At 28.6% G+C, this 47,273-nt stretch carries 42 protein-coding genes, 3 tRNA genes, 2 rRNA genes and 1 riboswitch; of the genes, 44 read left to right on the top strand and 3 right to left on the bottom strand.

Translation table 11 applies throughout. The annotated features are described in order from the left end of the window. The first annotated feature begins 8 nt into the window (after positions 1-8). The 30 genes from rrf (OW763_RS15770) (at position 9) to OW763_RS15625 (ending at position 30,157) form a co-directional block, all read left to right on the top strand. Positions 9-125 (top strand): 5S ribosomal RNA (gene rrf / locus OW763_RS15770). 5 nt (positions 126-130) lie between these two features. Beyond that, a tRNA-Phe gene (locus tag OW763_RS15765) sits at positions 131-206 on the top strand. Between the two features lie 542 nt (positions 207-748). After that, positions 749-1,594, top strand: coding sequence for a formate/nitrite transporter family protein (locus tag OW763_RS15760; protein WP_268042417.1), 846 nt, complete (start codon positions 749-751; stop codon positions 1,592-1,594). Then, positions 1,575-3,137, top strand: a complete 1,563-nt coding sequence (locus OW763_RS15755; RefSeq protein WP_268042415.1) for a sigma 54-interacting transcriptional regulator — start codon at positions 1,575-1,577, stop codon at positions 3,135-3,137. The genes OW763_RS15760 and OW763_RS15755 overlap by 20 nt, the downstream gene beginning before the upstream one ends. Position 3,138: 1 nt before the next feature. Further along, a complete protein-coding gene (locus OW763_RS15750) occupies positions 3,139-4,317 on the top strand; it encodes a trans-sulfuration enzyme family protein (RefSeq protein ID WP_268042413.1) in 1,179 nt (392 codons plus the stop codon). A 240-nt stretch (positions 4,318-4,557) separates the two neighbouring features. Continuing rightward, positions 4,558-5,916: a Na+/H+ antiporter NhaC family protein gene (locus OW763_RS15745; protein ID WP_268042411.1), complete on the top strand. Its 1,359-nt coding sequence runs from the start codon at positions 4,558-4,560 to the stop codon at positions 5,914-5,916. A 334-nt stretch (positions 5,917-6,250) separates the two neighbouring features. Further along, a complete protein-coding gene (locus tag OW763_RS15740; protein WP_268042409.1) occupies positions 6,251-6,814 on the top strand; it encodes a class I SAM-dependent methyltransferase in 564 nt (187 codons plus the stop codon). Between the two features lie 65 nt (positions 6,815-6,879). Next, positions 6,880-7,575 carry a response regulator transcription factor gene (locus OW763_RS15735; protein ID WP_268042407.1) on the top strand — a complete coding sequence of 232 codons (696 nt, stop codon included), beginning with the start codon at positions 6,880-6,882 and terminating at the stop codon, positions 7,573-7,575. Continuing rightward, on the top strand, positions 7,565-9,103 hold the full coding sequence (locus tag OW763_RS15730; protein WP_268042405.1) for a sensor histidine kinase: 1,539 nt from the start codon (positions 7,565-7,567) through the stop codon (positions 9,101-9,103). Before OW763_RS15735 ends, OW763_RS15730 begins: the two co-directional genes overlap by 11 nt. Positions 9,104-9,261: 158 nt before the next feature. After that, positions 9,262-9,337 (top strand) — tRNA-Phe (locus tag OW763_RS15725). Between the two features lie 331 nt (positions 9,338-9,668). Further along, positions 9,669-10,301: a hypothetical protein gene (locus OW763_RS15720; protein ID WP_268042403.1), complete on the top strand. Its 633-nt coding sequence runs from the start codon at positions 9,669-9,671 to the stop codon at positions 10,299-10,301. Positions 10,302-10,392: 91 nt separating this feature from the next. Further along, positions 10,393-10,509, top strand: a 5S ribosomal RNA gene (gene rrf, locus OW763_RS15715). Between the two features lie 5 nt (positions 10,510-10,514). Beyond that, positions 10,515-10,590, top strand: a tRNA-Lys gene (locus OW763_RS15710). Between the two features lie 261 nt (positions 10,591-10,851). Beyond that, the gene (locus OW763_RS15705) at positions 10,852-11,361 is read left to right on the top strand and encodes an RNA polymerase sigma factor (RefSeq protein WP_268042401.1); all 510 of its coding nucleotides are present in this window, start codon (positions 10,852-10,854) and stop codon (positions 11,359-11,361) included. Next, positions 11,351-12,400, top strand: coding sequence for an anti sigma factor C-terminal domain-containing protein (locus OW763_RS15700; protein WP_268042399.1), 1,050 nt, complete (start codon positions 11,351-11,353; stop codon positions 12,398-12,400). Before OW763_RS15705 ends, OW763_RS15700 begins: the two co-directional genes overlap by 11 nt. Before the next feature lie 77 nt (positions 12,401-12,477). Beyond that, positions 12,478-12,636 (top strand): DUF1540 domain-containing protein, encoded by a 159-nt coding sequence (locus OW763_RS15695; RefSeq protein ID WP_268042397.1) that lies wholly within the window; start codon positions 12,478-12,480, stop codon positions 12,634-12,636. A 173-nt stretch (positions 12,637-12,809) separates the two neighbouring features. Then, positions 12,810-13,829, top strand: a complete 1,020-nt coding sequence (locus OW763_RS15690; RefSeq protein ID WP_268042395.1) for a hypothetical protein — start codon at positions 12,810-12,812, stop codon at positions 13,827-13,829. Between the two features lie 17 nt (positions 13,830-13,846). Beyond that, complete coding sequence (locus OW763_RS15685) at positions 13,847-14,734, top strand: ABC transporter ATP-binding protein (protein WP_268042393.1); 888 nt, start codon at positions 13,847-13,849, stop codon at positions 14,732-14,734. 3 nt (positions 14,735-14,737) lie between these two features. Beyond that, positions 14,738-15,508, top strand: coding sequence for a hypothetical protein (locus OW763_RS15680; protein ID WP_268042391.1), 771 nt, complete (start codon positions 14,738-14,740; stop codon positions 15,506-15,508). Positions 15,509-15,727: 219 nt separating this feature from the next. Then, positions 15,728-16,435 (top strand): response regulator transcription factor, encoded by a 708-nt coding sequence (locus OW763_RS15675; RefSeq protein ID WP_268042389.1) that lies wholly within the window; start codon positions 15,728-15,730, stop codon positions 16,433-16,435. A 2-nt stretch (positions 16,436-16,437) separates the two neighbouring features. Beyond that, entirely contained in the window at positions 16,438-17,847 is a 1,410-nt protein-coding gene (locus OW763_RS15670) for a sensor histidine kinase (RefSeq protein WP_268042387.1), read from the top strand. A 441-nt stretch (positions 17,848-18,288) separates the two neighbouring features. Continuing rightward, positions 18,289-21,276, top strand: coding sequence for an ATP-binding protein (locus OW763_RS15665; protein WP_268042385.1), 2,988 nt, complete (start codon positions 18,289-18,291; stop codon positions 21,274-21,276). Continuing rightward, positions 21,269-22,030 (top strand): LytR/AlgR family response regulator transcription factor, encoded by a 762-nt coding sequence (locus OW763_RS15660; RefSeq protein WP_268042383.1) that lies wholly within the window; start codon positions 21,269-21,271, stop codon positions 22,028-22,030. The genes OW763_RS15665 and OW763_RS15660 overlap by 8 nt, the downstream gene beginning before the upstream one ends. 140 nt (positions 22,031-22,170) lie before the next feature. Continuing rightward, positions 22,171-23,397, top strand: coding sequence for a metal-dependent hydrolase family protein (locus tag OW763_RS15655; protein ID WP_268042381.1), 1,227 nt, complete (start codon positions 22,171-22,173; stop codon positions 23,395-23,397). Between the two features lie 45 nt (positions 23,398-23,442). Beyond that, the gene (locus tag OW763_RS15650; protein WP_268042379.1) at positions 23,443-24,723 is read left to right on the top strand and encodes an MFS transporter; all 1,281 of its coding nucleotides are present in this window, start codon (positions 23,443-23,445) and stop codon (positions 24,721-24,723) included. 180 nt (positions 24,724-24,903) lie between these two features. Further along, entirely contained in the window at positions 24,904-25,368 is a 465-nt protein-coding gene (locus OW763_RS15645; RefSeq protein ID WP_268042377.1) for a helix-turn-helix transcriptional regulator, read from the top strand. A 58-nt stretch (positions 25,369-25,426) separates the two neighbouring features. After that, complete coding sequence (locus OW763_RS15640) at positions 25,427-25,828, top strand: hypothetical protein (protein ID WP_268042375.1); 402 nt, start codon at positions 25,427-25,429, stop codon at positions 25,826-25,828. 186 nt (positions 25,829-26,014) lie between these two features. Next, positions 26,015-26,842 (top strand): CPBP family intramembrane glutamic endopeptidase, encoded by an 828-nt coding sequence (locus OW763_RS15635; protein WP_268042373.1) that lies wholly within the window; start codon positions 26,015-26,017, stop codon positions 26,840-26,842. A 130-nt stretch (positions 26,843-26,972) separates the two neighbouring features. Next, the gene (locus tag OW763_RS15630) at positions 26,973-27,896 is read left to right on the top strand and encodes a class I SAM-dependent methyltransferase (protein WP_268042371.1); all 924 of its coding nucleotides are present in this window, start codon (positions 26,973-26,975) and stop codon (positions 27,894-27,896) included. Positions 27,897-28,141: 245 nt separating this feature from the next. Then, entirely contained in the window at positions 28,142-30,157 is a 2,016-nt protein-coding gene (locus tag OW763_RS15625) for a sensor domain-containing diguanylate cyclase (RefSeq protein ID WP_268042369.1), read from the top strand. Positions 30,158-30,316: 159 nt separating this feature from the next. Here OW763_RS15625 and OW763_RS15620 read toward each other — a convergent pair whose 3' ends face one another. Beyond that, the gene (locus OW763_RS15620) at positions 30,317-30,976 is read right to left on the bottom strand and encodes a pentapeptide repeat-containing protein (protein WP_268042366.1); all 660 of its coding nucleotides are present in this window, start codon (positions 30,974-30,976) and stop codon (positions 30,317-30,319) included. A 339-nt stretch (positions 30,977-31,315) separates the two neighbouring features. Further along, positions 31,316-31,756, bottom strand: a complete 441-nt coding sequence (locus OW763_RS15615) for an enoyl-CoA hydratase/isomerase family protein (protein ID WP_268042364.1) — start codon at positions 31,754-31,756, stop codon at positions 31,316-31,318. Positions 31,757-32,236: 480 nt separating this feature from the next. Here OW763_RS15615 and OW763_RS15610 point away from each other — a divergent pair, with 480 nt between their 5' ends. From OW763_RS15610 to OW763_RS15595, 4 genes are all read left to right on the top strand, one after another. Beyond that, positions 32,237-32,563 carry a PTS sugar transporter subunit IIB gene (locus OW763_RS15610; protein WP_268042362.1) on the top strand — a complete coding sequence of 109 codons (327 nt, stop codon included), beginning with the start codon at positions 32,237-32,239 and terminating at the stop codon, positions 32,561-32,563. 61 nt (positions 32,564-32,624) lie between these two features. Beyond that, entirely contained in the window at positions 32,625-33,962 is a 1,338-nt protein-coding gene (locus OW763_RS15605) for a PTS sugar transporter subunit IIC (protein WP_268042360.1), read from the top strand. A gap of 27 nt (positions 33,963-33,989) precedes the next feature. Next, entirely contained in the window at positions 33,990-35,375 is a 1,386-nt protein-coding gene (pepV, locus tag OW763_RS15600) for a dipeptidase PepV (RefSeq protein WP_268042358.1), read from the top strand. Positions 35,376-35,408: 33 nt separating this feature from the next. After that, a complete protein-coding gene (locus tag OW763_RS15595; protein ID WP_268042356.1) occupies positions 35,409-36,797 on the top strand; it encodes an aspartate ammonia-lyase in 1,389 nt (462 codons plus the stop codon). Between the two features lie 39 nt (positions 36,798-36,836). Here OW763_RS15595 and OW763_RS15590 read toward each other — a convergent pair whose 3' ends face one another. Continuing rightward, positions 36,837-38,426 (bottom strand): sigma 54-interacting transcriptional regulator, encoded by a 1,590-nt coding sequence (locus OW763_RS15590; RefSeq protein ID WP_268042354.1) that lies wholly within the window; start codon positions 38,424-38,426, stop codon positions 36,837-36,839. A gap of 308 nt (positions 38,427-38,734) precedes the next feature. Here OW763_RS15590 and OW763_RS15585 point away from each other — a divergent pair, with 308 nt between their 5' ends. From OW763_RS15585 to OW763_RS15540, 10 genes are all read left to right on the top strand, one after another. Then, a complete protein-coding gene (locus tag OW763_RS15585) occupies positions 38,735-39,697 on the top strand; it encodes a glycosylasparaginase (RefSeq protein ID WP_268042352.1) in 963 nt (320 codons plus the stop codon). Between the two features lie 63 nt (positions 39,698-39,760). Continuing rightward, positions 39,761-40,369: a copper homeostasis protein CutC gene (locus tag OW763_RS15580; protein ID WP_268042350.1), complete on the top strand. Its 609-nt coding sequence runs from the start codon at positions 39,761-39,763 to the stop codon at positions 40,367-40,369. Positions 40,370-40,421: 52 nt separating this feature from the next. Continuing rightward, entirely contained in the window at positions 40,422-40,733 is a 312-nt protein-coding gene (locus OW763_RS15575) for a PTS sugar transporter subunit IIA (RefSeq protein ID WP_268042348.1), read from the top strand. 123 nt (positions 40,734-40,856) lie between these two features. Next, the gene (nagA, locus tag OW763_RS15570) at positions 40,857-42,005 is read left to right on the top strand and encodes an N-acetylglucosamine-6-phosphate deacetylase (RefSeq protein WP_268042346.1); all 1,149 of its coding nucleotides are present in this window, start codon (positions 40,857-40,859) and stop codon (positions 42,003-42,005) included. Between the two features lie 12 nt (positions 42,006-42,017). Beyond that, on the top strand, positions 42,018-42,758 hold the full coding sequence (gene nagB / locus OW763_RS15565) for a glucosamine-6-phosphate deaminase (protein WP_268042344.1): 741 nt from the start codon (positions 42,018-42,020) through the stop codon (positions 42,756-42,758). A gap of 97 nt (positions 42,759-42,855) precedes the next feature. Next, positions 42,856-43,368 (top strand): class I SAM-dependent methyltransferase, encoded by a 513-nt coding sequence (locus tag OW763_RS15560; protein ID WP_268042342.1) that lies wholly within the window; start codon positions 42,856-42,858, stop codon positions 43,366-43,368. Then, positions 43,365-43,775, top strand: coding sequence for a hypothetical protein (locus OW763_RS15555; RefSeq protein ID WP_268042340.1), 411 nt, complete (start codon positions 43,365-43,367; stop codon positions 43,773-43,775). Before OW763_RS15560 ends, OW763_RS15555 begins: the two co-directional genes overlap by 4 nt. A gap of 162 nt (positions 43,776-43,937) precedes the next feature. After that, positions 43,938-44,402, top strand: coding sequence for a transcriptional regulator (locus OW763_RS15550; protein WP_268042338.1), 465 nt, complete (start codon positions 43,938-43,940; stop codon positions 44,400-44,402). 188 nt (positions 44,403-44,590) lie between these two features. Further along, positions 44,591-45,334 carry a peptidylprolyl isomerase gene (locus OW763_RS15545; protein ID WP_268042336.1) on the top strand — a complete coding sequence of 248 codons (744 nt, stop codon included), beginning with the start codon at positions 44,591-44,593 and terminating at the stop codon, positions 45,332-45,334. A gap of 347 nt (positions 45,335-45,681) precedes the next feature. Next, a riboswitch (glycine riboswitch) is annotated at positions 45,682-45,790 on the top strand. 93 nt (positions 45,791-45,883) lie between these two features. Continuing rightward, the gene (locus OW763_RS15540; protein WP_268042334.1) at positions 45,884-46,813 is read left to right on the top strand and encodes a DMT family transporter; all 930 of its coding nucleotides are present in this window, start codon (positions 45,884-45,886) and stop codon (positions 46,811-46,813) included. Positions 46,814-47,273 lie beyond the last annotated feature (460 nt).

The raw sequence follows: 47,273 nt of genomic DNA, 5'->3' as shown, positions 1-47,273 counted from the left end.
ATATGTCATCTGGTGGTTATGGCTTGAAGGTAACACCCGTTCCCATTCCGAACACGCAGGTTAAGCTTCAAAGCGCCGATGGTACTGCATTGGAGACGATGTGGAAGAGTAGGTCGCTGCCAGGTAATTTGGCTTCATAGCTCAGTCGGTAGAGCAGAGGACTGAAAATCCTCGTGTCACTGGTTCGATTCCAGTTGAAGCCACCAAAGAACTCTAACTACTTATGTAGTTAGAGTTCTTTTGATTTTCAAATAATATATTAGATATTCTAAAAAACCTCATGTTTATATATGGGGTTTTTATATTACTTATTTTTATAATTTTATCTAATGGTTATTGTAAGTGGTTTGTGTATGTTATATAAAATCACTTTTTCTAAGTTATTTACTTAAAAATATAATTAAGTATATTAGATAAGGCATCTTTAAAAAATATCTGTCATATTTTTGATTTGGTATTTTTTTTAGATGCCTAAATTAATTATAGAGAATAAATTGGTATTTTTTTTAGATGCCTAAATTAATTATAGAGAATAAAATGGAATAAAATTAAACCACTGTGTTAAAATTAAACCACGTATACTTTGAGTAATTGGTTGTTTTACAATTATGGTTTAAAATTAAACCAAATATTTTAACACGATATTTGAAAGGGGTGATAAAATCAAGGATTTAGTTTGGCATAGAATTTGCTTTTAATATTAATTCAAGGTATAAGTATTAAAAAATTTAAAAGGACGTTGATGACAATGAAAACACCATACGAAATAACAAAAAGTTTATACAATAAAGCTATCTGTTTTTTAGAAAAACCAACTAAGGAAATTTTTATAGGAGGGATTTTAGCAGGAATTTTTGTTAGTCTTGCAGCAGTTACTTCAGTAACCGTATGCTGTGATATGAATTCTTATTTTGGAAATGGATTTACCAAATTAATATTTGGAATAGTTTTTAGTTTAGGCTTAATTCTTATAGTTTTATCGGGAAGTGAACTTTTTACTGGAAGTAATCTTTATATAGTACCAATTTACAAGAATAAAAAATATATTAAGAAATTATTTACTAATTGGATTTTGGTATATATATCTAATCTTATTGGAGCTTTAATAGTTATATATTTAATTTTGCATACAGGAATATTTGATGATAAGTCAATCAGCACATATATGATTAATATCACTAAATCAAAATTAAACTTAACAATTAGTCAGGCATTTATAAGAGGAATTTTGTGTAACTTTTTAGTTTGTTTAGCTGTAAGAGTTGGAGAGTCATCAGATGAAGTTTCAGGAAAAATCATTGGGTTTATTTATGTTATAGGTGCTTTTGTCATAAATAGTTTTGAACATAGTATTGCAAATATGTTTTTTATACCTATGGGTATAATACTTGGAGCTAATGAAGGAATATATTTTTCATGGCAAACATTTATATTAAAAAATTTATTACCAGTTACGTTAGGAAATATAGTAGGAGGAGCATTTTTGGTAGGTACAGTGTACTATATTATGCACCATAAATGTTTTTGTAATGAAAATAAGTGTACTGAATTGAAAAATAACAGGAGTGATAAATATGGAGATTTCACGGCTTGAAATAAAAACAATAGATAGACCTAATATGACATATGATATATCAGGAATTTTTGTTAAATATAAAGTAGATATAACATGGATGGAAGTTTATACTTTTGTTGTATATGTTAAATTCCAAAAATTAGAACCTAATATGCAGAAAAAGATTAAAAAAGAAATATTAGAAATAGATGGTGTTCAAAGTATCAAAGAAATTAATTTAATTTCTGTTGAAGAAAAGGAAATAGAAATTAAAAGTATTATGGATACTGTATGGCAAGGAATTATTGTACTAAATAAAGATGAAAAGATCAAATATATAAATAAATATGCTTTGAAAAATATTTTCTTTACTAGCGATATAGAAGTTATAAATAAAAAGATATCTGTATTATTAGATAATTATTATAATAAAGTCAAAAAAGCTTTGGAAAGCGTCAAGAAATCTAATGAAGTAATAGACTTGGAAATACAAATAAATAATAAAAATTATCTAATAAGTATTAATTCAATGATTAGTGAAAAGAATATATTACTCGGTTTTGTAATTACTCTTCAAGATGCAAAGAGAATGAATGAAATATTAAACCTTAAAAGGTATGATAATCAAATAACATTTAATGATATTATAGGTAAAAGCTCTAAGATAGTTGAATCCATAAAGCATGCAAAAGTTTTTTCACAATCGGATTCTCCAGTTTTAATTATGGGTGAGAGTGGAACAGGAAAAGAGATATTTGCAAGAGCTATACACAATCTAAGCAGTAGATCATATATGCCATTTGTAGCAGTTAACTGTGGAGCAATTCCAGATCAATTACTGGAAAGTGAACTTTTTGGATATGAGGGAGGAAGCTTCACTGGTGCTAAAAATAATGGGAAAATGGGTATTTTTGAAATAGCTAATGGAGGAACGATTTTTTTAGATGAAATTGGTGAAATGCCTCCTCACTTACAAGTTAAATTATTAAGAGTTTTACAAGAAAAAAAAATAAGAAAACTTGGAAGCAATAAAGAAAATGATATTAATGTAAGAATCATATCCGCAACTAATAAAAATTTAAATGAAATGGTAGAATCAAATCAGTTTAGACTAGATTTGTTTTATAGAATTAATATTTTTACCCTTACAATTCCACCGTTAAGAGAAAGGAGGGAAGATATAAAAGTTTTAGTAGAATATTATGTCAAACAATTTTCAAAAAAATATAATAAAAAAATAAATGAAATAACGCCTAATGCTTCAAAAAAGTTATTAAATTATGAGTGGAATGGTAATGTAAGAGAATTACAAAATGTAATAGAGCGAACTGTAGCGTTGAATTATACAGGAGAAATCACAGAACAAGATTTAACGTTAAATAAAATCTCAGATAAAAGATATACAAATAACTCAACTTCACTTAAAGAAACTTTGGGAAAAATTGAGAAAGAAATTATAATAGAATCATTAAAAAATAGCAAAAGTATAAGAAAATGCGCAAAAATGTTGGGCGTTAGTCACACATTATTAATCAACAGAATAAAAAAATATAATATTGACTGTTCTGAATGGAGGAATTAAAATGCAAAAAAATATTATGACAAGATTAGTTCGTTTAGGGGAAAAAAGTCCAAAATCTGCTTCAATACCTAAAACTGCACCAATTTATATGACTTCATCGTTTTCTTTTGATGATGTTGAAACATTAGAAGAAATATATAATGGAGAAAATACAGGATATATATATTCAAGAATTAGTAATCCTGGACATGACGTGTTAAAGGATGTAATGGTAGGTATAGAAGAAGGACAAGCTGCACAGGTTTATGGTTCAGGTATGGCAGCTATTACTATGTCTATTATATCTCATGTAAAATCAGGAGATCATATAATAGCTGGAAATGTTTTATACGGAGGAAGCTTTCAATTTTTAAGAGATGAATTGAAAAAATTTAATATAGAAGTTACTTTTATAGATTTACAAAAGAATAATATAGAAGAATGTTTTAAGAATAATACAAAACTTGTTTATGTAGAAACTATTTCAAATCCTTTAATGGAAACTACTGATATAAGAACTATTAGTGATATTTGTCATAAACATAATACAAAGTTAATAGTTGATAATACATTTGCTACACCTGTAGTATGCCAACCATTAAAGTTAGGTGCAGATATAGTAGTGTATAGTGCAACAAAATATTTATGTGGACATAGTGATGTAATGGCTGGAGTTGTTATATCAGATAAAGATACAATAGAAAAAGTTAGTCATACAGGATGTATATATGGACCTACAATGAGTCCTTTTGATAGTTGGATTTTAACAAGAAGTTTGAGAACACTAAATCTTAGAGTTAAACAACATTCTGATAATGCACTAAAGCTTGCACAATATTTACAAAAACATGATAAGGTTAAAAAAGTATATTATCCAGGACTTACTTCATCTGAATCATACAATTTATCAAAAGAAATATTTAATAATAATGCTTTTGGTGGAATGTTAAGTGTAGATTTGGTAGGTGGAGAGAAAGCTGTTTGTGATTTAATAAGAGTATTAGAATCAATCAAGTTTGTTCCAAGTCTTGCTGGAGTTGCAACATCACTTTCTTATCCAGTAAGAACTTCACATAGAGCAATGAATGATGATGAACTTGAAAAGGCAGGTATTTCAAAAGGATTATTAAGAATTTCTACTGGATTAGAAAATATTGATGACATAATTAATGAGTTTGATGAAGCTCTTAAAAAAATTTAAAAATATATTATGAATAATAAAATTTGTAATAATTCAAAAACACAATTGATAGAGACAGATGACCACTTTTGTAGTATTTAACATGCCGCCACAGCAAAATAATATTACGGAAGTGGGTCATATGTCCCACAAAAATAATATCAAAAAATATTAATGAATGCAAATTAAGTTTTTATTAAATGTAAACGACTTCACAAGGTATTACTGAATATATTTAATTATATAATTGGAGGTTAAATCATGGATAATAAATCAAATAAAGTAAAAGCAAATGGAAAAGCTTTAATACCTTTTTTAACATTTATAGTTATTTATCTAGGAAGCGGTATAATATTACAATCAAAAGGAGTAGAAATGGCCTTTTATCAATTTCCAGCACCAGTAGCTGTTTTTTGTGGTGTTATAGTTGCATTTATTATGTTTAAGGGAACGATAAATGAAAAATTTATGAGATTTATACATGGGTGTGGTAATGAAGATATAATTATTATGTGTGTTATTTATTTATTAGCTGGGGCGTTTGCAGGTGTATCTAAGGCAATGGGAGGAGTAGATTCTACTGTAAATTTAGGTTTGACTTTTATACCAGCACAATATATAGCAGCTGGATTATTTGTTATTTCTGCATTTATATCTATAGCTACTGGAACTTCTTGCGGAGCGTTAGCTGCGGTAGCTCCTATTGCTGTAGGACTTGCTACTAAGGCTGGACTTAATCTTCCTTTGACGATGGCAGCTGTAGTAGGTGGTGCTATGTTTGGCGATAATTTATCTGTAATATCTGATACTACTATTGCAGCAACAAGAACTCAGGGATGTGAAATGAGAGATAAGTTTAAGTTGAATTTATTTATAGCATTACCACCAGCTATAATAGCTATTATTTTACTTATAATTTTTGGTCATCCTACAAATGTTCCACAAATGCAAGTTTATGATTATAACATAATAAAAGTTTTACCGTATCTATTTGTATTAACTTTATCTATAGCAGGATTAAATGTTTTTGCTGTACTAACAGGTGGGATATTTGTTTCAGGTATAATAGGACTTTTATATGGACAATTAACTCCATTATCTTTTGCACAACATACATTTAGTGGTTTTACAAGTATGACTGATATTTTTTTAGTATCAATGATAACAGGTGGGTTAGCACATATGGTTACTCAAGAAGGGGGACTTCAATATATATTGGACCGTATTCAAAAGATGATAAAGGGTAAGAAATCAGCAGAAGCTGGAATTGCTACACTTGTTGCTTTAACTGATGCAGCAATAGCTAATAATACAGTTTCTATTATTATTAATGGACCTATTGCAAAAGAAATATCAGAAGAATACAAAGTAGATCCACGTAGAAGTGCTTCATTGTTAGACATTTTTGCATGTATAATGCAGGGAATAATACCTTATGGAGCTCAAATGCTAATGGTTGGAAGCTTTACTAAGGGAGCAGTATCACCTATACAGGTAATTCCATTACTATGGTATCAACAGTTACTTATAGTGTCAGCTATAGTATCAATGTATATACCGTTTGCTGACAATATTATTAGGAAACATCCTTGGAATTGGGAAAAAGGAAAAGCAATTTAAAAGATTAATTTAAAAAGAGGCTATTTTAAAATAAAGAAAAAATATATAATTTACTGTGTAAATTTTAGATTATTAATCAGTATATTGTATATAAAACTTATTTTAGAATGCCCTCTTTTATTATTGTTTTAAAATTTATAATTTTAAGAAAAACTTAAGAAATTATATTACAATTTTTTAAGGTAAAGGGTTTATAATTATTATCATGATAAAAGTTTTTTACTCTATAGTAAATTGTAAAATTTTAAAGATAATAGATAATTTTGATGTGAAGTTTACTAAGTAAACTTTGTTACGTATGTTTTAAATTATATATAAAATTGGGGGTTATAAAATGGAAGCGACTACTTTTATAAGAAATTTTATTAAATATCCGGATATGATTGGAGCTGTTTGGCCTAGTTCTAAGTTTCTTGCTAAAAAGATGATTACAGATGTTAATTTTGAAAATGCAAAATGTATTGTAGAATATGGACCTGGTACAGGAATATTTACAAATGAATTAATAAAAAACAAAAAAGAAAATACTATATTATTAGTATTAGAGCTTAACAAGGAATTATATAATACATTAGAAGAAAAATATAGTAATATAAAAAATGTACACATTATTAATGATACTGCTGAAAATGTGGGTATGTATGTGAATCAATATGGATTCGAGTGTGCAGATTATATAATATCAGGATTACCATTTACAGCTTTTCCTGAGGAATTATCAAAATCAATCTTAACAAATACTTTGGAGATTTTAAATAAAGAAGGTAAGTTTATTACTTTTCAATATACATTATTAAAAAAGAATTTTATGAAGAAATTTTTCCCTAGTATTAATATAAATTTTGAAATGATAAATATTCCTCCTGCATTTGTATTTTCCTGTAGTAAAGAAAAATAAAAACAGTAGATAAGTGAAATGAATTTTAAAATAGTAGATGAAAGATTAAAAGAGGGAGAAAATATATGGAAAGAGAGACTATTCTCGTGGTGGACGATGAAAAAGAGATTAGAGAATTAGTTGAAATATATTTAAAAAATGAAGGATATAAGGTTATATTAGCTAAAAATGGAGAAGAAGCTTTGAAAGTATTACAACAAAATGAAATACATTTGATTATATTAGATGTTATGATGCCTAAAATGGATGGTACCCAAGCATGCATAAAGATTAGAGAAGAAAAAAATATGCCTATAATTATGCTTAGTGCTAAGAGTGAAGATATTGATAAAATTATGGGACTAACAACAGGAGCAGATGATTATATAACCAAGCCTTTCAATCCATTAGAGTTAGTTGCAAGAGTAAAATCTCAGTTAAGAAGATATATTAAATTAAATATAAATAAGCCTGTAAATCAGTCTATTATTGAAATAGACGACCTTGTTATAAATATAGATACTCATGAAGTAAAAGTATATGGTAAAGATGTTAGGCTTACTCCTAGAGAATTTGATATACTAAAGCTTTTAGCTTCTAATAAAGGAATAGTATTTAGTATAGAAAAGATTTATGAAAGAGTATGGAAAGAAACATTTTTGGATTCTGATAATACGGTAATGGTTCATATTAGAAAAATAAGAGAGAAAATCGAAGAAAATTCAAGAAGACCACAGTATATTAAAACTGTATGGGGAGTAGGGTATAAGGTTGAAAATTAAAGAAAAATTTTTAAATTTAAAAAATGAAATTTTAAAAATTTCAGTACCTAAATGGACTTTAAATATAATAAAAAGGGCTATTTGTTTTGCAGGTAAACTTAGACATGATATTCGTTCAGCTATATTTTTAGTATTTGCTATCTGTGCTTTAGGAGCATTTATAACTTATTATATTAGTGGTGAATGTATAAAAAGTATTGGAAAAAGTGCAAGGATAGATTATACATATAGTATAGAAAAGATGTCAAGAAAAGCGGAAAATATAGCGAATGAAATAAATATAAATCAAAACAAAATTAAAGATAATAAAGAATTCAAAGAAATATTAGAAGACAACAATATAGATGATAATTATGAGAGCATGATAGTAGATTTAGATGGAAAGGTTATGTATAAATCTGATAATGTTGATACGGTAAAAATAGATATATATACTACAATAAAGAATATAATGAAATCTAGAGACTATAAATTAGATGAATATTATTATGAATCAAAAGAACATGTTAGTTTTTATCCAATTAATATTGATAGCAGCAAAGCCTATTTAATAGTAAAGGGTGTACCTACAGGAGAAATAATATATTATGAACATCTAAAAGATGAGGAATTTGTGTTAGCAGTGATTTTAGCAACAGCAGTATTTATTGGAATATTCTTATTACTAACTAAGAGGAAAACAGATTATATACATCAAATTACAGATGGAGTTATACGAATATCACAGGGTAATTTGGATTATAGAATAGATGAAAAAGGAAAAGATGAGCTTACACAGCTTTCTGCTAATATAAATTACATGGCAAAAGAATTAAAGCAAAAAATACAAAAAGAGAGACAAGCAGATAAGACTAAAAATGAACTTATTACAAATGTATCTCATGATTTAAGAACACCGCTTACTTCAGTAATTGGTTATTTGGGACTTATAAAAGAAAACAAATATAAAAATGAACAACAATTAAATGAATATGTAGAAATTGCTTTTAACAAATCAGAAAAATTAAAAATATTAATAGAGGATCTGTTTGAGTACACAAAGGTTGCTAATCATATATTAAAGTTACATAAACAAGAAGTAGTATTGAATGAATTATTATCCCAATTGATTGAAGAATTTGTTCCTATTTTTGAGGAAAGTGGTTTGCAAATAGAAAAAGAAATTTCAAAAGAAAAAATTGTTGTTAATTTAGATACAGATAAAACTGTAAGGGTATTTGAAAACTTAATTATGAACGCAATTAAATATAGTTTTAAACCTAGCAAAATTAAAGTATGTGTTTATAAGGACAATAACAATGCAGTAGTTTCTATTCACAATAAAGGTAGAAATATAACTAAGGAACACTTGCCATATCTATTTGAAAGATTTTATAAAGCTGATAAGTCTAGAACATCACAAAATGAGGGAAGTGGATTAGGTCTCGCTATTGCTAAAAATATTGTAGAAATGCATAATGGTGAAATTTGGGCTGAGTGTGAAGATGAGAATATATGGTTTTATGTTAGTTTTAAGCTAATTAACTAATAAGAAATATAAAAGCTTTAAATTATAAGGAAATGATAAAATATATTGAACTTATAATTTTGAATAAAAAATGTAAAAATTCGTTGACATATATCGAAAAAGCTATTATAATATTGAACTGTACTCGGTAACAATTAAACTAATTTTGTGAATAATTTGGCTTCATAGCTCAGTCGGTAGAGCAGAGGACTGAAAATCCTCGTGTCACTGGTTCGATTCCAGTTGAAGCCACCAAAAGCTCTAATTACTTAAGTAATTAGAGCTTTGTTTTTATTTACTAGGAATTTATCTTAGAGCTATAGATACTAGATAATGATTTATAAATAATTCTTGAAATATAATATTCTAAGAACTATATGTTAATAATTACCGCATTAAGGTAGCTAAAGTTTAATTTAATTGATTACGAAAATATAATATATAGCAGAAATGAAAACAAGTACGTTATTAATTAAAATGAAATTATTAATATAGAATATATAAATTATATGTAGTCTATATATAAAATAAGTAAACAAATCGGTTTACTGTAAGTTACATGAGATTTTTATGGAGGTAATATATTATGAAAAATAAAAAGACGATAAAAATTATATCAGCGGTACTAATGCTTGGAATGACTATTGTGTTTTCTTCTTGTGGCAAAACAAATACTGCTAGTAATACAGATACTTCAAAACAAACAAATAAAAGTGTACAAAAAGAAAAGGATGATTTAGAGATTAAACCGTTAGAAAAAAGTGATTTTTCAGTTGACTATGAGGGAGTAGTATTAAATTTAGGATCAAACATAAAAGAATTAGTTGATAAATTAGGAAATGGGACAGCTAATGAAAAAAATAATTTTGGGTTTATAGGATGGGATGAAGAAAATAAAAATAAATTTTTCCAACGTAGTTATCCAGAAAAAAAATCTAAATTACATATTATAAATAAAGTTAATGTAATTGAGGGAATAAGCAATATAGAACAAATAAATTTTGGTGAAGTTGGTACGGTAAGAGGAATAAAAAATGGAGATACCTATGACAAATTAATAGGGATATATGGTAAGCCTTCAGAAGAAGTAAAAGGAGAAAATGATTCTCATATTTGCATATATAAATATGAAAATAAGAAATTAATTTTTAATCTAGATAAGCAAAAGATAATCAAGAAAATATTGTTGGAATATATGGAAAAAGCGAATTTAAAATAAAAAAATGAAAAAGCATTGACAAATTTATAATAAATTGATATAATACTCATTGTGTCTGAGGGAATACGAAACAACTAATATTTCTTAAAGATCTGGTGGTTATGGCTTGAAGGTAACACCCGTTCCCATTCCGAACACGCAGGTTAAGCTTCAAAGCGCCGATGGTACTGCATTGGAGACGATGTGGAAGAGTAGGTCGCTGCCAGGTAATTTGATTCACTAGCTCAGTCGGTAGAGCACTTGACTTTTAATCAAGTTGTCCGGGGTTCGATTCCCCGGTGGATCACCAAAACACATCTCAAATTTTGAGATGTGTTTTTTTACGTTCAAAATTTGTATGTGAAGCTTTAAGTTTTATATACTATATTAACTACTCAATTATCGCATCAGTAGACTAGTTTTAGTCTACTAAAATTCAATTAAACTTAAATTAACTTTTATATAATAAAAAGTGTATACATTTCTCTATAATAGTTGTTATATATGTGAAAGGCCTTCGATAGATTGTAAAACTGGAATGTACGTTCTAGAAAAGTTAAGGGAGTAGAACATGGAAAATGAAAGACTAGAAGAGCTTCTTATGAGAGAAATAAAGATAGTTTATAAATATATGATTAAGATTGGCGTGCCGATAGAGGATGCGGAAGATATTATACAGGATACGCTTTTTAAAGCTATTAGTTATATTGATGCTATAGATGAAGACAAAATTTCATCATGGCTTTTTAAGGTAGCACTTAATAAATATTATAATTCTTATAAGAAGAGAAAGAGAAAAAGAGAAATTTATCTAGATGATCATGTCATAGCTAATTTAGTTGTGGATAATTCAACTGAAAATTATATTATATCCTCTGAATTAAAAGATTATGTGCAAAAGGTTTTAAATTCTTTAAAGGAAAGTTACAAGAATCTGCTTATATTCAAGTATGTAATGGATTTATCCTATAAAGAAATCGGCAATATCTTAGATGTGAAAGAGGAGAAAGTTAAGGTGTATCTTTATAGAGCAAGGAATAAATTCAAACAGTTGTGGAAGGATTGTGGATATGTCAAATAAAAATGATTTAACTGTGGATGAAAAAAATATAGATGAATTATTTGAAAACTGTAAAAAGAATAAATTTAAAAAAGTAGTTAGAAAAGCAAAGTGGTTTTCTATTATAAGAAATATAATTATTTGTATATTTGTAATAACTGCTATTTCAATAGCTAATTTACAAACAAGCGGTAGTAAAGGACAAAAACTATTAGATGATATTAGAGAATATAAATATATTTCTGCTCCAAATACATTTATATCACAATATATGGTGCAGGTTGGAGCACTAAATAGTGAGATACAATACTATACTTATAAAATAATTGAAGATAAGCCAGTATATTTTGACCAAGAAAGATGGAATTACAGTATTATACCGCTGTTTTCTGAGACGGTGGCTGATACTACTAATATAAGTATGGGAAAAGCTGAAAGTGAGCAGGAACTTTATGATAATCTTAAATACAATAAATATGGAAGAGAACTTATGAAATTTTATTATCCTTATGTAAAGTATGATAAATATAAAAATGATTTGCAGCTAGTAGATAAAATTGGCGATAATAAGTGCATGGAAATGGCTTTGTCTTTTGATAAATTATATTCTATTGATGAAGTTAATAAATTAATACCTAAAAATGTTACTTTAACTTGGTATTGGGTAGATACTTCAAATGATAAAGAAAAAGAAGAACATAAATCTAGTGAAAGACATTATGCTAATGATAAGGAAAAAAAATATATTTCTGCAAATGAAATTGCTTTAGAGGATGAAGTGTATGGCATAAAGGTATTAGATAGGAATGGTGTAATATATGAAAATCCTGAAAACAGATTTATAGATGTTATTGAAAGCCAAAAGGATAAAAAAAGTAGATTTGAAACTGAATATAAACGAATATATGATAATTTAAAAGGAAAAGATGACAAAATAACAAAAGATGATTTAAAAATCCAAGGTGTAGTGGTTACTGGAAATGCTGAAGATATTAAAAAACTAAAGACACTTCCTTTTATAAAAGCATATTCACTTGGAGTTGTAAGGAATAAATATTAATAATGAATAAAAACAAAAAAGTTCCTAATACTATTATAGTAAAATTACTAGAAAATAAGTAAAAGGAGAGGTTATTGATGAAGAAAAATGAAAGTATAGCCTGTACAGTTGGTGAGTGTAAAAATCATAGTAATGAAGGTCAATATTGTGCTTTAAACAGAATTCAAGTTACAAAGCATGGTGCTACTGCTAACACAATGGAACAAACTGATTGCGGAAGTTTCCAAGCAAAGTAACAATCTAACAATTTAATAGATTTTATTTTAATAATCATTAAAAGGTTGTATAGTAGAAATTTTACTATACAACTTATTTTTTTTGTAAGGTTTAATTAAGGTTTAGTTTATTAAGGTGTAAGTTTAGGATTGTATAATGAAATTACATTGAAAGACAAGGGGGCATAAAGTTAATGATTCGTTGGGAATTGAAAAAGTTATTTAAATGTAAGATAGGACTGATTGCATTAGCATTATTTATTTTTCTTTCTGGTGTTATGAGTTTTTTTAAACCTACATTAGAAACAGAAAATGCATATAGAAATGATAAGTATGAATTAGTAGTGGATACTAGACCAAAACAAGAAATTGCACAGCAGAAATTTGATAAAAAAATAAAACAAATAAAAGAAAGGGCAAATGCACCTGATAGCAACGAATTTATGGACAAAGTTAAAAATACTTCTCAAGAATATTTAAGTTCTATGAAATATCAAGAATATAAGGATGTTGATTTTTATAAGGCGATTAATCATAGAATAACTCATCCATTTATGTCAATGATTATATTGATTATTTTAGTTCTAATATTTTCAAACATATATACAGATGAAGTAGTTTCAGGCGTAGATAATATAATTCTTTCATCTAAAAACAAATTTAGAGTTTTGTACTCAAAAGTAACACTAGCTTTAGTATTACCTATTGTTATCTATGGACTTTATATGGGAATAGAATTTTTGATAACCTTAATTCAGTATGGAACACCAATAAATGGGGGACTTGGAGCTTTTAGAATAATAGATAATGGAGTTTTGCTTAATGAAGCTTTTACTATAAATGAGTATTTACTTTTTAAGATTGCAACTATGATAGTAATATTTATTAGTATATCAATATTTGCTAGTTTTTTCTCATTTATTTCAAGTAATTCCTTAACATCCATAAGTGCAGCCTTAATATTTATAATACTAGGCAAAGCTTGTACACTACTTAAGTTCTTACCTAATTCATTCTTAGGTATATTAAGCAGAGGGAATTATGTTGATTTAGTATTTTATCCTCAAATGCTTATAGGAATGTATGCTGGAAATATTGATGTTTTGGGAAATAGCTTAAATCTTTTAAATGTGTGCAACTGTATCTTAATATCAACCTTAATTATTGGAATAATACTTTGTATATTTACATTTAAGAAAATTTTAACTAGATAATTTGGGAGGGAAAACTTATGAATAAATTAGAAATAAAGAATTTAACTAAAATATATGGCAGAAAAAGAGCAAATGATAATATAACAGTTACTCTTGAAAATGGGGTATATGGACTTTTAGGACCTAATGGAGCAGGTAAGACAACCATTATGAAGCAAATAACAACTTTAATAGAGCCATCAAGTGGACAAATTATATATAACGGTAAGAATATAAAAAAATTAGATGATAAATATAGAACTTTAATAGGATACCTTCCACAGGAATTTGGGTTTTATAAAAACTTTTCAGCAAAACAATTTTTAGAGTATATAGCAGCTTTGAAGGGATTAAATGGTCAAGTTGCTAAGAAAAAGATAAATGAGCTTTTAAATCTTGTAGGATTATATGAAGTTAGAAATAAAGCAGTTGGTAAATTTTCAGGAGGAATGAAGAGAAGAGTTGGTATAGCACAAGCATTATTAAATGATCCTAAAATTTTAGTATTAGATGAACCAACAGCAGGACTTGATCCACAAGAGAGAGCAAGATTTAGAAACCTTATCTCTCAAATTTCTAAGGATAAGATTATAATACTTTCCACTCATATTATTTCAGATATAGAATCTATAGCAAAGGAAACCATTATGATAAAAAATGGAGCGCTTTTGATGAAAGGAAATCATACAGACATACTTCAAGGTATGAAAGGCAAGGTATACAGCATAAAAACTGATAATGAAAATGAAGTTATGGAAATACAGAATAATTATAAAGTAGTAAATATTCAACGTGGAATCAATGGTGTAGAACTTAGAATTATAAGTGATAAAATGCCTCTATATAAAGAAGTACAATCTGTTGAACCAAAATTTGAAGATGTTTATATGTTTTACTTTGATTTAGAAAATACTAGGGAGGTGTAATACATGGGAACACTTATAAAATTAGAACTTAGAAAAATGCTTTTTAGAAAAAGAATGTTAATTGTGTGGCCAGGAGTATTGTTTTTAAGCTTTGCTTCAATAAGAGCCTTTTCAATAAATGAAACTTATGCAGATATATTTAGTAAAGGATATGGACTAGTTCCTTTGATGGGTCTTATGATGTTTATGATGTTTTCAGGAACTTATACTTTAGAATATAGTTCAAATATGGTGGATTTAATTAAAACAACTAAAAATGGTAAAATGAAAATAGTATTAGCTAAAGCAATAGCTGCTGGAATTTCAGCTTCTATAATAAACCTTTCAGTGTTTTTAACTGTATGTTTATCTGCCTTAACTAAATTTAAATTTCAGGGATTAGATTTACCTTTGAAAAGTCTTTGGTATTTTGGAAAAAGTGGATCAAATTTAACTGTGCTTCAAATGATTTTAATAATGATGGTAACTATTATACTAGGGTCATTCTTCTTTGCACAATTAGGGCTGTTTTTATCATCTATAAGCAAGTCAGCAGCAGTACCTTTTATATTTGGTGGACTTATTATGGGATTACCATATATATTGGAAGGATTTTTCAAACCTCTTGGATTAACAAAATATTTAGCTTTCACACCGCTTTGGGGAATGATGAGTTGTCAAATAATAAGATTCAAAGCACCATCAATAACGCCAATTATTCTTATAGTAATATTTATAGTGGGAGTAACATTACTATGTAAATTTACACTTAAAGCGTTTACAAAGGAACAGTAAAAAATCAAATATGTATAACAAAAAACCTGAGAGAATAATATCAGGTTTTTGTTATACTGAGGAAATTACATAAGTTATAAAAAGTAGCTACATGCACGTTTTATTGTGCACTACTTCGAAAAGTTCTCTTTCCAATCATACTATAAAAAAATAGGAAAATACTATATACTACAACTAAAAAGGTAGTGAATTTTAGTGAGTGAAGTTTAGGAGGAAAACATGGAAACATTAGTGAAAGAAAAAAAGATATTAATTGTGGATGATGAAGAAGATATATTGAAATTATTATCAACAGTATTGATTAAGGAAGGTTTTAAGAATATATATACAGCAGATACAGGGGGGAAGGGACTTAAGTTATTCAACTCTATAAATCCAGACCTTATTATTTTAGATATAATGCTTCCAGATAAAGAAGGGTATGAGGTTTGTAAAAAAATTAGAGAAAAATCTATGGTGCCTATTTTATTTTTATCTGCAAAATCAGAGGAAGTGGATAGAATACTTGGTTTTGCTTTAGGTGGAGATGATTATATAGTAAAACCATTTAGTCCAAAAGAGGTAGCTTATAGGATTAAAGCCCATCTAAGAAGAAATTCAATACAGTTTAATGAACATAAGCTGTTATCCTTTGGTCCATTTGAAATAAATGAGGAAAAAATAGAAGTTAAAAAAAATGGAATGGTTCTTGAGCTTAAACCAAAGGTACTTAAAATGTTTTTATATATGGCAAAACATCCTAATCAAATTATTAGTAAAGAGAGAATTTGTAATGAAGTTTGGGGAGAAGATTATATAGGGTTTGATAATACAATAATGGTACATATAAGAAGACTTAGAGAAAAAATAGAGGATAATCCGTCAGAGCCTAAATACATTGTAAATGTTAAGGGGCTTGGATATAAGCTAATGGTAAAGGATGAGTAGAAATGAAATGGAAGTTAACATTACGATTTGTAGCTACTGTAATTTCGGTTGTGATTATAGTAGTGCTCATAAACATAGCTGCTGTAACAATATTAGTTGTAAGACATAACGTACCTAATAAAAGTAATAAATTTTTAGAACTTGGTCCAGAGAAGTTTGTAAGAAATTTTAATAGTTATGTATTGACCAGTGGAGAAAATTTGTATGTAAATGATGATGGAAAGAAAGCTTTAGATAGTGCAGAAGCCTGGATACAGGTTTTAGATGAAAGTGGGAAAGAAATTTATAATTATAAAAAACCAGAAGTTGCTCCAGTAAAATATACACCTTTTCAACTTGTTCATGTATATAAATATAGGGGAGCCCTAGATATTCCATCAACCATATTTATAGGAGAAAAAATGGTTGAGGATAAACAGTATAGTTATATTATTGGATTTCCTATGGAAAAGGTTCAAAAAAACATTTTAATCTATAATGTAGATGATATAGGAAATTTTATAAAAAATGCTACTATGATTGTACTTTTAATTGATTCCGTAATTGCTTTGTTTTTTGGATATTTATTTAGCAGAACACTTACAAAACCTTTAGGAAATATTATTAATGGAGTAGAAAAATTAGGAGAAGGAGATTATGATGTTTATTACCGTCCAAAAGGAATATATAGTGATGTTTATTACAATATAAATAATCTTTCAGATACATTGAAAAGCAATAAAAAGGAACGTATGAAGTTGGATAAAATGAGAGAAGAATGGATTGCAAACATATCTCATGATATAAAAACGCCCTTATCATCTATTAATGGATATGCTGAGATTTTAAGCTATGAGGACTATGAATTTTCTATGGAAGAGATTAAATCATATGCAGAAATAATTCATAAAAAATCTAGTTATATAAAAGAGTTAGTAGATGATTTGAATTTATCTACTAAGCTTAAAAACAAAACTTCTATGCTTAATAAAAAAGAAACTAACTTGGTGAATTTGGTTAGGGAAACGGTTATTGATATGTTAAATGATCCTAAATATAGCAGTAATTATATTGGATTTATTTCCCAGGAAAATGTTGTTTTAAAGGAAGTAGATGATACTTTGATAAAAAGGGTAATTAATAATCTCTTATATAATGCTCTTATTCATAATGAGTCTGATGTTAAAATAGAAGTTAAAGTTATCAAAGATGAGAAAGTACACATATTTGTAAAAGATAATGGAAAAGGGATAAGGCAGGAAGAGCTTAAGTATATTTTTGATAGATATTACAGAGGAACTAACACAGGTGAAAGACATAAAGGCTCAGGGCTTGGTATGGCTATAGCTAAGGAAATAATAAAAGCACATGATGGAGACATAAAAATAAGTAGTGTGCTGGGAGAAGGTACAGAAATAGAGGTTATGTTATAAGTGACAAATTATATTAGGACTGTTTCAAAATAGAAAGGATTTTCTATTTTGAAACAGTTTTTGTTTGGGGAAGTTGTATAATTTTAAAATTTAGGAAGTTTGGAAGTTCGGAAACTAGGAATTTAAGAAGTTTTATTTTAGTATAGGAAAATATGAAGTTTTAAGTAAGTTTATATTGTGAGAACCAAGAGGTTACTATAGATGGTTTATATGGTAATAATATGATAAAATATAATATATTAGAATGTAATGGTGTGGAGTGTTTAATGGTTAAAAATGATATATAGTAAGAAAAAACTATTTCTAGTTTCTCCTACGATATCAGGCATCAAGTTTTTAAATATATTAAGCAAAACACAATTAATATCTATGTTTTTCTTATTAATAATATTAGCAGTTAGAAGTTATTATATTAAAGAGTGTAATTATAGGAGAAAAACTATGGGGAATTTTTGCATCAAGTCAAAATTAGCAATTGCAAGTTTAGCAATAATAATGTCTAGCTTATTAGCATTAACTATAGTTACTTATTGGCAATTTAATAAGGTAATTAAAACCGAACTCATTGATACCATGTCTGCACGCACAGGACAATCGGCTAGCCATATTAACACTTGGCTAGCCGGGCAGCTAGGAGAAGTGCGTGAAACTGTAAATAGCCCGATTATTGATCGTGTTTTAAGCTTAAATCCGCACCTTGATTTAACTCGAGATGACGATTCTATTAAATTAATTGATGAGTTTAATCGGGCCCGAGGAAAATATGTTGCTACTGCATATCCCAATCAATATGCAGCGTTACATATTATTAACTATTTAGAACCTGATGAGTGGGTTAATCCAGAAAAATTAGGTAAGCTTACAGCGCGGTACTATAACGTGAAAGATGGAACATGTAAAACTGATCTTTGGGCCAAAACGTCGGTAGATGAAGCAGGAGAAAGGTATTCAAAAACAGCGGGAGTTTATGATGCGGTATTTAAACCCGCATATTCTGAGGCATATGGCAGAAATATGGTACTTATCCTGGCCTGGCGAAAAGATAACCGAGGAAGAGTATTGGCTGGTGCTGCAGCAAGCATAACTATTGAAACAATACAGAAAATAGCCCAACAGACAAGATATGGTAAAAATGGTTATGAAATTTTATTAGCCCAGGATGGCACTTTTGTTACCCATCCAAACCACTTGTGGGCTATGAAAGAAAAAACTTCTTCCGTCTCCGATGAAAATATGCAAAAACTCGGAAAACTTATTGTAAACGGTAAGGCTGGTATATTTCACTACAGTGACGGCGGGGAGAAAAAAATCGCTTTTTATAACCCTATTCCAGTAGCAGGATGGACATTGGTCAGTGTTGTTGATGAAAATGAAGTATTCATACCAGCAAACAAACTACTTGTTCTTATGCTCACAATAATCACCATTATTATCATATTTACATTGATGTCCGTTTATATTGTATTGTTAATTGTGAATTTAAAGCGAAGTCATGAGGCTAGAGAAGAATTAAAAACGCGTAATATAGAATTAAACGCCACAAAAGAGCAACTCCGGATTCAAAACATAGAATTGGAAGAAGTTCAAAAACATCTATTAAACTTAGACCGAATGAAAGATGAATTTCTAACAAAGGTTTCTCATGAATTGAAGACACCACTGCATGGAATAATTGGGTTAGCAGAATGTACAAGGGATACTTTGTCAAATCAACCTGCTATGGAATCGGAAAATAATCTTGATTTGATCATCAAAAGCGGAGTGAGATTAGCAAATTTGGTGGATGAAATTGCGGATTTTTCAACTTTAAAAAATAATCAGGTACGTTTAAACAAAACTTCGGTTTGTATTCAAAATATTACACAAATGATTATAACATTGGAAAAATTTCTAGTGGATAACAAAAAAGTAAAATTAGAAAACCACGTTTCTGAGGAGATACCACTTGTTTATGCTGACAATGAAAGACTGATGCAAATTCTTCACAACCTTATACGAAATGCCATCAAGTTTACCCATGAGGGGCTGGTATCGGTGTCGGCTCATTTAGAGGGAGATAACGTACTTATCTCCGTCCGTGATACTGGTATTGGCATACCACAGTCGCGACTAAAATTAATTTTTAATCCGTTTGAGCAGGGTAATTCACAAGATGGAAAGGTCTATTCTGGTTTGGGCTTAGGTCTTTCAATATCTAAGAGTTTGCTGGAATTGCATAATAGCGTACTCTATGTAGTTTCGAACCCGGGTGAAGGATCTTGCTTTAGCTTTTCTCTACCACGATGGCATGGTAAGGATAATCACACTGAAAAAATTACTTTTAACACTACCTCAATTACTAGCCGAACACAAATGACAGCAACAACGACGGTAAGTGAGTACAATCCACTAGAGCATTTTCAGAAGGAACAACCCGGGACCAAAAAAATATTGGTTGTTGATGATGAAGAAGTTAATCTTGCAGTAGCAAAAAATTGTTTCTATGGGATGAATTACAGCGTGTTTTGTATAAAAAATGGACAAGATGCATTGATAGAAATTGACAAAAATCACTATGACCTAGTTTTACTTGATATGATGATGCCGGGGCTCAATGGAATTGAAGTATGCCGGGAAATTAGAAAAAAATATTCTGAAAACACTTTGGCAGTAATTATAGCAACAGTTCGCAATTGTCCTGAGGACATTCAAATTGCTTTTATGGCAAAAGTTAATGATTATATTGTAAAACCGTTTCATAAGAAAGAATTACTTGCTAGAGTTCAGGCACAATTGCATTCACAAGAAGTATGTGCAACTGAGCGAAAAATATATCAGGCAGAAATTGCTGCGCTACAAGCTCAAATTCAACCGCATTTTTTATATAATACCCTAAATACTATTACTGCGTTGTGTCGCACAAACCCTATGAAAGCAGCAGAAATATTGGAAGAACTAAGTAATTACTTACAGGGAAAGTTTCGCTTTAACAGTATGGCCCTTATACCATTGGAACAAGAACTTGAGCTGGTTAAATCTTATCTGGCAATTGAGCAAGTGCGATTTGGTAAACGACTACATAGCGTTTTTTGTATTGAAACTGACTTTAATCCTCTTATTCTACCGCTTATTCTTCAGCCATTAGTAGAAAATGCTGTAAAACATGGTGTTTATCCCAAGCGAGAAGGTGGAACCGTACAGATTTCCATTAAAGAGGATGAGGAAGGGATCATTATCATTGTTGCAGATGATGGGGTAGGTATGACGTCAAAAAAATTAGAGTCCTTATTAAATGATAAGAATATGCAAAAAGTGGGCATTGGACTCCAGAATACTAATAAAAGGCTTCAAAAAAATTATGGACATGGGCTTGATATTCAAAGCAGCCTTAACAAGGGGACAACAATTACCATAAAAATCCCTAATAAACGAGGTGAATATTTTGATTAATACTATTTTAATTGATGATGAAGAAATAGCAGTAACGCAACTTGAATACCTTTTAGATCAATATCCGGAAATTCATGTTTTAGCGACATTTACTGACCCGGTAACTGCACTGGAAAAAATCAACTCATATCAACCCGATTTGGTATTTTTGGATATTAAGATGCCTGAAATCAGCGGGCTAGTTGTTGCCGAAGAAATCATGCAAATTCTACCGAAAACGTATATCGTGTTTGTAACAGCTTATGATGAATATGCACTGAATGCATTTGATTACAATGCCATCGATTATATTTTAAAACCTGTTTCTCTTAAAAGAATTGACAAAACCATTCAAAAACTGATTACAAATTTTAGTAGTGGAATGGTAAAAAACAATTTCAAATCAAAGTTTTCAGAAATTGGAAAAATCTATGGTGAAGGATTTAAAAGAATTATTGCGGTAGAAGAAGAAGGAAAAATCGATTTGTTAAACCCTTCGGATGTTATTATGTTTACGCCTCGAGGTCATGGTGCAATTATTCATACACAACAAAAAACTTACAATACCAAACAATCAATGAACTATTGGGAAGAACGGTTAGCAGAATTTAATTTTTTCCGCTGTCATAAAAGTTATTTGGTAAACTTTAATAAAATCGAAAAAATTCTTCCTATGTTTAACCATACATACTTGCTTAAAATTGCTAATTATCCTACTGAAATTCCCGTTAGTAGAAACAAAGCAAAAGAACTTAGCCAAATCTTGGGCCTATAATAAGGCGCAAGATTTTTTTATTGCTTAATATAACTGATAATTTCAAATATTGACATTAAACTGAAAATGGCTATCAGAATACAAGTGTTTGACATATACTTTAATCAAAGAAATTATCAAATAGAAAGAGGGTAGTATTTATGTCAAAAGTAATAAAATGTGGAAAGTTATTTTGCGCAGTTGACGAAAGCGTCCAAGAAAATGTAGTAATAATCATTGAAGGTAATAAAATAACTGAAGTGAAAAGTGCGGATGGATTTGTACCTGATGCTGGTGACCAAATCATTGATCTTTCGGATAAGTTTATTCTTCCTGGACTGATTGATACCCATGTACATATTGGATTTGGTGGTAAACCATCTCTTGTAGAGGTGGATGAACTTCCAGAAATTGTTGCAATAAAAGGAATTAAAAATGCTCAAATGGATTTATTTGCTGGTTTTACTACAGTTCGTGATGAAGGATATCCTACAATAACAGGATGTAATATGATACGTGATGCAATTAATGATGGGATTTTTCCTGGAACACGTATTTTTACTAGCGGCATGTACATTACACAGACAGGAGGACATCTTGAATTTCGTTATCCTGGAGAAACATTGGGATACAATACTTTTAAGGCTGGTAATGTTGCTAATAGTCCTGATGAAGTTCGTGCAGCTGCCCGTTTAATGCTTAAGTATGGTGCAAATCAACTCAAGGTAATGGTTACAGGTGGCGTTTTGAGCCCTGCTGGTAATGAACCCGGAGAACAAAATATGAGTGTTGAGGAAATCAAAGCAGCTGTTGATGTAGCTAAAATGCATGGCAAAATTGTATCTGCTCATGCTCATGGTACAGCAGGAATTAATGCAGCTGCTATTGCAGGCGTTTCTGTTATTGAACATTGTACACTTGTTGATGAAGAAACTATACAGATTATGGCAGAAAAAGGCATAGCGGCTGTGCCTACGTTTATTGTTTTAAAGGTTATTTCAGAAAAAGGAGTTGAAGCGGGTATACCTGATTTTGCAGTTAAAAAGGCAACTGCTCTAGTTGGCTCACATCTTTCCAACATAAAAAAGGCATATGATGCAGGTGTACGAATTGTATTTGGTACTGATTGTGGAACTCCTCTTACGCCACATGGCACACAGTCAGGTGAATTTAAGTTAATGGTACAAGCAGGCATTTCCCATACTGATACTTTACTTAGTGCAACAAGATATGCAGCTGAATTACTTCAATGGGATAATGAGATTGGAACTATTGCTCCCGGGAAATTTGCTGATATTGTTGCAGTTGATAAGAACCCATTAGAGGATATATCCACTCTTGAAAACGTTTCTTTTGTTATGAAAGATGGAAATGTCTATAAGTGTTAAATCAATCATCATGGGAAAACAAATAATTGATTGGAGGATACTGCAATGAGCAATAAAAAGATATTTTACGGATGGTGGCTTGTAGCCGCGTGCGTTTTGATTATGGCTATATTACATCCACTGATAACAACTTGTTGGGGTCTGTACGTTAAACCTATTACTAAAGACATGGGGTTCACCAGAAGCTCATTTGGCATATGCAGCACCATCATTTCTGGAGTAACTGTGTTCCTATCACCTTATTTGGGCAAATGGCTAGCCAATAAGAATACTAGGCTAATTCATATTATCTGTGTTGTTGGTTTAGCAGCCTCATATGCTAGCTTTGCTTTAGCCAAAACTATAACCCATTTTTATATTAGTGCTTTCTTTATGGGTGCATTTTCCTGCGGTGCAGTAGTTTTACCGATTTCTATTGTACTTACCAATTGGTTTGTTAAAAAAAGAGGTTTGGCTATTAGTATAGCTCTTGCAGGTAGTGGTTTCGGTGGTGCTATTATTAGTCCAATAATGGCAAATATTATTCAAAACTATGGCTGGAGAATGTCATACCTTATATTTGCGGCTGCTATGCTTATAATCTCTTTGCCAATGATCCTCATATTGAAAAAATCACCCGAAGATATGGGTCTTAAGCCATACGGAGCGGATGAAGTTGATGCTACTACCCAAAAGACCGCATCTCCTAAAGTTGAGTTTAACATGACTCTTGAGGAAGCAAAAAAACATGGTTTTTTCTGGATCTATTTATTTGGCATGTTTAGTCTTTGTTTTGTAGGATTTGGATCTTTAAGCCAGCTTGCAGCTTTCTTGGCAGATGCTCATGGAAGTGCCTTTGCTGCAGCAGTACTTTCCCTTTTCTTAATTTTCGTAACGATAGGAAAGATATCTTTGGGGTGGATTTATGATAAATTTGGTACTAGAATAGGTACTAGCTATATATGCATCGTTTTTGCTCTTTCTATTACTTGTATGCTGTTTCCACAATTCAAGCCCCTTATGTATGTTATGGCATTGCTCTATGGTTTAGGTATTTCTACTGGAACGGTTTGTCCACCAGTTATTACTGCTGCAATGTTTGGTTCAAAACACTATGGTGAAATTTATGGTTACGTAAATTTGTCTGTATATTTAGGTGCAGCGCTGTCTGTTCCGGCAATCGCAATAATATATGATAAAACTGGTTCCTATCAGGTAGCATGGCTTCTTTGTATTGCATTGATTATAATTTCTTTTATTGCTCTACTTTACAGCGATATAAAGTGCCGATCACTAATCGCTGACCGAATAAACATGGAGCAATCCAATAGACAAACATCAGTTTAGGGAAATAAGTGAAGTGGAGCATTAGATGTAGCTAAATATAGTGAAAAAAATAGAAGAGTAAAGTAAACCCTTAAGGAAATTTCCCTTAAGGGTTTTTGTAGTAGAAAATTAATGAATGTTTACAATTCTACTCTTATAGTGTAAAATTACACTATAAGAGTAGAATGTGAGGGTGATGTTTTGAATAGAGAAGAATTTATTAAAAAGATCGATTCTAAAATAAAGCTTATAAGAAATGAAAGAAATTATACTCAAGATAAGATGGCTGAGATAATTGGTATATCAAAAAAAACTTTAATACAAATTGAAAAAGAAAGAGGGAGCTTGGGATGGACAGGAGCAGTAGCGGTATGTTCAATTTTTAAAGATAGTGAAATCCTTCAAATGACACTAGGAGGAGATGCACAAGATATTATATTAAGTTTAGCTTTTGACAAGTATGAAGAAAACTACACTATAACTATGGGCGGAAAGATTTGGTGGGATGAGATTTTGGCTAAAGGAGAATACAGAGTACAAAAAAATATAATATCAAACCATTATAGAATATTGAATAAGGGTGATAGAAGAATATGTTATTCCTTTGATAGTGAATATATAAACAAAAGGTTAGATGAGTTATATAGTAAAGATGAAGAAAAATAAAAAATTGTCTTTATGGTGAATTAGTTAAAGATAAATAAATTTAAGATGAGGTGTTATAATGGGGAAAAATATAAATAATATCATATATACTGTGTTGAGTTTAGTTGAGATTGTAGTTTTAGGATTTTCTTTGATGATTTATACATCTTTAAATAAAAGTCTTCCGTGGTATGATGGTTGTGGAATGCAATTTTTAGTAATACTAATAATATCAGTTCCTTTGTTATTAGTAATAGGAGTAGGTTTGAAAATTTTAAGTAAAAAATACAATATAAGAAGATTAAACATAAAAATTCCGTTTTTAGCATCAATATCAATAGCTGCTCCAATTTTATTAGATGGAAGTTTAAATAGGGTATTAATTGCAATTGGTGGGTGTATGTGTACTGTATTTATTATTATAACAATTTACCTTGTTATAGTTCACTTTAAAAGTATTGATAATAAGTTAGAAGAATAATAATATTACTTAAAAAAATATATTTTTCCTTAATTATTTAATTAATTTCAGAGGCAAGAGTTAGGTGGGTTATAGTTATCTTAGATAAATATTAGTATAACAAGTATAATTTACAAGATGATTAATAAAATAAATACATATACCACAACAACATGAAATACCTATGTTTAAAGAAAGGCGAGAAGTATGGAAATATCAACGGAGCAAAAAGGAATATCTATAGGAGAAAGTATTGAATTATTGTTTATGATTAATATAGCACAATTTTTACTTATGATTCCTTTGGGGTTAGTAGCAGCTGCTTTTGAGGACGCTAGTTTAAATACAATTGCTCAGTATATTAAAATATTAAATGAAATAGTAGTGTATATTTACATTATTAGAAAAGTAATCAAGAGAATCAATTTAAGAGAAGATTTTAAACTAAAGATACAATATAAACCTAAATTTAAAGAAGGTATTTATGTAGTTTTAGCGGTATTAGGATATACTTTTGTTTATTCAAACACTCTAGAATTATTATTATCAAATATTCAAGTAAGTCAATGGATAGAAGAAGCCTTTGATGAATTGGTTAAGACTCCAATTATATTGACAATTTATGTAAGCGTAATTGCTCCGATTTTTGAGGAAACAATTTGTAGAGGAATTATATTGGAACAGCTGTATAAAAGATATGGAATGATAAGAGCAGTAATTGTCTCATCATTATTATTTGCAATAATGCATTTAAACATACATCAAGGTGTTAATGCATTTTTTATAGGATTATTGCTAGGATTTGTGTATATTAAAACAAATTCATTATTACTTAGCATGTTTTTACATTTTGTGAATAATTCGCTGGTGTCATTAAGGGTATTCATTCCATTCTTAAATATTGGTGAAGAAAAATTTAGTATAATTCAGTTAATATGTGGAGCAATACTGTTGATAGTATCATATAAGTTTTTTAATAATATAGAAGTAGATTCAAGCAGAAAGTTTAATTTTAAATCTGGAATTCATATATAGAAAAAATAAGGGAAATTATAATAATATAAATATTATTTATAATGTATCTTTCTCAGATACTGAGCATAAAATGTTAATTACTATAGGTAATATAATGTAGCTAAGTAAATGAGGAAGAGAGTGATAGGATATGAAGTGGTCAAAATATTTTCAGAATCCTACGTATTTAGAAATGACAAGAAAATTTATGTTAAACCAAGATTTAAAACCATTGATTGTTAAATATTTAGGGATTGAATCAGGAATGGAAGTTTTAGATGTTGGATGTGGTACAGGAGCATTTACACGTTATTTGGTTGAAGAATTACTTGAGGAGTCAAAAAAATGTGAATTTACAGGGATAGACTATGATGAAAAACTAATAGAGGTTGCTAAACAGTATGTATCTGAAAAAATATCGGTTCAAGATATTAAATATATTATTGGAAATGCGTATAAACTACCATTTGATAACAATAAATTTGATTTAATTGTAAGCCATACATTTTTAGGTATTGCTAGTGATGTAAAAACAGCTTTAAATGAAATGATTAGAGTTGTGAAACCTGGCGGAAGTATTGCATCTGTTACTTCAATGTCATATGGACATCAAGCATGGCATGAAGGGTATTATCCAGAAAAAGAATGGAGAAAAGAGTTATCAGATTTAGCAGATAAGATTATATATATATATGAAAGAGTACATTCTACGTGGGAATTTGTATTAGGTAAGCCATCTTCAGAGATACCACACTTTTTTGCTGAAAGCGGATTAAAAAATGTTAGAATATATGGATTAGGAAGAGTATTTTCACTAAGTAATGCAGCAATGTCAAAGGAAGAAAAAGAAGAATACATTATTGGTATGTATGAAGCAGAGGTATGTAAGTTTAAAAATTATTGGGAAATAGAAGAGTTTAGAAAATATTTAACTAAACAAGAGAAGGATAAATATCTAAGCTTACTTAATGAAAATAAAAACTTTTTATTAAAAAATATTGGCGAAAATATTTTTTGGGATTGGCATGGTGGAGCTAATTTACTTGTTATTGGAGATGTGGTAAAAAATAAATAAAAATGAAGATATATTGTTATAGCTTATGTTTAAAAGATTAATAACAATAGTTAATTTACATGGTAGAGGGTGAGTTGAAAGTTGCCTAAAAATCTACCATGTTTATTATATAAGAGAAAAAATATGATTAAATAATATGAATGTGAAATATAATGGGTTTATTATTTCTTGTAATGTAAAGGATTGTTTTGTAAAATTAAAGTTATATTTTATAAAATATAACTTTATTTATATGTGAGGAAAACATGAAATTAAAAAATATTTCTATACGCTATAGTGTAATGATAATAATGATGGCTATTATAATACCTATACTTTTAATTATAACAGGAATAAATTATTTTAATTTGAAAAGTAATATTTTAAAAAATGCATTTATTGTAACTAATGAATCTAAATTATCTGTGATTGAAACAATTAATCGTACTGAAAAAAGCTATGAATTGGTTTCAAGTTATTATGATCATTTGATGAAAGAAAGTCTAAACCTTTTTAAGGATGAATATAACAAACATAAAAACGACCTTGAGAGTATTAATTTTGAAGAGATGAAAGAAAAATATAATAGTTTACTGGATTTTTATATTATTGATAAGAATGGTATCATTATTTATTCAACTTTTCCCAAAGCTTTAGGAATTGATTTTAAACAAATTCCAGACTTTTATGAAAATCTTACTCAAATCAGAAAAGGAAATAATATAGAAATTTCAAAAGTAACATCAGAAATAGTAACCTATGAGTTAAGAAAATGGGGGTATTCGCCTACTGATGATCATGAATATATCCTTGAAGTAGGACTTTCATCAGAAGAACTTAAAAAATATATAAAAAAAGTTGATTATGCTGCGATGGAAAAAGAGTTAAAAAAGAACAATCCATATATAAAAAATTTATTTATTTACGACCATAATCATTTTGTTTTAGGACATTATAAGCGAGAAAAAAATCAAGAGGAATTAAAAATCATTGAAAAAGTTTTAAGTACAGAGAAAAACTATATCATAAACAATAAAAAGGGAGTTGTCTGTAAAGAATACATATTTGTAAATACCTTTTATAGTACTCTTGAGGATTCTAAGAAAGTAATTCAAATTGAATATGATTACAGTACGGTTGACGAAAAACTTAAGGAAATTACTAAGAGTACAGGTATAGTGATAAGTATATATATATTGCTGGCACTTTTGATCGTTTCTTATGCTACATCTAAATTAATTACTCGACCTATTGTTTATCTTACAAAAAGAATAAAGGCAATTTCGGATAAAAACCTTAATGTTCAAGTAGAGATTTATGTTGAAAATGAAATTGGTCAGCTTGCAGCATCCTTCAATGAAATGTCTAATAAATTAGCAACTACCTTAATATCAAAGAATAATCTTGAGAATATTATTAACTCCGTTGGAGATTTATTTATTATTTTGGATAAAGATTTAAGAATTATAAAAATTAATGAATATGGATTAAATCTTTTAGGATATGATTTGAAGGGTTTAGAAAATAAACCTATACATATGATTTTTGATGAAACATTTGATGAAGAAAAAATAATAAAGGATATAAAAGAGAAGGGTACTGCTGAAAATATCGAAAATACCTTGATAAAATCAAATGGATTTTCTTCGTTGGTGTTATCTATATTTACTTGTCTTAAGGATGAGGACGGGAAGATTAATGGATATACTTGTATATCTAAAGATATTACAAAAACAAAGCAGCAGCTAGATCAAATGGAAAAAATTAATCAAAGATTAAAAATAGAAGAAAATAGATTAAGAGAGAAGAATACAAAGGATTGGTTAACAAAAGTTCTTAATAGGGAACATATTTTTAAATATCTAGAGGAAGTTTTAAGAATATCGTTCTTAGAAAAAACAGATATTTCTATTGTTCTTTGTGATATTGATTATTTTAAGAATGTAAATGATAATTATGGACATCAAGCAGGAGATATGGTATTACAGCAGGTAGCTTCAATTATTGAGGAAAGTATTAGAGGGAAAGATGCTGTAGGAAGATATGGTGGGGAAGAATTTTTGATTGTTTTACCAAATGCAGATGCAGAAAAAGCTTGGCATATATTTGAAAGAATACGAAAAAAAATTGAAGCTTCGAGTTTTAATGAAGGTGAAATAAAAATTACTATAAGTGGAGGAGTTGCAGCTTGTAAAGAAAAGTCTATTAAAGAACTTATAGCTAAGGCTGATGAAAACCTTTATATATCTAAACGTAGTGGAAGAAATCGAGGAATAAAATAACCATATTTAATTAGGTGTTATAATAAAAAAAAATAATAATAATAATTAGGGGATATTAAATAACATAAAGCATTGATCTTATTTTTATGAATAAAATCAATATTTTATGTTTTTTTAATTATCTAGTTTAAGATTCTCCTTGATTATTAAAAGCTATGCTCAGTCATATTTTACAGTAAGACCTAGAAGTTTTGAAAGTGAAATTGTTTGTATTGGTGAAACAATAGCACCATATAAATCCTGTATTTTTACTACTAGTCCTTCTATTTCACAATTACTTAAATCAATTCCATTTAGTTTTGTTCCTGACATTTCAGCTTGTTGCAAATCAGAATGATCAAAGCTTACCTTATCAAAATTAACTTCCTGAAAAATAGCATTACTTAATAAACACTCTTTAAAATTCACCTGTTTACATCTTGCAAATGTAAAAGAAGCATAACTACCGTTGCAGTTATCAAATATTACATTTTGTAAAGTAGCTTCATTCAAATTAATACCCATTATTTTGCAATTTACCATTTCAACTCTGTGTATGATAGAACCATAAAAATCTATATTAGATAAATCGCAGTTTTCAAATCTAACATCAGTTAAATCAAGAAAATTAAATGATATATGTTTAAAAGTTACATTTCTGAACACCATCTGCTCAAAGCTTACATGTTCTGCAGTTTGGTTTTCAATAGAGCAATCGCAGATAACCGCCATACATACAGAATCATATTTTTGAATATTATTATTGAAACACTGAAATTCATCTAATTCATTTGGTATTCTAGGATTTACTATTTTATATTTTGTTTTTGTATATTTCATAGTAATATCCTCCAATTTTAAAATTTATTATAAAGTAATATTTTATAATATAAAGAAAGTTTTTTTATTACATTTTAAGAAAATATATTATAAGTATATCAAGAATTGTTGTAATAAAATAGTGAGGCTTATTTTCAATGTAATGATTTTTATGCTTTACCACATATTTTTTACGAGTTTTAATAACTCCAAGCTCAATTTATACTAGGTTATATTCTATTATATTATGATTCCTGCTTCTTTAGCTTCTTTGATTAAAGTGTTTCTAAAATTAGGATAGGTTATTTTAATTATTTCTCTAGCATGCTGGTCTATATTTTTTATTTAACTAATCTTTTTTTATATTCTTCTTTCCAATTCATTATTAACAAATACTTGGATAAATTTAGTGTTTTCTGCTGTTATACGGAAATCATATAGTAAAGCAAGATTAAAGCATGCGTCAGCAGCAGCTCCTTTAATAGAAGTCGTAACAGGTTTCTTTAAATCACGAATTTTTAGTGCCAAAGTACCAACATCACGAATAGTTGAGCCAAAGAAATCTAATATGTCACCATCTAAAGCTTTTCGCATTGCTCCAATATCTCCCCCTGAACTAAAGGCTCTTTCGCCACCTGAAATTATAACAACCTTAACACTTCTATTGTCAGCACAAATATCCATTACTTCTATTAATTCTTTTACCATTGGTGCATCTAGAGCATTTAGATTCTGAGGACTATTTAGGTTGATATATGCAATTTTGTCATCTACTGAATATTTGATTTTTTTAAAATCCATAATTATCTCCTTTCATGCATTAAATATTAGTATTAAAGTGTGTTTTGATTTATTACAAGAGTTTTGAATGGGAGGAGGTTTGTAGTGGAAGTTGGATAAAAATTTGGGGATTGTTTAATTTAAGCCATATAGAATCAAAAATTCAAGTGATATTGACCCCAAAAGGAATTATAACTAGTGAGTATATTGCAATATTAATACAGAGTATATAAAATGAAATGTACAAGGAGTTAATTTACTGTATTATCTATCAATTACATAATATACAAACTTTGTATTTAATTAATACACTAGCAATAAAAATTAAAAAAATGTTTTAAATGTGTATTAAAAGTCGATACACACATAGTTAAGTAAATAAAAAATGATTTAAAACTATGTAAAAAACCTAAATCTGTGATGTGAATATTATTGGCATGTTAATTGCTATAAATTATAACAAAGAATAATTTTAATATTAAACCATTGGGGGGAGTTATAATGAAAAACATATTTTTATTCTGTGATGCTGGGATGTCTACAAGTCTATTGGTATCAAAAATGAGGGAATCTGCTAAGGTTCATAATGTAGATGTAGAAATACAGGCATTGCCATTCGGGAAATCATTCGAAATAATTCAAAATAATAAAGCTGATTGTATATTATTAGGGCCACAAATAAAATTTTTATTAAAGGATATTGAAGAAAAATGTGAAAAACACAACATACCTTTAGATGTTGTAAATTCAATAGCTTATGGAACAATGAATGGAGAAAAAGTTTTGAAACAAGCTATTAAAATGATAAAAGCAAATCAAAATAAGTAAAGTTACTTAAATAAACCAGAGAATTAACATTGCCAATAATATTTAAAAAGGAGACAGGGAAATGAATAAGTTTGAAAAATTAATAGATGAAAAAATTAGTCCTGTTGCTCAAAAAATTTCTGCCCAAAGACATTTAAGAGCAATTCGTGATTCATTTGCAACTATTATGACATTTTTAATTATAGGATCAATATTTATGATTATTGCCAATTTTCCTATTAATGGATGGGAAGAACTACAGGTTAAATTATTTGGAGAAGATTTTCCTCAATTAATAATGACACCTGTAAGAATAACATTTGATTTTATGTCAGTATATATTGCAGCAGCAATTGCTTATAATTTATCAAAACGATATAACATAGATGCATTTACAGTATCTTTGCTATCAATAGCAAGTTTTATATTATTAATACCATTTGATTCAAGCATAGAAGTAGATGGAACAGTTCATGTTGTACCAAAAGTATTGCAAATAGGGGGATGGATTGGAGCTAAAGGACTTATAGTAGCGATAATAGTTGGTATAGTAGTAACAGAAATATTCAATTTATTTGTTAAGAAAAATATTTCAATTAAGATGCCAGCGGGTGTACCAGAGGCAGTTTCAAAAGCTTTTTCAGCTTTAATACCAGGTTTTGTAATTATAACATTAACATTAATAGTTCGTACTATTTTTGCAGCGACAAGCTATGGCTCATTATTACAAATGATTTATTCATTAGTAGCTATGCCAGCACAAGCTTTTATAGGAAATAGTGTTTTAGGAGCTATAGGATTATCAGTTACATCATCATTGTTCTGGTTCCTAGGAATTAATGCAACTTCAACTTTAAATGGAGTAGTTAGACCATTTTGGTTGCAATTACAAGAACAAAATATGGCAGCCATTCAAGCTGGGTTAACTCCTCCAAATATATTAACAGAACAATTCTATGATTTAATATATATGGGTGGTATAGGAGCAACTCTTGCTGTTTGTATATTTTTAGCTCTAAGATCAAAATCAAAACAATATAAAGAAATTGGTAAAATATCTGTTATACCAGGTATGTTTAATATAAATGAACCTGTAATGTTTGGGTTACCAATTGTACTAAATCCTATTGCATTTATACCATTAATATTATCACCAGTAGTACTGATATTGATTAATTATTTTGTTATGTATGTTGGAATAGTGCCAAAGCCAAATGGAATTTATTTACCTTGGACTACACCACCATTAATTCAAGGATATTTAATTACTGGAAGCATAAAGGGTGCATTATTACAATTATTTGATATGTTTGTTGTTATGGGGATATGGTTTCCATTTTTAAATGTTATGGACAAGAAGCAGTGTGTATTAGAAGTTGAAGAAGAAAAAGATGATGATGATTTTGATTTTTCATTATAAAAATACTAAGAATGAAGGGATTTAATTGTGGAGTTTCTTAAATATATGGAATTTGAAGAAGAATTTTTAGAAGATTTAAAAGAATTATTAAAAAAGAAAACAATAAAATCAAAAAGTGAGGATAATGCACCTTTTGGTTTTAATATAGCAAACGGATTAAATTGTGCATTAGAAATTTCTAAAAAGTATGGTTTTAATACAGTTAATTTAGATAATTATATAGGTTATGCTGAATACGGTGAAGGTGAGGATTATGTAGGTGTGCTTGGACATATAGACGTAGTTCCAGAAGGAAGTAACTGGAGTCAAGATCCTTTTAATCCTGTAATCAAAGATGGAAAAATATATGCTAGAGGTTCTTTAGATGATAAGGGACCAATACTATGTGCTCTTTATGCTTTAAAATTAATAAAAGATTCTAATATAAAGTTATCAAAAAAGGTTAGAATAATATTTGGAACTAATGAAGAATCTGGTGATGTGGATATTAAATATTATTTAAAAAATGAAGCTCCACCAAGTCTATGTTTTACTCCAGATGCATATTTTCCAATTGTAACTTCTGAAAAAGGTATTTTAACTTTTGAAATAGTAAAAAAATTTAAAAGAAAATTACCAGGATACACAATTGAATATATTAAAGGTGGTAAAAAGTCGAATATTGTTCCAGATTATTGTGAGATTAAGCTAGTGTGTGATTCAAATAAGATATTAGGTGAAGAATTTAGAGATGATAAATTAAAAGAAAAATATAATATAGTTACAGATATTAAAAAAGATACAGTTATAATTAAAAGTTATGGAAAATCATCTCATGGAAGTACTCCTGAACTAGGGAATAATGCAATATCTAATCTTTTAGTTTATTTAAATGAAGTTTTGAGCTCCGAAGATGAATTGACAGATTTTTTAAAAGAATTTTCTAATATTCTTGGATTTGATTGTAGAGGAGAAAAACTAGGAATTAATTTTTCAGATGAGGAATCTGGAAAGCTTACATTAAACATTGGAATCATTAATGGAGATAATGATGAAATAAGAATGAGATGTAACATAAGATATCCTGTTACGGCGAGTTATCAAAATATTATAGATAATATTAAGAAAAAAGCTAAGGAAAATAATTTAATTTTTGAAAAGGGGAATCATAATCCACCATTACATTTTCCTAAAAATCATAAATTAGTAGCAGCACTTAAAAAGGCATATGAAGAATCTACTGGAGAAGTTGGAAAATTATTAGCAACAGGAGGAGGAACCTATGCAAAATTAATGCCAAATACCGTAGCTTTTGGACCGATTTTTGATGAAAAATATAATTTAGCTCATCAAGCAGATGAATTTATAGAATTAGAATTACTTAAAAAGTGTATTCAAATATATGCAAGAGCTATATATGAGTTAGCTAAATAAAGCAAATTTTAAAAATAGCTTGGAGGAATTAATATGGAATTTAGAATAGAAAAAGATTCTATTGGGGAAAAAAATGTTGATAAGGAAGTTTATTATGGAGTACAAAGTCTAAGAGCTTATGAAAACTTTAGAATAAGTGGATTACAGGTAAATGAAAATTTTATAAGAGATTTAGCTTTAGTAAAGAAAGCATGTGCAATAGCTAATTTAGAAAGCAACGAGTTGGATGAAAAAAGAGGAAAAGCGATTATTAAGGCTTGTGATGAAGTATGTGAGGGTAAATTAATTAATCAATTTATTACAGACCCTATTCAAGGGGGGGCTGGAACGTCTATGAATATGAATATTAACGAAATAATTGCAAATAGAGCTAATGAGATATTAGGTTATGAAAAGGGAAAAAACTTTCCAGTGCATCCAAATGACCATGTTAATATGGGACAATCTACCAATGATGTTATTCCAACGGCAGCAAGTATAACAGTGTATAAACTTTTGGATAAATGTATTAAAGAAGTAGCTAGATTAGAAAAAGCTTTGCTAAAAAAGGGTATAGAATTTAATTCAATAATAAAAATGGGTAGAACTGAAATGCAGGATGCAGTTCCTATAAGTCTAGGAAGTGAATTTAAGGCTTTTGCTAGAGCCATTGGTAGAGATTCAAAACGATTAAATATTACTAAAAAGAATTTGGAAGAAGTGAATTTAGGTGGAACAGCAATAGGAACAGGAATAACTGCTAATAAAAGCTATATACAAAATGTTGCACCTACTTTAAGTAAGTTATTAGGATATAATATCTATCAATCAGAAAATTTAGTAGATGCAACTCAAAACTTAGATAAGTTTTCAGAAATATCATCTCAATTAAAAGTATGTGCTATAAATATCAGTAAACTATCAGGAGATTTAATATTAATGTCATCAGGACCAAGAACAGGATTTGGAGAAATTAGACTTCCAGCTAAACAAAATGGATCATCAATTATGCCAGGAAAGGTTAATCCGGTAATGCCAGAGCTTATGAAGCAAATATCATATCAAGTCATAGGAAATGATGTAACCATTACATTAGCTGTACAATCAGGTCAATTAGAATTAAATGCTTTTTTCCCAATTATTATATTCAATTTATACCAGTCAATAAATATATTAACAAATGGAATTAAAACCTTTATAGATAATTGTATTGATGGAATTGAAGTAAATAAAGAAAGATGTAAAGAGCTTGTAGAAAAAAGCATAGGAATAGTTACTGCTTTAGCACCTGTACTAGGATATGAAAAATCCGCTGAGATTGCTAAGAAAGCATTAAAAACAGGTAGATATATAAAGGAAATAATAAAAGAAGAATGCGAATTTAGTGAAAATGAAATTAATAATATATTAAATGTGAAAAATATGGGTAAAATAGTAATATAAAAATATATGAAAAATGAATCTGATACTAAAATACCAGGTTCATTTTTCATATATATAGATAACCAAAATAACTAAAAATAATATTTCTATATGTGATAAGTTTACATTATAAGTTTCTTCAATAATATGTTTGAATTCCAAAGCCATAGAATAATGATTTGGGAAAATTTCTTTAAGCTTATTTATAGTTGTCAATGAGTTAGTATTTATGAGGTTAATCCTATCATAAATCATATCAATATGAATGTGAAAGAAATTGTTTAATATATCATCAGTAAAAAAAGTTTTAATTTCATTATTTATAATAATTAAATTTTTATGAACATCTTCATAAGCCGTGTTATTTAGATTAAAATGATAATTTGACATATTATTCTTTACTGTAGTTAAATAATCATTAAAAATAGTAACTATAGAAGTGTTAGTAACATCTTTACCGTTTATAGCAATCATTATATTAGTAATTAAGTTTTTAAAACTTTCAAGAATAGTTTGTTTTTGTTTTAAAAATGAATGGCTTGTTATTTTAGTATTTTCATCATAGGTAAAATAACCATTTAAACTTTTAAGAGAATTTAATAACTTCTTTTCTTTAGTTAAGGTTTGGTTAAGCTTATTTTTCAAATTATCTGGTAAATCAGGACTATTTATTTTTATTTGTTTTTTATTATTTATGAAATAATCTGAATAAGCATTAGCAACAGCTAAGGTTATGTCGTTTTTTAATTGACCTATGTTATAAGGACAATCGTAAGATAATAAACAAAGCATAGAATTATAAGAAACAAGTACAGGTTTGCCTAATTTTAAGCTTTCCTTTTTAAGAAAATATTCCATTAATGTTAAACGTTCTTCTATAAGTCTTTCATCTAATCCAGGAAGATAAATTTTAATTGGGATTCTTCTAATAAATGTATCTAATAATGAAGCATTTATATCTTTATTTGTTGAACAAATAACACGAGCGGAAGATTTTATTTTATGTGAAACTTCTCCAAATCTTTTAAAATAGCCTGTATCCATAAATACAAAAAGCATTTCTTGTCCTTCACTTGGTAGATTGTGTATTTCGTCAAGAAATAAAATACCACCATCTGCTTGTTCTATTAAACCGGCTCTATCATTATTAGCACCAGTAAAGGTACCCTTTTTGACTCCGAAAAGATGAGAACTTAAAAGCTGAATATTATTAGAATAATCTGAACAATTAAAATGTATAAAAGGTATGTCTTTAGTAGTATGTAATGAGTTTGCATACTCGTGTATTAAATAAGCAAGCATAGATTTACCTACACCTGTATCACCAATAATTAAACAATTCATTCCATTTGGCGGATATAATATAGAAGTTTTAGCTAATTTTAATGCAGGTATTAATGAAGGGTAAAGATAAGCTAGTTGATTCATTGATGGTTGTTTAACAATATCTGTGTTGTTATGATTATTTAAAAAATATTTTACAGGTCTAGATTTGTTTTTGTATAAAAAATTATTTTTAACAAGTAAATTTAAATCTTTACTAACATTAGAACGTTCTAAATTAAGGTAGTCACTGATTTCTATAGTTGTAATTCCATCACTGTTATCTAATTTTTGCATAGCGGCATAAATTAAATCTATTCTTTTCATATAAACCTTCATTCCTTTCGATGTGTTTAAGACACAAAATTTAATGAAAGTGATTAACTTAAAAAAATATTGTAAGTAAATAAAGTGTTTGTATAATGTATTAATACTTATTAAATTAACTAATACTGTGTTGTTTTTAGTATGTAAATATTACATTATGTATTATTTTATAATACACTTAATTTAAATGCAATACAAAATATTTATAGATAGGGTGAGAACCTTATTTATAAAGAATACTAAATTAATTGGCATATTTATTGCTTTAATAATATAGCAACGATGTAATAATGATTGGAGGAAAAAGTATGAAATGGGTAATGATAGCAACTTGGAGAATGGCCATAGAAGGAATAACAGAGGCAGCAGAAGATTTAAAAAATGATGGATACTCAGGTGAGGCCGTAGAAAAAGCAATAAAAATTGTTGAAGATTTTCCTTATTATAAATCAGTTGGTTATGGTGGATTACCAAATGAAAATTGTCAGGTGGAATTAGATGCTGCTTATATGGATGGTGATACACTTTCAATTGGAGCTATTGGTGGAATAACAGATTTTAAAAACCCAATAAGTATTGCAAAAAAATTAAGTAAAGAAAGATTTAATTGTTTTTTAGTAGGAGCAGGAGCAGATGAATATGCTAAAAAAGAAGGTTTTCATAGAATAAATATGTTAACAGATAGAGCGAAGAGATATTATGAAAAAAGAAAAAGAAAAACTGTAGATAAGGGATTAAGTCCTTATGATGGACATGATACAGTTGGAATAATTTCTGTTGATAAGGCAGGTAAAATGGTTGTTGGAACATCAACAAGTGGATTATTTATGAAGAAAAAAGGAAGAGTTGGAGATTCTCCAATTTCAGGTTCAGGATTTTATGTAGATAGTGAAGTAGGAGGAGCAACTGCAACAGGTCTTGGTGAAGACCTAATGAAGGGATGCATTTCATATGAGATAGTGAGATTAATGAAAGATGGGTTGCAGCCTCAAGAGGCAGCTGATAAAGCGGTTTCAGAATTAAATGAAAAATTAATTAAAAGAAGAGGAAAATCAGGAGATATTTCTATAGTTGCACTTAACAATAAAGGGGAATGGGGAGTTTCAACTAATATTGAAGGGTTTTCATTTTCGGTAGTATCAGAGGATGAAAAACCAATGGTTTATGTATGCAATAAAATTAAGCATGGGAAAACAACCTATGACGTAGCTTCAGAACAATGGTTAGAAGCTTATTTAAATAGAATTAAATCACCAATTACCTTTGATTAAACTATAAATGTATGCTTGAATTTTATATATAAATAGTTTCATTATTATAGGAGGTAATGGGTTATGATTATATATGAAGCTTGTGTAGGAAACTATAATCAAGCTTTAAAAGCTGAAAAATTTGGAGCTAATAGAATAGAACTTTGTGATAATCTTTTAGAAGATGGAACTACCCCAAGTTACGGTACAATAAAAAGAACAATATTAAACTTAAATATTCCTGTTATGGTTATTATTAGACCACGAGGTGGAAATTTTGAATATTCCTCTGATGAAGTTGAAATAATGAAGGATGATATTATCACTTGTAAGAAACTTGGAGCATATGGAGTTGTAATTGGAGCTTTAAAAAATTGCTGTATAGATAAAGATGTAATAAAGGAGCTTGTTGAAATAGCAAAACCAATAAGCACAACATTTCATATGGCATTCGATGAAATAGAGGATAAATATATTGCTATTGATGAATTGTCAAAATTAGGTGTTGACAGAATATTAACTAAAGGTGGAAATGAAAACGCACTAAATGGAAAAGAAAAATTAAAAGATTTAGTTAGATATTCTAATAATAGAATTTCTATTATGCCAGGAAAAGGAGTAACAAAGGAAAATAGAAAATTTATATTAGAGTTTACTGGAGCAAAAGAAATTCATGGTAGTAAGGTAGTATAAGCTATGGAATATAATATAAAAAAATATAACGATATAGAAAAGAGGAATAAAGATGATTAATTTAGAAGAGATATCATTTCAATTAATTAGTAACGTTGGAGAGGCGAAATCTCTATTGTTTCAAGCTTTAAGAGATGCTAGAGAAGAAAAATTTGAAGAGGCAGAAGCTAAGGTTAGTACTGCAGAAAGTAGCATGTTAAAGGCTCATGAAGTTCATTTTTCATTAATACAACAAGAGGCTTCTGGGGATAAAGTTCAAATTCCATTGCTTTTAATGCATGCAGAAGACCAATTAATGACAACAGAAACACTAAAAAATATTGTAAAAGAAATGATATTAATGAATAAAAAATTTTCAAAATAAATTTATCAGGCTGTGGAATGATTGTTAGTGTGAAATAATTATTAGTTCATAGCCTTTTTAGTTGAATTATTTAACACATAACATAGTAGCAATACAATAAAACATATAAAAAGAAGGAATTATATGAAAGCAATAATAAATGGGAAAATAATCACTCAAGAAGGTATACTACAGAATAGTGTTATTTTATTTGATAATAAAATCAAACATATTATTAGTAAAGAGAGGCTTTATCAATATGATTTAGAACAGATAATTGATGCGAAGGGTAAATATGTGTCCCCGGGATTTATTGACTTACACATTCACGGTAGCGGTGGCAGTGACACTATGGATGGAAGTATTGAAGATATTATAAAAATTAGTAATACTATTTGTAAAAATGGAGTTACAGCCTTTTTACCAACAACAATGACTATGAGTAGTGAAGATATATATAATGTCTTAGATTGTATAAGGGAATGTATGAAAAAGGAATTAAATGGAGCAAGGGTATTGGGCGCTCACCTGGAAGGGCCTTTTATAAATGAAAAGTATAAAGGAGCTCAAAATTCAAAATTTATAAAAAAACCAAGCTATGATTTTATAAAGGATTATTTTGACATAATAAAAATAATTACTTTAGCCCCTGAAATGGACCAAAATAACCAATTTATAAAAAAGATGGAGATGCATAAAGACATTATATTATCTATAGGTCATACTAATGCTACTTATGAACAAGCTATGGATGCTATAAAAAAAGGAGTGACTCATGTTACTCATACTTTTAATGCAATGACTCCTCTTCACCATAGAAAACCGGGAGTTGTAGGTGCAGCATTTCAAAGTGAGGTTAATTGTGAGTTGATTGCAGATACTATACACGTTCATCCTGGATTATTTCAATTTTTTGTGAATGTAAAGGGAAAAGATAGAGTGGTGTTAGTTACTGATTCAATGAGAGCTGGTTGTATGAAGTGTGGAGAATATGAACTTGGAACACAAAAAGTTATTGTAGATGAGACTTCTGCAAGATTAGAAGATGGAACGCTTGCTGGGAGTATCCTTACTCTTAATATTGCATTGAAAAATATGTATGAACATACTAACTTAGAGTTACATGAAGTAGTTAATATGGCTTCTTTAAATGGGGCAAAAGAGCTGAAAATTGATAATGAAAAAGGAAGTTTTAAAGATGGTAAGGACGCAGATATAACAATTTTTGATGATGAATTTAATATTTATTTAACAATAATAGAAGGTAAAACAGTATATAATAATTTGGATTAGAGGTGTAATGGAATGAGAATAATTGTTACTGAGAATTATCAAGAAATGAGTATAAAGGCTGCAAAAGTTATTGCTAGTCAAATAACATTAAAACCAGATAGTATTTTAGGGTTAGCTACAGGGTCTACTCCTGTTGGAATGTATAAAGAACTTATAAATATGTATAAAAATAGAGAATTGGATTTTAGTACTGTTAAAACTTTTAATTTAGATGAATATTATGGATTGAGTGAAGAAAATGATCAAAGTTATCATAATTTTATGAGAGAAAATTTATTTGTTCACATTAATGTTAAAAAAGAAAATATTAATATACCTAATGGAAATGTTCTAGATATAGAAACAGAATGTGAGAATTATGAAAGAATGATAAGAGAATCAGGGGGTATAGATATACAAGTTTTGGGGATAGGGTGTAATGGACATATTGGTTTTAACGAACCAAATATAAATTTTGAAGCTTCTACTCATTTGGTTAATCTTACACAGGATACTATAGAAGCGAATTCAAGATTTTTTTCTTCAATAGAAGAGGTTCCAACAAAAGCTATAAGTATGGGAATAAAAACTATAATGCAGTCTAAAAAAATTTTACTACTTGCAAATGGAGAAGCAAAAGCTGATGTGGTTTATGAAATGATAAAAGGAAAGATACTACCAGAGGTTCCAGCATCAATTTTACAATTACATAATGATGTAACTATAGTTTTAGATAGGGAATCAGCAGCGAAATTAAAGGATAATGTTGTGTAGCAACATTATCCTTTTAAAGCTGTTCTTAGTAGAGGAATCTTCCTAAAATTTAATTAATATAATGTAATTAAGTTAATGAGGAAGAAGATGATAGGGTATGAAGTGGTCAAAATATTTTCAAAATCCTACGTATTTAGAAATGACAAGAAAATTTATGTTAAACCAAGATTTGAAACCATTGATTATTAAATATTTAGGTATTGAATCAGGAATGCAAATTTTAGATGTTGGATGTGGTACAGGAGCATTTACACGTTATTTGGTTGAAGAATTATTTGAGGAATCAAAGGAATGTGTATTTACAGGCTTAGATTACGATGAAAAACTAATAGAGGCTGCTAAACAGTATGTATCTGAAAAAATGCCTTTGAAAGATATTAAATATATTACTGGAAATGCATACAAACTACCATTTGACAATAATAAATTTGATTTGATTGTAAGTCATACATTTTTAGGTATTGCTAGTGATGTCAAAAAAGCTTTTAATGAAATGATTCGAGTTGTAAAAGATGGAGGAAGTATTGCATCTATTACTTCAATGTCATATGGACATCAAACACGGCATGGAGGATATTATCTAGAAAAAAATGGAGAAAAGAACTATTGAATTTAGCAAATAAGATTTCTTTAATATATGAAACAGTGCATCCTATGTCCGAATTTGTATTAGGTATGCCATCCGCAGAGATTCCACATTTTTTTGCTAAAAGTGGATTGAAAAATGTTCGTGTATATGGATTAGGAAGAGCATTTTCATTAAGTAATGCAGCAATGTCAAAGGAACAGAAACATGAATATATTATTGGTATGTATGAAGCGGAGGTATGTAAGTTTAAAAATTATTGGCAAATAGCAGAGTTCAGAAAATATTTAACTAAACAAGAGGGTGATAAATATCTAAGATTACTTAATGAAGATAAAATTTTTTTGTTAAAAAATATTGGAGAAAATATTTTCTGGGATTGGCATGGAGGAGCTAATTTACTTGTTATCGGGGATGTGGTGAAGAAATAAATAAAAATGAAGAATCCTTTTTCCAAGGATTCTTCATTTTTTTAAACTGATAATATAATAGATATTTCAACTAAATAGTTTTCTTTATCAATAAAAATATTTACAAAAGTGCTCTTACAGTGTAATGTTACACTATAAGAGCAAAAGGTGAAGGTGATATTTTTGACTAGAGAAGAATTTATTAAAAAAGTTGATTCTAAAATAAAGCTTATAAGAAACGAAAAAGCTTATACTCAAGATAAGATGGCTCAGATAATTGGCATATCAAAGAAAACTTTAATACAAATTGAGAAAGAAAGAGGAAGTTTGGGTTGGACGGCAGCAGTAGCTGTGTGCTCAATTTTTAAAGATAGCGAAATTCTTCAAATGACACTAGGAGGAGATGCACAAGATATTATATTAAGTCTAGCTTTTGATAAGTATGAGGAAACCTACACTAAAACTATGGGAGGCAAGATTTGGTGGAATGATATTGAAGCTAAAGGAGAATATAGAGTGCAAAAGAATGTAATATCAAATCATTATAGAATATTGAATAAAGATGATAGAAGAATATGTTATTCTTTTGATATTGAATACATAAACAAAAGAGTAGATGAATTATATAGTAAAGATGAGGATAAATAAATTTAAAATCAGGTATTATAATGAAGGAAAAATTTAAGAACAATAAAGTGATGAATAAAAAACATATACAAGGGAGATTTATAATAAGAAATGAGTAATATAAAAACGTTCTGTTGAAACATGGGCATTTATGTTATTATAGATAGGTAAGTGTTTAACTTTCAAATAAACATCAAAGGAGAATAATAATGGAAAATAAAGTGTTAGCTACTGTTTTAGGAAAAGAAATTACTGAGAAAGATTTAAAATTAGCCGTTGAAAGATTTCCTCAACAAAGCAGAGGTTTCTTAGCAACTGAAGAAGGAAAAAAACAATTATTAGATCAATTAGTTGCTTTTGAATTATGCTATAACTATGGAAAAGATAGTGGAGTAGAAAATTCAGAAGACTTTAAGGAAAAAATAGAAGGCGTAAAAAGAGAAATTTTAACTCAAATAACAATTGAAAAAGTTATTAAAGCAGTTGAAGTTACAGATAAAGAAGTTGAAGAATTCTATGAAGCTAATAAAGAAAAATTTAAAACTCCAGAAACTGTAGCTGCAAAACATATACTTGTAGAAACAGAAGAATCAGCAAAAGAAATATCAGAAAAAATTAAAAATGGTATGGCATTTGAAGAAGCTGCTACAGAATTTTCAACTTGCCCTTCAAAAGCTCAAGGTGGTAGCTTAGGAAAATTCGGAAGAGGACAAATGGTTCCAGAATTTGAGGAAGCTGCATTCTCATTAGAAGCAGGAGTTGTAAGTGAACCAGTTAAAACTCAATTCGGATATCACTTAATAAAAGTAGAAGGTAAAGAAGAGAGTACAGTACAAGCATTTGATCAAGTTAAAGACCAATTAAAAAATCAACTTGCACAAGAAAAACAAAGTACTAGATACATGGAATTTGTAGAAGAGTTAAAGGGAAAATATTCTACAGAAATAAAATAATAGTAATAAACCAGTATAGAAGCTGAGTGCATTAAACATGTACTTGGCTTTTTTATATGCAGAAAAAACATAAGTAACATATTTCTATAGGAACAGTAAAGACCAGGATATATATCCTTAAAGAAAATCAGAAAGTTATTAAGTGAGAAGGTGTAGATATGAAGTGTAAAGTGTTAGAAGTATAAATTTTAAGGTGATGGTGCATAACAAAACCTCTGTATTTGTATTTAGATTTTTAACTTATTATTGAATTATAATGTTTTATTGACAAATATGTTTATCTAATATAATATATAGTCGTATTGAGAGAAATGGAAGTATTTTAAATAATTGAATATATTTTACAAATACATGATATAAGAGAGAATTTTTAAAATGAAATCACCGAAGGGACAACCTTTATTTTAACCCATTAAGTAAAGGAAAATTTTCAGGTAAAAGTATTATATTGGATTAGCACTCTGGACAAAACAGAGAGAACTTAATCTTTGGGATTAGTTCTTCCTGTTTTTGTTTTATAGAGATAAAAATATTTTAGGAGGTATAAATATGGAAGAATTTAAAGAAGCAAATTCAAACAAAGGTTATTTGCTAGCATTGACAGCAGGGATAGGATGGGGATTAGTTAATATTTTTGTTAAGATATTAGCTGATTTGAATTTTGATTGTATGTTTATATCAGCTATACGACCAACTATAGCAGTAGTATTTTTAATAATAATAAGTATTATTAAGGATAGATCCATTTTTAAAACGGATTTAAAAGGCATTTTCATATTTATGGTATATGGTATTTTTGCATTAGATGGGATGTTTTTAGGAACTAGCTATGCAGTTAAATATACAAATATAGCTACTGCAGCAGTATTATTATTTACAAATCCAATATTCTCAACTATAATAGCGTATTTTTTATTTAAGGAGAAAATAACAATAAAAAAGATAATAGCTTTAGTTTTAGCTTTGATTGGGTGTGTTTTAGTGGTAAAGGCATATGATATTGAGGCATTAAAACTTAATTTAACAGGAATAATGTGGGGAATAGGTTCAGGAGTAGCTGTAGCACTTCAAAATATTATTGGTAAGATATCATTAAAAAATAATTATAATAGGAAAACACATTTAATATATTCGTTTTTATTTGCAACTATTTTCCTTTGGTGTTTTGTAACACCTGCAGCTATGAAGGTACAATTTAATTTACAATCTATAATAATTTTAGCTTTGTTAGGTACAATAGGAACGTTAATTCCAAGCTTGTCAATTATGAAGGCTCTTGAGTATATTGAAGCTAGTAAAGCAAGTATTATATCAAGTGTGGAATTAGTAATTGCTACAATTCTAGGGTATATTATTTTTAAAGAAAGCTTAGATGTTTTTCAGATAATAGGAATGCTTTTAATAGTAAGTTCTATATTATTAATACAATCTCAAGGAAATGTTAGTAATAAGAGAGGAAAAACAAAAATTGCTGTATAATCAAAATGCAGTAAGAGGTTGAATAATATAATAGGATAAGTATAAAAAACATATAATAACAGATAATATAAAAGGATACTTATCCTTGTGTATCAACATGATAATCAATAAGTAAAATGTAGAAAAATGAAGTAAAAAGATTATAATTTAAATAAATGAAGTTTATTGCATATAACTGAGTTAATATTTGTGATAAGATATTCCTTGTCGTCAAGCGAGACGATAAGACAACAACAAATTAAAGAATTTAAGAAGATTTAAAAAATTCAAAAAGTTGTTGACAAGAAGAAATTCAAATGATATACTAAGTAAGCTGTCGCAAGATGGCAAGCAAAAAAATTGGTCTTTGAAAATTAAACAGAAGTTAAGAAATAATGTCAGTCAATTGTAATGAGTAAAAGATTAAACTTTTAAATTGAGAGTTTGATCCTGGCTCAGGACGAACGCTGGCGGCGTGCCT

The organism is Clostridium aestuarii, assembly GCF_026735135.1.
Classification (GTDB): domain Bacteria; phylum Bacillota; class Clostridia; order Clostridiales; family Clostridiaceae; genus Clostridium_H; species Clostridium_H aestuarii.
Note: the sequence above shows the minus strand (reverse complement) of the source record. Positions and strands in the feature narration are given on the sequence as shown.

Excerpts from the sequence above, each read along its gene's own strand:
- OW763_RS15630 (WP_268042371.1), top strand. The coding sequence starts at position 26,973 with ATGAAGTGGTCAAAATATTTTCAGAATCCTACGTATTTAGAAATGACA.
- OW763_RS15595 (WP_268042356.1), top strand. The coding sequence starts at position 35,409 with ATGGAATTTAGAATAGAAAAAGATTCTATTGGGGAAAAAAATGTTGAT.
- OW763_RS15670 (WP_268042387.1), top strand. The coding sequence starts at position 16,438 with ATGAAATGGAAGTTAACATTACGATTTGTAGCTACTGTAATTTCGGTT.
- OW763_RS15585 (WP_268042352.1), top strand. The coding sequence starts at position 38,735 with ATGAAATGGGTAATGATAGCAACTTGGAGAATGGCCATAGAAGGAATA.
- OW763_RS15615 (WP_268042364.1), bottom strand. The coding sequence starts at position 31,756 with ATGGATTTTAAAAAAATCAAATATTCAGTAGATGACAAAATTGCATAT.
- OW763_RS15560 (WP_268042342.1), top strand. The coding sequence starts at position 42,856 with ATGAAGTGGTCAAAATATTTTCAAAATCCTACGTATTTAGAAATGACA.
- OW763_RS15620 (WP_268042366.1), bottom strand. The coding sequence starts at position 30,976 with ATGAAATATACAAAAACAAAATATAAAATAGTAAATCCTAGAATACCA.
- OW763_RS15745 (WP_268042411.1), top strand. The coding sequence starts at position 4,558 with ATGGATAATAAATCAAATAAAGTAAAAGCAAATGGAAAAGCTTTAATA.
- OW763_RS15575 (WP_268042348.1), top strand. The coding sequence starts at position 40,422 with ATGATTAATTTAGAAGAGATATCATTTCAATTAATTAGTAACGTTGGA.
- OW763_RS15750 (WP_268042413.1), top strand. The coding sequence starts at position 3,139 with ATGCAAAAAAATATTATGACAAGATTAGTTCGTTTAGGGGAAAAAAGT.
- OW763_RS15580 (WP_268042350.1), top strand. The coding sequence starts at position 39,761 with ATGATTATATATGAAGCTTGTGTAGGAAACTATAATCAAGCTTTAAAA.
- OW763_RS15635 (WP_268042373.1), top strand. The coding sequence starts at position 26,015 with ATGGAAATATCAACGGAGCAAAAAGGAATATCTATAGGAGAAAGTATT.
- OW763_RS15740 (WP_268042409.1), top strand. The coding sequence starts at position 6,251 with ATGGAAGCGACTACTTTTATAAGAAATTTTATTAAATATCCGGATATG.
- OW763_RS15610 (WP_268042362.1), top strand. The coding sequence starts at position 32,237 with ATGAAAAACATATTTTTATTCTGTGATGCTGGGATGTCTACAAGTCTA.
- OW763_RS15690 (WP_268042395.1), top strand. The coding sequence starts at position 12,810 with ATGATTCGTTGGGAATTGAAAAAGTTATTTAAATGTAAGATAGGACTG.
- OW763_RS15680 (WP_268042391.1), top strand. The coding sequence starts at position 14,738 with ATGGGAACACTTATAAAATTAGAACTTAGAAAAATGCTTTTTAGAAAA.
- OW763_RS15720 (WP_268042403.1), top strand. The coding sequence starts at position 9,669 with ATGAAAAATAAAAAGACGATAAAAATTATATCAGCGGTACTAATGCTT.
- OW763_RS15665 (WP_268042385.1), top strand. The coding sequence starts at position 18,289 with ATGGGGAATTTTTGCATCAAGTCAAAATTAGCAATTGCAAGTTTAGCA.
- OW763_RS15650 (WP_268042379.1), top strand. The coding sequence starts at position 23,443 with ATGAGCAATAAAAAGATATTTTACGGATGGTGGCTTGTAGCCGCGTGC.
- nagA (WP_268042346.1), top strand. The coding sequence starts at position 40,857 with ATGAAAGCAATAATAAATGGGAAAATAATCACTCAAGAAGGTATACTA.
- OW763_RS15695 (WP_268042397.1), top strand. The coding sequence starts at position 12,478 with ATGAAGAAAAATGAAAGTATAGCCTGTACAGTTGGTGAGTGTAAAAAT.
- OW763_RS15590 (WP_268042354.1), bottom strand. The coding sequence starts at position 38,426 with ATGAAAAGAATAGATTTAATTTATGCCGCTATGCAAAAATTAGATAAC.
- OW763_RS15735 (WP_268042407.1), top strand. The coding sequence starts at position 6,880 with ATGGAAAGAGAGACTATTCTCGTGGTGGACGATGAAAAAGAGATTAGA.
- OW763_RS15545 (WP_268042336.1), top strand. The coding sequence starts at position 44,591 with ATGGAAAATAAAGTGTTAGCTACTGTTTTAGGAAAAGAAATTACTGAG.
- OW763_RS15705 (WP_268042401.1), top strand. The coding sequence starts at position 10,852 with ATGGAAAATGAAAGACTAGAAGAGCTTCTTATGAGAGAAATAAAGATA.
- nagB (WP_268042344.1), top strand. The coding sequence starts at position 42,018 with ATGAGAATAATTGTTACTGAGAATTATCAAGAAATGAGTATAAAGGCT.
- OW763_RS15760 (WP_268042417.1), top strand. The coding sequence starts at position 749 with ATGAAAACACCATACGAAATAACAAAAAGTTTATACAATAAAGCTATC.
- OW763_RS15540 (WP_268042334.1), top strand. The coding sequence starts at position 45,884 with ATGGAAGAATTTAAAGAAGCAAATTCAAACAAAGGTTATTTGCTAGCA.
- OW763_RS15675 (WP_268042389.1), top strand. The coding sequence starts at position 15,728 with ATGGAAACATTAGTGAAAGAAAAAAAGATATTAATTGTGGATGATGAA.
- OW763_RS15640 (WP_268042375.1), top strand. The coding sequence starts at position 25,427 with ATGGGGAAAAATATAAATAATATCATATATACTGTGTTGAGTTTAGTT.
- OW763_RS15655 (WP_268042381.1), top strand. The coding sequence starts at position 22,171 with ATGTCAAAAGTAATAAAATGTGGAAAGTTATTTTGCGCAGTTGACGAA.
- OW763_RS15625 (WP_268042369.1), top strand. The coding sequence starts at position 28,142 with ATGAAATTAAAAAATATTTCTATACGCTATAGTGTAATGATAATAATG.
- OW763_RS15685 (WP_268042393.1), top strand. The coding sequence starts at position 13,847 with ATGAATAAATTAGAAATAAAGAATTTAACTAAAATATATGGCAGAAAA.
- OW763_RS15605 (WP_268042360.1), top strand. The coding sequence starts at position 32,625 with ATGAATAAGTTTGAAAAATTAATAGATGAAAAAATTAGTCCTGTTGCT.
- OW763_RS15700 (WP_268042399.1), top strand. The coding sequence starts at position 11,351 with ATGTCAAATAAAAATGATTTAACTGTGGATGAAAAAAATATAGATGAA.
- OW763_RS15755 (WP_268042415.1), top strand. The coding sequence starts at position 1,575 with ATGGAGATTTCACGGCTTGAAATAAAAACAATAGATAGACCTAATATG.